Consider the following 56,310-nt stretch of genomic DNA (forward strand, 5'->3'; position numbering starts at 1 on the left):
TGAGGTAATTCCTTCAAAGCCGGGGAACATTCCCCAGTTCGAAGGCTTCTCCTGCCTCGCCTCAAATGCAAGCCACCCACCAACAAAAAACGCGGTGGCGGCCTGTGAGGACCAACCACCGCGTCAGCGGTTTAGTTCAACTTAATGTATACCGCAAAATCTGCGGAATAATCTGGGCATCGCGGGATAAACTGGTCATGAAATCCTCCTGAGAGTGGCTTGTAGCCTTGGTTTGCGCAGTTTTATTGGGTTTTTATACAAGTGTAAAACGTCCGATAAACCCCGCAGATATTTTGAAATCGATTCTAGGCTTCAAACAAGCTGATTTCTAAATTTGGGGTGCGTTTCGAAAGGCCGCTCCCGCTGCATCAGAGGCATTCAAGCCCTGCCCAGTTTCCCCTTCATCGACGCCCATCCTTGCCAACCCCTCGATGAATTGCCGGGCGACCAGCGCCCGGCAATTCATCCATCAGGCCGGTTCCGGCACGCTCGGCAGCCCTTCCAGGGCCATGGCCAGTTCACGTTCGTCATAGCTTTCGTCGGACAGTTCCCCTGCAAAATATTTTTGGTAGGAGGTCATGTCGAAGTGGCCATGGCCGGACAGGCAGAACAGGATGTTCTCCGCTTTGCCCTCGCGCTTGCAGCGCAGGGCTTCTTCGATGGCGCCCTTGACGGCGTGGTTGGCCTCAGGCGCGGGCACGATGCCTTCGTTGCGCGCAAACAGCACACCGGCTTCAAAGCACTCCACCTGGTTGTAGGCCACGGCTTCGATCAGGCCCAGTTCCTTGCAGTGCGACACCAGCGCCGCCATGCCGTGGTAGCGCAAGCCGCCGGCATGAAAACCGGGCGGTGTGAACTGGCTGCCCAGGGTGTGCATTTTGGTGAGCGGCGTCATGCCTGCGGTGTCGCCAAAATCATAGGCGTACTTGCCGCGCGTGAGTGACGGACAGGCGGCGGGCTCTACCGCCACAATGCGCGACTTCTCGCCCCCCCGCAAACCATGGCCGATGAAGGGGAAGGCAATGCCCGCAAAGTTGGAGCCGCCACCGGCGCAGCCAATGACCACATCCGGCCAGGCGTCGGCCATCTTCATCTGCTCCATCGCCTCCTGCCCGATGACGGTCTGGTGCAGCAGCACGTGATTCAGCACCGAGCCCAGTGCGTACTTGGTGTCTTCACGCTGCACAGCCAGCTCCACTGCTTCGGAAATTGCAATGCCCAGACTGCCGGGATGGTTGGGGTTCTTGGCCAGCACCGAGCGCCCAAATGCTGTCTCATTGGAGGGCGACGCCACACAGCGTGCACCGTAGGTCTCCATGACGGCGCGCCGGTAAGGCTTCTGGTCATAAGAGACCCGCACCTGGAACACTTCGACCTCCAGACCGTACAGCGAACCGGCAAACGCCAGCGAGGTACCCCACTGCCCGGCACCGGTCTCAGTGACCAGCCGCTTGACCCCGGCTTCCTTGTTGTAGAAGGCCTGCGGCACAGCCGTGTTGGGCTTGTGGCTGCCAGCGGGGCTGACACCTTCGTATTTGTAATAGATTTTGGCCGGTGTGCCGAGCGCCTTTTCAAGTCGATGGGCACGGAACAACGGCGCGGGCCGCCACAGACGATACACATCGCGCACGGGCTCAGGAATCTCGATCTCGCGCTCCTGGCTCACCTCTTGCATGATTAAAGCCATGGGGAAAAGCGGCGCCAGGTCGTCCGGGCCGACCGGCTGCAAGGTGCCCGGATGCAACACCGCGGGCGCTGCCTTGGGCAAGTCCGCCTGAATGTTGTACCAGAACCGTGGCATCTGGTTTTCTTCCAAAAGATACTTCGTCTGCATGCTCATAAATGCTCCAGAGTGAAATTGAAATGCACGAGGGGATGCCAAAGCGGCGGCACACAGTATGCACGAGCGCATGACGGACAGATATGAAGATATGAATTCTCTGTCTATGAAACATGCAGGTTGGCAATCTAAGATTGCCGCTTTTGAACAGGGAAACATCTCATGAAAATTGAAACCATTGCCGTGCATGGTGGCTACACGCCTGACCCCACCACCAAAGCCGTGGCGGTGCCGATTTACCAGACCGTCGCCTACGCGTTTGACAACACGCAGCATGGCGCTGATCTGTTTGACCTGAAAGTGGCAGGCAACATTTACAGCCGCATCATGAACCCCACCAACGCGGTGCTGGAAGCCCGCGTGGCGGCGATGGAGGGCGGCGTGGGCGCACTGGCTGTGGCCTCGGGCATGTCGGCCATTGCGTATGCCATTCAAACCATCACCGAGGCGGGCGACAACATCGTGTCGGCGTCCACACTCTACGGCGGCACTTACAACCTGTTTGCCCACACCTTCCCGCAGATGGGCATTGAGGTGCGCTTTGCAGACTACCGCGACCCGGCCTCCTTTGCCAAGTTGATTGATGCCCGCACCAAGGCCGTGTTTTGCGAAACCATTGGCAACCCGATGGGCAACATCACGGACCTGGCCGCGCTGGCCGCTGTGGCCCATGCCCATGGCGTGCCACTGATTGTGGACAACACGGTCGCAAGCCCGTATCTGTGCCGCCCGTTCGAGCATGGCGCCGATATCGTGGTGCACTCGCTGACCAAATACCTGGGCGGCCACGGCACCACCCTTGGCGGCATCATTGTTGACTCCGGCAAGTTCCCGTGGGCGGAGCACAAGGAACGCTTCAAGCGCCTCAACGAACCCGATGTGAGTTACCACGGCGTGGTCTATACCGAAGCACTCGGTGCCGCCGCCTACATCGGGCGGGCCCGCGTGGTGCCCCTGCGCAACATGGGCGCGGCCTTGAGCCCCATGAATGCATTCCAGATACTGCAGGGCATTGAAACGCTGGCCTTGCGCATGGACCGCATTTGTGACAACGCGCTGCGTGTGGCAAAACATCTGCAGTCCCACGCCAAAGTGGGCTGGGTCAACTACGCCGGCCTGCCCGACCATGCAGACCATGGCCTGGTGCAGAAATACCTGAGTGGCCGCGCCTCGGGCATCATCAGTTTCGGTCTCAAGGCCAGCGACAGCCTGGAGGCCGGTGCACGTTTTCAGGATGCGCTCAAGCTGTTCACCCGGCTGGTCAACATCGGCGACGCCAAATCACTGGCCTGCCATCCAGCGTCCACTACGCACCGCCAGCTCAACCCGGCCGAGCTGGCGAAGGCGGGCGTGAAACCGGACATGGTGCGGCTGTCCGTCGGCATCGAACACATTGACGATCTGATTGAAGATCTGGACCAGGCGCTGGCCGCCGTCTGAGTTCGTGTGACTGTCCAATACAGCGCAGGATCAATTTTGGCAAGTCAGATAAGCAACAAACTCAGTGACTGAACCGCACTACGGAAAGCCCCTTGACCGGGGCTTTTTTTTATCTTAGATTTGTCTGCAACCAATATCCGGAAAAATAATCATAAGACCAGCCGTTTGAGAAAAATCGTTTCACCCCGGTGAGACGCACCAATCAAAGGAGAGTCAACATGAATGTCTTCGCGCGGTATCAGGGGCGGTTTGTGGCCGCCCAGGAAGAGGAGATGTCGATCCAGGATTACCTGGAGCTCTGCAAGCGTGATCCTGCCGCCTATGCCAGCGTGGCCGAACGAATGCTGATGGCCATTGGCGAACCCGAACTGATAGACACCCGCAGCGAACCCCGGCTGTCGCGCATTTTTGCCAACAAGATGCTCAGGCGCTATCCCGCTTTTCGCGACCTCTATGGCATGGAGGAAGTCATTGAGCAAATCGTCTCCTACTTCCGGCACGCCGCGCAGGGCCTGGAGGAAAAAAAACAGATCCTGTACCTGCTCGGCCCGGTCGGTGGCGGCAAGTCGTCGCTGGCGGAAAAGCTCAAGTACCTGATTGAGATGGTGCCGATTTATGCGATCAAGGGCTCGCCGGTACACGAATCCCCCCTGGGCCTGTTCAACCCCATGGAAGACGCCCAGTTGCTGGAAGACGACTTCGGAATTCCGCGGCGCTACCTCGGCACCATCATGAGTCCCTGGGCCGTGAAACGGTTGCATGAGTTTGGGGGCGACATCACTCGTTTTCGGGTGGTCAAGCTGCGCCCGTCCGTCCTCTCGCAAATCGCGGTGTCCAAAACCGAACCGGGCGACGAGAACAACCAGGACATCTCCTCCCTGGTGGGCAAGATTGACATACGCAAACTGGAAACCTATTCACAAAGCGACCCGGACGCGTACTCCTACTCGGGTGGCCTGTGCCTGGCCAATCGTGGTGTGCTGGAATTCGTGGAGATGTTCAAGGCACCCATCAAGGTACTGCATCCGTTGCTGACCGCAACGCAGGAGGGCAACTACAAAGGCACCGAAGGGTTCGGTGCGATTCCGTTTGACGGCATGGTGCTGGCCCACTCCAACGAGGCTGAATGGCTGAGCTTCAAGAACAACCGCAACAACGAAGCGTTTCTTGACCGGATCTACATCGTCAAGGTACCCTACTCCTTGCGTGTATCAGACGAGATTCATATCTACGAAAAACTGTTGGCCAACTCCTCGCTGGCCAAGGCCCCTTGCGCACCCGACACGCTCAAGATGATGGCGCAGTTCTCCGTGCTGTCGCGTTTGAAGGAGCCGGAAAACTCCAGCATCTTCTCCAAGATGCGGGTGTATGACGGCGAGAACCTCAAGGATACCGACCCCAAGGCCAAGAGCTACCAGGAGTACCGCGATTTCGCAGGCGTCGATGAAGGCATGACGGGGCTGTCTACCCGGTTTGCCTTCAAGATTCTCTCCCGGGTGTTCAACTTTGACCACCGCGAAGTGGCGGCCAATCCGGTGCACCTGATGTATGTGCTGGAGCAGCAGATTGAGCAGGAGCAGTATCCGGCCGAGGTGGCCGACCGGTACATGCGCTACCTCAAGGAATACCTCTCGCCCCGTTACGCCGAATTCATCGGCAAGGAAATCCAGACCGCCTACCTGGAGAGCTACTCGGAGTATGGCCAGAACATCTTCGACCGTTACGTGACCTACGCCGACTTCTGGATTCAGGATCAGGAATACCGCGACACCAACACGGGCGAGATCCTGGACCGTGGCGCACTCAACAGCGAACTCGAAAAGATCGAGAAACCGGCCGGCATCTCCAACCCGAAAGACTTTCGCAATGAGGTGGTCAACTTCGTGTTGCGTGCCCGGGCCAAGAACGACGGCCAGAACCCGGCCTGGACCTCTTACGAAAAGCTGCGTGCCGTCATCGAGAAAAAGATGTTCTCCAACACCGAGGAATTGCTGCCGGTTATTTCGTTCACCACCAAGGCCAGCGGCGACGAGCAGAAGAAGCACAAGGATTTCGTAAACCGCATGATCAGCAAAGGCTATACCGAGAAGCAGGTGCGCCTGCTGTGCGAGTGGTACTTGCGGGTGCGCAAGTCATCCTAGGGCAGGGCCGGATGAACTGAACGGGAGCCTCACATGACGGTGCGGATCATCGACCGCCGGTTCGACAGCAAGCACAAGAGCTCGGTCAATCGCGGGCGCTTCATTGATCGTTTCAAGGGGCAGATTCGCAAAGCCGTCGCCGACGCCATCAACAAGCGCGGCATTCGCGACATCGAGAACGACGAAAAGATTGGCATCCCCGGCAAAGACATCGCAGAGCCCCAGTTTGAACAGGGGCGCGGTGGCGTCTGGGAGACCGTGCGTCCCGGCAATGATCGCTTCAGCAGCGGCGACCAGGTCGACCGGCCCCAGGGCGGAGCCGGTGGACAGGGCAAGGGACAGGCCAGCCAGGACGGTGAGGGCCTGGACGAGTTCCTCTTCACCCTGACCAAAGATGAATTTCTGGACATCTTCTTCGATGAGCTGGCCCTGCCGCACCTCGTCAAACAGCATCTGGCCCATGTCGAGCAGTACCGCCGGGTGCGCGCTGGCTACACGCAGAGCGGCGTGCCCACCAACATCAACCTGGCGCGCACCATGCGCGGGGCCGCAGGACGACGCATTGCGGTGGGCGGCCCGTATGCAGCCCAGTTGCGCGCGTTGATGGCCGAGCTGGATGAAAAAAAGAACAAGCTGGCTGACGATGACCCCGAGCTGGAACGCCTGCGCCGCGAGATTGTCCGCCTGCACGCCAAGATGGACAAGGTTCCGTTCGTGGATTCATTCGATCTGCGCTACACCAACCGCATCCGGGTGCCCCAGCCCAGCACGCAGGCGGTGATGTTCTGCCTGCTCGACGTCTCGGGGTCGATGGACGAGAGCCGCAAGAACATCGCCAAGCGGTTCTTCATGTTGCTCTATCTCTTTCTCACCCGCAATTACGAACGCATCGATGTCGTGTTCATCCGCCACCATACCGTGGCCAGCGAGGTCGATGAGGATGAATTCTTCACGTCGCGTGAATCGGGCGGCACCGTCGTCTCCAGCGCTCTGGAGCTCATGCACAAAATCATCACCGATCGCTATCCGAGCAGCCAGTGGAACATCTATGGGGCACAAGCGTCGGATGGTGACAACTGGAACGATGACTCCCCACGTTGCCGCGAACTGCTGGAACAAAAGCTGCTGCCGCTCACACAGTACTTTGCCTACATAGAGATCACGGAAGGGCCACCGCAGAACCTGTGGGAGGAGTACACCAAACTGGAAACCGCCCACGGCGATCACTTTGCGATGCGCCGCATCGCCACGGTGGCCGATATCTACCCCGTGTTTCGCGATCTCTTCAAACGACAGGTCTAGGCTCAACATGGCGCAAAAAAAACCCGCTACCCCCCTGCCGGTCGGGTCCGAGTGGACTTTTTTGGCGCTTGAGCAATACGACAAGGCCATCGGCCGTGTGGCCGCCGACTACCAGCTGGATTGCTATCCCCATCTGCTGGAAGTCATCAGTGCCGAGCAGATGATGGACGCCTACGCTTCCATTGGCATGCCGGTGTATTACAACCACTGGTCTTTCGGCAAGCATTTTCTGGCCACGGAGAACCGCTACAAGCGCGGCCAGATGGGCCTGGCCTACGAAATCGTCATCAATTCCAGCCCCTGCATCGCCTACCTGATGGAGGAGAACACCCTGCCCATGCAGGCACTGGTCATCGCCCATGCCGCCTACGGCCACAACTCCTTCTTCAAGGGCAACCACCTGTTCAAACAGTGGACCAGCGCCGATGCCATCATCGACTACCTCGTATTTGCCAAGCAGTTCATCGCCCGCTGCGAAGAGCAGCACGGTGTGAGGAGCGTAGAGCGATTGCTGGATGCCTGCCATTCCCTGCTGAATCTGGGGGTTGACCGGTTCAAGCGCTCGCCCAAGCTCTCGTTGGCAAAAGAGGCGCTGCGGCAAAAAGAACGCGCGGACTACCTCCAGGCCCAGGTCAATGACCTGTGGCGAACCCTGCCGCCCCACATGGAGGTGGGTGAAGCTGAACACGAAACACGGTTTCCGGCGGAACCCGAAGAGAACCTGCTCTACTTCATTGAAAAGAACGCGCCCTTGCTGGAGCCCTGGCAACGGGAAGTCATCCGCATTGTGCGCAAGATCGGGCAGTACTTCTACCCGCAGCGCCAAACCCAGGTCATGAACGAAGGCTGGGCATGCTTCTGGCATTACACGCTGCTCAACACGCTCTATGACGAGGGCGCGCTGTCAGACGGCTTCATGCTGGAGTTCCTGCAGTCGCACACCAATGTGGTGTACCAGCCGCCCTACAACAGCCCCCACTACTCAGGCATCAACCCTTACGCGCTGGGGTTTGCCATGTGGCGGGACATTCGCCGCATCTGCGAACAACCCAGCGCTGAAGACCGCGAGTGGTTTCCCGACATCGCCGGCTCAGACTGGCGTGAGACCTTTGAGTTTGCCATGCAGAACTTCAAGGACGAGAGCTTCATCGCCCAGTATCTCTCGCCCCAGCTGATGCGCGAGTTCCGCTTCTTCTCGGTGCTTGACGACGACGCCCGCGAGAAGCTGCAGATACAGGCGATTCATGACGACAGCGGCTACCGGGCCTTGCGCCTCCAGCTCTCTGACCAGTACAACCTGGGCAGTCGCGAACCCAATATCCAGGTCTGGAACGTGGACCTGCGCGGCGACCGGTCCTTGACCCTGCGCCACTATGCCCACCTGCGCCGGCCACTGGATGAATCCAGCAAAGCGGTGCTGGAGCACGTGGCCTACCTGTGGGGTTTCACGGTGCGACTGGAGAGCGAAGACAACGACGGCCGGGTCACCCTGATTGCCGAGCGCATGCGCGAAAGGCGCACCGGCCACGCGGGAGCCGGCCCCTGAGGGGACTGTCAAGATGCAGACCGGCACCTCGCTGCTGCACATTCCGTACCGCGGTACCGCAACGGCTGGCGGTGCTGCCCGATGTACCCACGGTGGCCGCAAGCTGATTCAGCGCGAGATCGAGCGCTGGAAACCTGTGATTCAATCGGGGCGCGTGAAGGCAGATTGAGAAGAATCAACAAAGGCGCTAGCGAGAAAATGACAAACCCGAAAACAGTCCTCATCACGGGCTGCTCCAGCGGCATTGGGGAAGCTCTGGCCCAGGAGTTTCATCGGCGCGGGCATCGCGTGATCGCCACGGCACGCCGCATCGAATCGCTGCAGGCACTGGCCAAGCTGGGCGTGCTTACGCTGGCACTGGACGTCAATGACAGCGCCAGCATTGCCGCCGCCCTGACCGCCCTGCAAGGCGAGGTGGAGCACATCGACATCCTGATCAACAACGCGGGCTACGGCCAGTTTGGTGCGGTCATGGACGCTGAGCCAGACGACCTGCGTCGTCAGTTTGAAACCAATGTGTTTGCGCCAGTGGCGTTGTCACGGGCAGCCTTGCCACTGCTGCGAAAACGCGGCAGTGCATGCATTGCCAACATGGGCAGCATCTCCGGTATCGTGACAACGCCATTTGCAGGCGTCTATTGCGCCAGCAAAGCGGCCTTGCATGCCTTGTCGGACGCGATGCGCATGGAGCTGGCACCCCTGGGCGTGCGCGTCGTCACCATTCAGCCAGGTGGCATTGCCTCCAAGTTTGGTGCCACCGGTGAGGCCCAGGTCAAGCTGCCCCAAGGCTCGCTCTACGCGCCCATTTCACGTTTTGTCATGGGACGCGCCAAGGCTTCACAGCGGGGGGCGACACCGGTCGATGCGTTCGCCCGGGAGGTTGCCAGCCATTTGCTGCAGGCCGACCCCATGGCGGTTTGCCGCACAGGCGCCCAGAGCACACGACTGCCGCTCCTCAAACGCTGGCTGCCCACGCGCATGCTGGACCAAAAAATGCAAAAGCTTTTTGGGCTGGACCAGCTCTGACAGGGCAGCTACAAGTTACAACCGGCTTTTGCTGAGCAAGCGATCCGCATACTGCTGCCAGCTGGCGTCTTTTGGCAGATCGTCAAACACACCATCACGGCTTTGTTGTGCCACCCAGTCGTGTTTCCCGGCGATCGCCGTTGCCATCCACGGCTCGAAACCCGCCTCGCGCACGGTATTGGCCGCCTCCCGCATTTCCTCGGCGCGACGCTTGCCATGCTGGGCCACGCGGCTGAAAAAATAGGCGCCGGTCTTCTCCCAGTCGATGGACGGAAAGGTCTCGGCCAGGGTGGGCAACACATGGTCTTCCACACCATAGGCGCGGGCCGTGGTGTAACTCTCAATCACCAGCGCCTCCAGCCCCTTGATCATCACGCTGCGGGACATCTTGATGGCTGAAGCCACGCCGATCGCGGTGGCAACAGCCTTGGTGTCCATGCCAAAACCGCGCAGTTTGTCTGCCAGCGCCTCCGCCTGTGCACCACCCAGCAACATGGGAACCCGAATCCCGTAGGGCGGCACCGAGGTCATGACACCCGCTTCCACGTAATGGGCACCGGCCGCGTCAATGAGTTGCGCGGCCTGTTGCTTGGTGCCGGGGGATGCCGAATTGAGATCCAGAAAAATGGCGCCGGGGCGAATATGCGGTGCTGCCGCCTGCGCCACGGCCAGCGTGTTGGAGGCGGTAACGGCCGAGATCACCAAGTCCGCGCCCGCGCATACGGCTTGCATCGAAAGACATGCCTGCACGCCAGCCTGGGCCGCATGGGCCAGCTCGGCGTCACGCACCGCAGCCGACGCAACGGCGGCGTCAAACTTGAGGTCCCACGCGCTCACGCCAGTGACGCTGGGCTTGAGCCCGGCGGCGAAGATCTTGCCCACCTCGCCGTAGCCCACCATGCCGATGTGTTCCAGCTTCATTGCACGCCCTTCTCGAGAGTTGATCTGCCGGCTTGTTGTTGAAGGCCTATTGCTTCGGGATCTTGGCGCGGGTGATCACGTCACCCCAGCGCTTGATTTCGCTGGCCAGCAATTCGGACGCCTGCTCAGGCGAGCTGGAGCGCGCCTCCACGTTCAGGTCGTGCAGTTTCTTCTTCACGTCGGGGGCGTTGACAGCGGCGGTCACTTCCTTGTTCAGGCGCGCGATCACGTCCTTCGGCGTTTTGGCCGGGGCAGCCAGCGCGTTCCAGCTCGCCGCCACGTAGGTAGGCAGGCCACTTTCCTTCGCAGTCGGCACGTCGGGCAGGATGGCCGCGCGTTTGTCACCGGTGACGGCGAGTGCGCGCAGGGCTTTGGCATTGATCTGCGGCAGGACCGGGCCCAGGATTTCGACAGCGGCGTCGATCTGCCCACCGCGCAACGCGGTGATCACGGCCGGGGTGCCGTTGAACGGCACGATCTGCACGTCTGCACCGGAGCTGCTCTTGAACAGCTCAGCCGCCAGGTTTTGCGTGCTGCCGATGTTGATGCTGCCCACATTGAGCTTGCCGGGATTGGCCCGGGCATTGGCCAGCAACTCGCCCAATGTCTTGAATTTCGAATCGGCGGGGACGACGATGGCGATGTCAAAAAAGCCCAGGGTCGACACCGGGGCGAAATCGCGCACGGGGTCAAATGGCAGGGACTTGAACAGGCCGGCACTGACCGCCGTGCCATTGGACATCAGCAGCAAGGTGTGGCCATCAGGCTCCGCCTTGGCCACCGTGTCCCCCGCCACCACACCGCCCGCGCCGGGCTTGTTTTCGATCACCACGGGTTGCCCGAGCGATTCGCTGAGCTTTTGTGCGACGGTGCGCGCGGTCAGGTCGGCCACGCCACCGGCGCCGAAGGGCACCACGATCCTGATGGCTTTGGTGGGAAACGCCGGCGTTGTGGTCTGGGCCGTGGCAGCGTGGGCCGCCAGCAAGGCAACAGCCAGGCTGGCTATGAAAGACTTGATGTTCATGGTGTGGTCCCTGCAAATAAATATGGAAGAAATTGGCCTCTAGCCCCCGTCGAATAAGCCTAATACGCTATCAATTCAGGAGCACCCGGAAAACTACCGCGCAACACCCAGCAGTTTGTCCAGCAGCGCGGGCTGATCCTGCAAGCTGCTGGCCGTACCGGAGTACACCACCGTGCCACGGTCCAGCACTGCCGCCGTGTCAGAGATCGCCAGAATCGCCTGAGGGTGTTGTTCCACGATGATGGCCGAGAGGCCCTCCTCGCGCGTAATACGTCGAATGGCGCGCAGCAACTCCTGCACGATGATCGGGGCCAGCCCCTCGCAGGGTTCGTCCAGCAACAGCAAGGTCGGGTTCAACACGAGGGCGCGGCCCAGGGCCAGCATCTGCTGTTCACCGCCGGACAGTTGCGTACCCAGGTTGGTCTTGCGCTCGGCCAGCCTTGGAAACAACTCGTACACGCGCTCAGGGGTCCAGGGACTCGATGTGCGGCCTTTCCTGGCCGGTCGCGCCACGGCCGTGAGGTTTTCATGCACGGTGAGCGACTTGAAAATATTGCGCTCCTGCGGCACCCAGCCTATGCCCGCCGCCGCCCGCTCATGCGACGGCAGCTTGTGCAGCGCCACGCCACCCAGCGTGATGCTGCCGCCATGCTGGCGCGTGGCACCGGCCAGTGTGTTGATCAATGTGGTCTTGCCGGTGCCGTTGCGCCCGAGCAAGGCCAGGGTCTTGCCTTCATCGAGCGAGAGCGACACGTCATGCAGCACCACGGCCTCACCGTAGCCGGCGCTCAAGGTTTGTACTTTAAGCAAATCAGACATTTGAAATCTCGTCACCGTGGCCCAGATACACCGCCTTGACCCGAGGGTCGTTGGCGATCGTGTCCGGGTCGCCTTCCGTCAAAACGGTGCCGTTGACCAGCACGGTCATGCGTTTGGCAAAACTGAACACCAGGTCCATGTCGTGCTCAATCAGCAAGATCGACACATCGGCCGGCAGTGCCGCCACTGTTTGCAGCAGCTCTTCGCGCTCGCCCGCCGGCACACCAGCCACGGGCTCGTCCAGCAGCAACACGCGCGGCTCGCAGGCCAGGGCAATCGCGATTTCCAGCAGACGGCGCTTGCCATAGGCCAGCACACGGGTTTCCTGCGACATGACCGCGGTCAGGTGAAACTGCTCCAGCAACTGCTCGCAACGTTCGGTCACGCCCTTGCGTGCGCCCAGGGCCTGCCACCATTTACCGCCCAGTCCCTGATGCTGTGACACCGTCATCGCCAGCGTCTCCAGCGGCGTGAGCGTGTCAAACAACTGGTTGATCTGGAAGGTGCGCACCATACCGCGGCGTACCCGCTGGTAGGGAGCCAGCTCCGTGATGTCCTGCCCTTCCAGAATGATTGACCCGGAAGTGGGCTGCAGCACGCCGGTCAGCAGGTTTATGAGTGTTGTCTTGCCCGCCCCATTGGGGCCGATCAAGGCATGGCGTGCGCCTTTTTTGAGGTCGAGCGTCACGTTGTTGGTGGCCGTGATGCCGCCAAAGCGCATGACCAGTCCCTGCGCAGACAGCACGGTGTCTGCCGCGCCTGAATGAGTGGCGCCGCTCATGATTTACTCCCGCGAGTTCCCCAGGTCCAGGGGCGGATGAGACGTTCACGCCCCACCAGTACCAGCACCACTAAAAACAGACCGATCCAGAAGGTCCAGTACTGCGGCGTGATGCTGGAAATTGCATCCTGCATCAGCTTGAACACAATGGCACCGGCCACGCCACCATACAACCAGCCCACACCACCAATCACCAGGATCAGCATCACATCGGCCGAACGGTGAAACTCGAACACATCCAGCGACGCAAAACCCGTAGTTTGCGCCAGCAACGCACCCGCGGCACCCGCCAGTGCGGCCGCCACCGTGTACACGACGGCCAGACGACTGGCGACAGGAATGCCGATGGCCATGGCACGCAACCGGTTGTCGCGGATGGCCTTGAGCGTGGCGCCAAAAGGCGAGTTCACAAAACGGCGCGCCAGCACAAAAACCAGCAGCAGGACGGTCAGTGAATACCAGGCCGCGGTACGACCGCTCAGATCAAACTCAAACTTGCCCAGCAGCGGCCCCATCACCACGCCCTGCAGCCCGTCGGCGCCGCCCGTGAGCCAGTCCAGCTTGTTGGCCAGCTCCATCAGAATCAGGCCGACGCCGAGCGTGACCATGAGCCGGGTGAGATCGGTGCCGCGCAGGATGGTGGCGCTGCACAGCGCCCCCAGGATGCCAGCCGTCGCCACGCCCACCACCAGCCCCAGCAGCGGATCGGGCATCACCAGCTTGGCAAACAGTGCCGCCGAATAGGCGCCCATGCCGAAGAATGCAGCGTGCCCCAGCGACACAATGCCGGTGTAACCCAGAATCAGATCCAGCGACAGCGCGAACAGAGCGACGATGGCAATTTCATTGATGATCAGCGCATGGCTGGACAGAAGAAAGGGTGAGGCCAGCGCCAGCAACCACAACGCGTACTCCCAGATCTTCCAGCGGCCACTCTTGAGCAGAAGGTTTTGCGAGTCCGTCATGACTTGCCCCCCTGGCGCACAAACAGGCCTTGCGGGCGCCAGACCAGAATCACGATCATCAGGCCGTATACGATGAAGCCACCCATCTTGGGGATGTAGTACTTGCCCGCCACATCGGCGATGCCCAGCAGCAGGGCCGCCAGCAGCGGACCGGTGATGGAAGACGTGCCGCCCACCGCCACCACGATCAGGAAGTAAATCATGAATTTCAATGGAAAGCTGGGGTCCAGGCCCAATACCTCGGCCCCGAGCGCACCGCCCAGGCCGGCCAGACCGGAACCGACTGCGAAGGTGCCCAGGAACACCATGTTCACATTGATGCCCAACCCGGCCGCCACGCGTTGATCGTCCACCGAGGCGCGCAAGCGGCTGCCGAAGCGGGTCTTGGCGAGTACATACTGCAGAGCCACCGTGAGCGCCGCGCACACCGCAATAATGAACAGCCGGTAATGCCCCATGCCCAGCATCCAGGCGCCTTCACCCAGCTCGGTACGGCCCTTGAGCCATTCGGGTAGCTGAACATTCTGCTGGCTGGAGCCAATGAAGTAATCGACGCTGGCCACCGCCATGAAGGTCAACCCAATGGAAAACAGAACCTGGTCCAGGTGGGGCTTGTGGTACAGCGGACGGTACAGCGTGCGCTCCAGCACGCCCCCCAATAACGCAGAGCCGAGAAACGCCAGCGGCAGGCACACCAGAAAGGGCACGTCCAGGCGTTGCATCAGCAACACGGTGATGTAGCCGCCCACCATGGCGAACGCGCCATGCGCCAGGTTGATGAAGTTCATCAAGCCCATGGTCACCGCCAGGCCAACGGCCAGAATGAACAACAACATGCCGTAGGCAATGCCGTCAAAAAGAATGGTCAACATAGTTCTTCTGGCTCACGCCATAGCTGGCGCCCGGTCTGCGAAGACCGGACGCCAGTGACTGAAAAGCAATCCCTGCGGGACGCTGACTTATTTGTTTTTGCCCGGATCCTTGACGTCCTTGATCACGTCAAATTCCACGTTGTGAAGTTGGCCATTAAGCTTTTCAACCTTGCGCAGATAGATGTTCTGCACCACGTCACGCGTTTGTGCATCAATGAACATCGGGCCGCGCGGGCTCTCGAAAATCTGGCCTTTCATGGCCGCCAGCAGGGCATCCCCACCGCCTGCACCTTTGGTGATTTTCAGCGCTTCATAAATCACGCGCATGCCGTCATAGCCGCCAACGGCCATGAAGTTGGGTCGCATGCCCCTGTTTGCCTTGCCGAAGGCTTCCACAAACTTCTTGTTCATGGCCGATGGATGCGCCGCAGCGTAGTGGTGGGAAGTCACCACACCCAGGGCGCCCTCGCCCATGTCGTTCAACTGATCGTCGTCGGTGATGTCGCCGGTACCGATCAGTTTGATGCCCGCCTTGTCCATGCCGCGCTCAAGAAACTGCTTCATGACCGCAGCCCCTGCGCCGGATGGCACAAACACAAACAGCGCGTCGGGCTTGGCGTCCCGCACTTTTTGCAGGAACGGGGCAAAGTCCGGACCACGCAGCGGCACGCGCAAGGACTCGGTGACTTGACCACCATTGAAGACGAAGCGTTCCTTGAAGTATTTCTCGGCGTCAATGCCCGGGCCGTAATCACTGACCAGCGTCACCACTTTCTTGATGCCATTCTTGGGGGCCCAGTCGCCCATTGCGACCGCTGCCTGCGGCAGCGTGAAGCTGGTGCGAACGATATAGGGAGAAGCTTGTGTGATGCTGCTTGTAGCCGCCGCCATCACTACCATCGGGGTTTTGGACTGCGTGGCAATCGGCGCGGTGGCCAGGGCAGAAGGCGTGATGCCAAAACCGGCCAACACATTGACCTTGTCGTTCACCACCAGTTCTTGCGCCATGCGTTTGGTCACGTCTGGAATGCTGGTGTCGTCCTTGACGATCAGCTCGATCTTCTTGCCAGCGACCGTGTCGCCGTTTTGCGCCATGTAGAGCCGGGCCGCCGCTTCAATCTGGCGACCGGTGCTTGCCTGCTGCCCGGTCATGGGCAGGATCAGGCCAATTTTGAATTTGTTGTCTTGTGCTACTGAATTCGTAGCAGCCAGTGCAACGATGGCAAGCGCTGTGGCGTGAAGGAATAGTCGTTTTTGCATGTCATGTCTCCTGGAGGGTGATCGAATTCAGAACTCTCCACTACTGTGACGGCAAAAGCAACCCGTCGCAATAGAGATTTCCGACTGCTTGTTATAACAATTTGAAATAACCAGACTCAACGGTGCCGGTTTCAGCAAGTCCCAAAAGTATTTCTCGTTTCCAGCATTGATCATCCTGCCTTGGCAAGTCGAGACAAGACCTGGCACTTTTCAGAATTGATGAATTCAATGCCATGACAATAACTTGTTCTAACATCCGCCCTGCAGCATCAACTTTTCCGGAGCCCTTCATGACCCAGCCCATCGTCACGCTACCCGCCCACTACGACCATGTCGGCAGTTTTTTGCGCCCCAAATACCTGCTGGATGCGCGCGAACAAAAAGCCAGGGGCGAGATCACCCCCGAGCAGCTGCGCCTGGTGGAAGACAAGGCCATCACCGAGATCGTCAAGTTTCAGGAAGACGTCGGCCTGAAGAGCATCACGGATGGCGAGTTCCGCCGCACTTACTTTCACATCGACTTCCTGGAGCAGATCGGTGGCGTGAAAACCGACATCCCGGTCACCATCATCCGGCCCGATGGTACGCAGGAACTGGCCCCGCCTGTGATGCGCGTGATCGACAAGGTGCGCCACGTCAAAGACATCCAGCTGGCTGATTTTCAATACCTCAAGAGCCAGGTCAGCCCCGGCAATACACCCAAGGTCACCATCCCCTCGCCCACCATGCTGCACTTTCGTGGCGGACGAGCCGGCATCAGCAAACAGCATTACCCTGAGCTTGATCCCGATTTTTACCAGGACGTGGCCAACGCCTATGGCGACGAGCTGCGCTCGCTGGCCGCGGCCGGCTGCACCTATGTGCAGATGGACGACACCAACCTGGCCTACCTGTGCGACGAAAAAATGCGCGAAGCCGCGCGCCAGCGTGGCGATGACCCCAACGAGCTGCCGCACCGTTACGCCAAATTCATCAATCTGGTGGTGGCGCAAAAGCCGCCCGGCATGCTGCTGGCCATGCACCTGTGCCGTGGCAACTTCAAAAGCACGCACGCCGCCAGCGGCAACTACGAGCCGGTGGCCGAGGCGCTGCTCAAGGAGATGGATCTGGATGCCTACTTCATGGAGTACGACGACGTCCGCAGCGGCGACTTCAAACCCCTGCGCTTCCTGCCCAAAGGCAAGACTGTCGTGCTGGGTCTGGTCACTACCAAGTTTGGCGCTCTGGAGAGCAAGGACGACCTGAAACGCCGCATTGATGAGGCTGCCCGCTACGCGCCGCTGGAGCAGTTGGCGCTTTCACCGCAGTGCGGCTTCAGCAGCACCGTGCATGGCAACGACATTGCCGTGGAAGCGCAACGGGCCAAGCTGCGACTCGTGATTGAGACGGCGCAGGAGGTTTGGGGTAATCCCTGAGTTGCAGAAGACAAGGCGGGCGGTCAGGCCGCCGCACTGCGTTTGGCAACGCGCTCCGCGACAAAAGCAAAGGCGAAGGCCAGCGCTTCCGCCATCGATTGCTCAATGGCATGGCGTTCATGCTCGGTCAGGTAGAACATCATGTCTACATCATGTCTGACATACCGTGCCGGTAGACGGTTCAATGCAACGCAGGCTACATCGGCGAGCATGTCGTGGGTGAAATCCGGATGTACCGCAGACATGCGGGCCACGTCCTCCAGCACCAGACGTTCGTAATAGTTGTGAACCTGCTCGAAATTGAAAACCATTTGACACTCCAACAAACAACGCCACCGGGCCATGGGTCAGCAGGCAACCTTAGCAGTTCCAATGGCCACTGACAAGAAAATTGTGACTGGCTTTCAGCCCAAGCCCAGCAACCTCACTGCGTTGTCTTTCAGAATGCCGGGCATCACCTCCGGCTTGAAGCCGGCGTCCTCAAAATCCTTCATCCAGCGATCGGGCGTGATCAGGGGGTAGTCACTGCCGAACAGGATGCGGTCCTTGAGCAGCGTATTGGCGTACTGCACCAGTTGCTTCGGAAAATACTTGGGGCTCCAGCCACTCAGGTCAATCCACACATTGGGCTTGTGCGTGGCCACGCTCAGGGCCTCGTCCTGCCACGGAAAGCTGGGGTGGGCCATGACAATCTGCATGTCGGGGAAGTCAATGGCCACGTCATCCAGATGCATGGGATTGCTGTACTCCAGACGCAAGCCACCGCCGCAGCGCATGCCGCTGCCAATGCCGCTGTGTCCGGTATGAAAGATGGCCGGCAACTTGTACTCATTGATCACCTCGTAGATGGGCCAGGCCATCTTGTCGTAGGGGTGATAGCCCTGCACGGTGGGGTGGAACTTGAAACCCTTGATACCGAATTCTTCGATCAGGCGCCGTGCCTCCCGCGCGCCCATCTTGCCTTTGTGCGGATCGATGCTGGCAAAGGCCATCATCATGTCCGAGTTGGCCTTGGCCGCCTCGGCGATTTCTTCGTTGGGGATTCGCCGGCGCCCCATTTGCGCCTCGGCGTCCACCGTGAACATCACCAGGCCGATCTTGCGCTCGCGGTAATAGGCAATGGTCTCCGCGATGGTGGGGCGGCGGCTGTTGCGAAAGTACTTGTCTGCTGCCCGGTCGTACTCCTCGCCATAGCTGTCAAACGGGTTCCAGCAACTTACCTCCGCGTGGGTGTGGATGTCGATGGCGACGAGATTTTTATGGTCCATGAAAGTCTCCTGTGAGTCGTTGGGCGTCTAGGGTAAACACTGAGATAAATAATCAAAAATGCGCTTGAATTGGTTATATTTTATAACCATAATCGATTCCATCCGAAAAATCAAATTTTTCCAGAACACCAGCCATTGCCCATGAAAAACACAGACATTATTCACCTCGAACTTCGTGGTGAGCATAAAGAAATCGCCGTGATCCGCCTGACCCGCAAGGCCAAGCGCAACGCGATCAATGATGCACTGGTCCTGGCCCTGCGCAATCTGTTCGATGGCTTGCCAGCCACCGTGCGCGCTGCGGTTCTGGACGGCGAAGGCGAGCACTTTTGCGCCGGCCTGGATCTCAGCGAGCTGACGGAACGCGATGCCGGCCAGGGCCTGCACCATTCCCGCATGTGGCACGCTGCACTGGAGCGGGTGCAGTTTGGCCCGGTGCCGGTGATCGCAGCCCTGCACGGCGCCGTGGTCGGTGGCGGCCTGGAACTCGCCAGCGCCTGTCATATCCGCGTGGCGGACGACTCCACTTTTTATGCGTTGCCGGAAGGCTCGCGCGGCATTTTTGTCGGCGGCGGTGGCTCGGTGCGCATCCCCAAGTTGATTGGCGTTGCCCGCATGACCGACATGATGCTCACCGGTCGCGTCTACAACGCCCAAGATGGCGAACGCATCGGGCTGGCGCAATATCTGGTGCCCCAGGGGCAGGCGTTCGAGAAGGCGTTTGAGCTGGCCGTGCGCGTGACGCAGAATGCGCCCCTCACCAACTATGCGCTGATGCACGCCCTGCCCCGCATTGCAGAGCAACCCGCTGACCACGGTCTGTTCACCGAATCCATGATGGCGGCTATTGCGCAGAGCGCGCCGGAAGCCAAGTCACGGGTGAAGGCCTTCCTCGATGGCAAGGCCGCCAAGGTCAGCAAAGGCTGAGCCCCATGAGCGATACCAGCACCATCACGCCGCGCTACCGCCCTGTGAGTTTCGGCGTCACACGCGTCAGCGTACGCGGCGGCGCCACCGGCGTGCGCTATGTGCAGGCCGAGTTGCCGCTGGGCGCCTACGCCCGGCGCCTGAGCGACTTCCTGGTGCACTGGGCCGAGACCGAGCCCGACCGCACCTTCATGGCTCGCCGCGACCAGTTGGGCGACGCCCGCACGGGCGACTGGCAGCACATCAGCTACGCCCAGGCGCTTGAGGCGGCGCGCCGCATCGGGCAGGCCCTACTGGACCGCAAGCTGACAGCCGAGCGTCCGGTGGTGATCCTGAGCGAGAACACGCTGGAGCATGCGCTGATGTCGCTGGGTTGCCTCTACGCCGGTGTGCCCTACTGCCCGGTTTCGCCCGCCTATGCCACCGTGAGCCAGGACTATGACAAGCTGCGCCATGTGCTGGACACGCTGACCCCGGGCCTGGTGTTTGCCGCCGACGGCGCACGCTACGGCCGGGCCATTGCGGCTACAGTCGGCACCGATGTGGAGGTCGTGCTTGCCCAGGGAACGCTGGCGGATCGCGCGACCACGCCGTTTGACCTTCTACGCAACACCACGGCCACCGCGGCGGTCGACGACGCCATGCACGCGGTGCGGCCCGACACCATTGCCAAGTTCCTCTTCACCTCGGGCTCGACCAAGATGCCCAAGCCGGTGATCAACACCCACCGCATGTGGTGCGCGAACGTGCAGCAGATCACGCTGTCCATGCCCGTGCTGACCGAGTCGGCGCCGGTGTTCGTGGACTGGCTGCCCTGGAACCACACCTTCGGTGGCAACCACAACGTCGGCCTGACGCTGCAACACGGCGGCACGCTTTACATCGACGACGGCAAGCCCACCGCGGCCCTGATCGGCGAAACGCTGCGTAACCTGCGCGAGATCGCGCCGACCATCTACTTCAATGTGCCTACCGGCTTCGAGATGATCGCCGAAGCCATGAAGACCGACGCCGAACTGCGCCGCATGCTGCTGTCGCGCGTGCGCATGTTCTTCTACTCCGGCGCCGGCCTGGCGCAGCCGGTATGGGACAGCCTGCATGCAACGGCCGAGGCGGAAATCGGCGAGCGCATCGTCATGGGCACCGGCCTGGGCATGACCGAATCCGCCCCGTCCGCCATGTTTGTCAACAGTCCGAACGTGAAGGCCGGCGATATCGGCGTGCCAGTGCCCGGCATGACGCTCAAGCTGGTGGATGTGGATGGCAAGACCGAGGTGCGCTACCGCGGCCCCAACGTCACGCCGGGCTACTGGCGCTCCGAGCAGGCCACGCGCGACGCCTTCGACGAGGAAGGCTATCTCTGCACCGGCGACGCTGTGCAATGGATCGACCCGAATGATATTCACCGCGGCCTCAAGTTCGACGGCCGCATCGCGGAAGACTTCAAACTCTCAACAGGCACATTCGTCAGCGTCGGGCCGATGCGCGCCAAGATCATTGTGACCGGTGCGCCGTATGTCCAGGACGCCGTTCTCACCGGCCTTAACATGAAGGAAGTCGGCGCGCTGATCTTCCCCTCGCCGGCCTGCCGTGAAGTCAGCGGTCTGGGGGCCGATGCCCCTTGGGAGGCGGTTCTGGCCAGCGCGCCGGTGCGCCTGCGCATGCAGGCGATCATCAACCAGCTGGCGCGCGAGGCCACTGGCAGCGCTTCCCGCATCGCGCGCGCCCTGCTGCTGGCTGAGCCGCCGTCCATCGACAGGGGCGAGCTGACCGACAAGGGCTCGATCAATCAGCGTGCCGTGCTCAAGCACCGGGATGCCCTGGTGCAGGCCTTGCACGACGACACGGCCCCCAACATCATCAAACCGCAAGTCTGAGGAGATGCAGAATGAAAATTGAAGAACATGCTGCACTGGTCACCGGTGGCGCCTCCGGTCTGGGCGAAGCCACCGCGCGCGAACTGGCTCGTCTGGGCGCCAGGGTAGCGGTACTTGACGTCAACATCGCACTGGCCGAGAAGGTGGCTGCCGACATCAACGCGGAATTGGGTGACGACCGTGCCGTCGCCTGCGAATGCGACATCACCAGCACCGACAGCGTCACTGCAGCGTTGGCCAAAGCCGCAGCGGCGCACGGCCCGGCGCGCATTCTCATGAATATCGCGGGCATTGGCTCTGCCAAGCGCGTGGTGGCCAAGGACGGCAGCGCCGCCCCACTGGAAGACTTTGCGCGTGTCATCAACGTCAACCTGGTCGGCAGCTACAACATCAGCCGCCTGTTCGCTGCCGAGTGCGTGAAGCTCGCCCCGCTGGAAGATGGTGAACGCGGCGTGATGATGTTCACCGCCTCCGTCGCCGCCTTCGACGGCCAGGTCGGCCAGCAAGCCTACAGCGCATCCAAGGGCGGCCTGGTGGGCATGACGCTTCCCATGGCACGTGATCTGGCGCAATACGGCATCCGGGTCTGCACCGTGGCCCCCGGCCTGTTTGCAACGCCACTCATGAAGCAACTACCCGAGGCGGTGCAAGCGTCGCTGGCGGCCTCCATCCCGTTTCCGCCACGCCTGGGTAAACCCCAAGAGTTTGCACAGCTGGCATGCCATATCGTTACCAACGGGCACCTCAACGGCGAAGTGATCCGCCTCGATGGCGCCCTGCGCATGGCACCGCGCTGATTTGTTTTTTTTCACCAACGGAGACATTAAAAATGAAATATTCGAAATCGCTAATCACCATCGCCGTGGCCGCGCTGGCCACAACATCCGCGCTGGCGGACATCACCATCGGCGTGAGCCTGTCGCTCACCGGTCCGACGTCGGCCCTGGGCATTCCGATCAAGAATGCCATCGCCATGTGGCCGACCAGCATTGGAGGCGAGAAGCTCAATGTGATCATTCTTGACGACGCGACCGATCCGGCCAATGCCACCAAGAATGCACGCCGCTTTGCCACCGACGACAAGGTCGACATCCTGTTGGGCTCCGTTGCCACGCCACCAGCCAATGCGGTCGCCGCTGTGGCGTCGGAAACCGGCACCATGCACCTGGCCTTTGCGCCGATCGACGTCTCCACCAACAAGGCGCCTTGGTCGTACAACATGCCCCAGTCCACGCTGGTGATGTCGCACGCCATCGTCGCGCACATGAAGAAACAGGGCGTCAAAACGGTGGGCTTTCTGGGCTATGCCGACGCGTACGGTGAGCTGTTCCTGCGCGACATGAAGGTCAAAATGGCCGGCACCGACCTGAAGTTTGTATCGGAAGAGCGTTTTGCGCGCACCGACACCAGCGTCACCGGTCAGGCACTCAAAGTCACAGCAGGGGCGCCCGATGCGATCCTGATTGTGGCCTCCGGCAGCGGCGCCGCGATGCCCCACAAGGCCCTGATTGAGCGCGGCTACAAAGGCAAGATTTACCAGACCCATGGTGCGGCATCGCGCGATCTGATGCGCGTCGGCGGCAAGGACGTGGAAGGTGCCTTTGTGGTGGCAGGCCCCGGCATGGTGGCTGAGCAACTGCCGGCCAACCACCCCAGCAAAAAGGTCGCCATGGCCCACGTGGAAGCCTGGGAAAAGGTCTATGGACCCAATACCCGCAACCCGTTCGCCGCTCATGCCTACGATGCGTCGATCGTTCTGCAGAAAATCATTCCCGTTGCGCTGAAAACCGCCAAGCCCGGCACCAAGGAATTCCGCGGTGCCCTGAAAGCCGCACTGGAAAACGCCGGCCCGATTCCGCTGTTCCACGGCATCGTGAATTACACCGCCACCAACCACGCTGGCTACACCGATGAGACCGGCGTGATCATGCGCATCACCAACGGCGACTGGAAGCTGCAATAAGCATGGACTTTTCAATTGCCAGTATCCTGCTGGTCGACGGACTGACCAATGGCGCAATTTATGCGCTGCTGGGTCTGGCAACTGTGTTGGTGTTCGCGGTTACCCGCGTCATCTTCATCCCCCAGGGGGAGTTCGTCACCTACGGCGCGCTCACCCTGGCCATTCTGCAAACCGGCAAAGTACCGGGCACCATCTGGCTGCTGCTTCTGCTGGCCGGCCTGGCGGCCCTGGCCGAGTCTTTTCAGACATGGAAAAGGCATAAATCTGTCGGAGCCGCCACGGTAGCTGGCGTCAGAGTCCTGGTCTTTCCAGTCGTCATTGCCGCAGTGACGATCTGGGCTGCGCCGCAACAGTTCTCCTTGTTGGTGCAGGCGGTCTTGTCAGTCTGTATCGTGACCTGTTTCGGACCTCTCGTGTACCGCCTGGCCTATCAGTCGCTGGCAGATGCGACCTCGCTGGTGCTGCTGATTGTGTCGGTCGGCGTGCACTTCGCGCTCACCGGTCTGGGTCTGCTGTTCTTTGGCGCTGAAGGGTTTCGCAACCCGCCATTCTGGGACGCCCGATTCAGTCTGGGCGCCGTCAACCTTTCCGGGCAGGCCATCATCATTGCATTGACCTCTACCGCGCTGATCGTGTTGCTCTGGCTCTTCTTTGAGCGCTCCTTGTATGGCAAAGCCCTGCGCGCGACGGCAGTGAATCGCCTGGGCGCACGGCTCATGGGCATTTCCTCCCAGGTAGCGGGTCAGCTCACGCTGGCCATGGCCGCGCTCATCGGGGCGCTGTCCGGCTTGTTGATTGGCCCAACCACCACGGTGTTTTTTGATTCAGGTTTTCTGATTGGTTTGAAAGGCTTTGTCGCCGCCGTCATCGGCGGTCTGGTCAGCTATCCCGGTGCGGCCCTGGGCGCCCTGCTGGTCGGCGTGATTGAAGCTTTTGGTTCGTTCTGGGCCAGCTCATTCAAGGAAGTCATCGTGTTCACCCTGATCCTGCCCGTGCTGTTCTGGCGCTCGCTGAAGGCGGGCCATTCAGACGAGGAGCACTGACATGAGCTTGAGACAAATAGGGTGGTTGGGGCTGATCACCAGCATTCTGCTGATCGCCGTGCTGCCGGTGCCTGAATTCTGGATCACCCAGCTCAATTACATCGGCATCTCCAGCCTGGCGGTACTGGGGCTGATTCTCCTGACCGGTGTGGGCGGTCTCACATCTTTCGGCCAGGCGGCTTTTGTCGGCATTGGTGCCTACACCTCGGCCTACCTCACGGTGCATGCCGGGCTCTCCCCCTGGCTGACACTGTTCGTTGGTCTGGCACTGACCGGCGTATGCGCCGTCGTCCTGGGCTGGATCACGTTGCGCATGTCAGGCCACTACCTGCCGCTGGCCACCCTGGCCTGGGGGCTGTCGCTGTACTACATCATGGGCAATCTGGAAGCGCTGGGCAAATACGACGGCATTCTGGATGTCACTGGCCTGTCGCTGTTCGGCTGGGATCTGGGGCACGGTCGCGTTTTCTTTGTCATGACCTGGGCCCTGGTGTTGCTGGGCACGCTGGCCATGATCCACCTGCTGGATTCCCGCGTCGGTCGGGCCATACGCTCGCTCAAAACCGGCTCGCAAATGGCCGAGTCCATGGGCATTGACACCCTGAGGTTCAAGATTGGCATCTTCCTGATCTCGGCCTTGCTGGCCAGCGTGTCGGGCTGGCTGTATGCGCATTTTCAACGCGCCGTGAACCCCTCCCCGTTCGGCGTGCACGTTGGCATCGAATACCTGTTCATGGCGGTATTGGGTGGCGCCGGGCATGTGTGGGGCGCCATCACCGGCGTGACCATCACCAAATTGCTGGCGGACCAGTTGCAGGTGCTGTTGCCCAAGCTCATCGGCACCAGTGGCAGCTATGAAATCATCGTTTTCGGCGTGCTGTTGGTGCTCACGCTGAAGTACGCGCCTGAAGGCATCTGGGCGTTTGTCGACCGCAAGCTCCCCAAGCCGCCGCGCAAGGTCGATTGGCAAAATGCATCCGCCCTGCCCCATCGGAGCAAGCCTGCACCAGGCGAAGTGGTGCTGCAGGCCACCGATATCCGCAAGGAATTCGGTGGACTGGTGGCCGTCAACAACATCAACTTCGCCGTGCAGTCCGGCCAGATTGTGGGTTTGATCGGGCCCAACGGCGCCGGCAAATCCACCACCTTCAACCTGATCACCGGCGTGTTGGGGCTCACCAGCGGAAGCATCACCTTCCGGGGCGAAGACATCAGTGGCCTGGCATCGCGGGAAATCGCCAAACGGGGTATTTCGCGCACGTTCCAGCACGTCAAGATGATCGCCGACATGACGGTACTGGAAAACGTGGCACTGGGCGCCCATCTGCGCGGCAACCGGGGGGCGGTTTCCGCCATGCTGCACCTGGACCGCACCGAAGAGCAAAGCCTATTTCGTGAAGCCGAGTTTCAACTCCGGCGCGTCGGTATGGGCGAGTACCTGCATGAACTGGCGGGCAACCTGGCCATGGGTCCGCAACGGCTGCTGGAAATTGCCCGCGCCCTCTGCAATGACCCGGCGCTGCTGCTGCTGGACGAACCCGCCGCCGGCTTGCGCCATAAAGAAAAGCAGGCGCTGGCCGATGTCCTGCGCCAGCTCAAGTCCGAGGGCTTGAGTATTTTGCTGGTCGAGCACGACATGGATCTGGTTATGCAAGTCACCGACCGCATTGTCGTGATGGAATTCGGCACCCGCCTGATCGAAGGCACGCCGGAGGAAATCCAGGCCAGCCCTGAGGTGCGCGCGGCCTACCTCGGCACCGAGCACTGAGAAAGCCACATTCATGTCAGTACCCATCCTCAAAGTGCAGGGACTTCACGCAGGCTACGGCAAGGCGGAAGTACTGCGCGGCATCAACCTCGAAGCGGCCCCCGGCAGCATCATCACCGTCATCGGCCCCAATGGCGCCGGCAAATCAACCCTGCTGAATTCCTTGATGGGGGTTCTGCCGTCCACGGGCACCATTGAATACGCCGGCGAATCCATCGCCAGTCTGCCACTCGAAGAACGTGTGATGCTGGGCATTGCCCTGGTGCCGGAACGGCGCGAGCTGTTCAGCAGCATGTCGGTTGAAGACAATCTGGTGCTGGGCGCCTACCGCCAGGTCAGGCAGCACAACAAACTGTGGCGCGAGCAGATGGCTGTGGTGTTTGAGCTTTTTCCACGCCTCAAGGAGCGCCGCACGCAGGAAGCCGGCACCTTGTCCGGTGGCGAGCGACAGATGCTGGCCGTCGGCCGTGCGCTGATGTCACGCCCTTCCCTGCTGATGCTGGACGAACCCAGTCTGGGTCTGGCGCCGCTGATTGTGAAGGAGATATTTCGCACGATTGACGCGTTGCGCAAGACCGGCGTGACCACTCTGCTGGTGGAACAAAACGCCCGGGCAGCACTGGAAACCGCCGACTACGGCTATGTGCTGGAAATGGGCGAAATCGCCTTGCAGGGACGCGCCTCGGAACTGGCCACCGACCCCCGCGTGATCGACACTTATCTGGGTGCCGCCCGGAAGAACGCGGATCCCGCAAACGCCTGATATCTCTGGAGACGTGAATGATCCATCTACGCCACACCACCATGACGGGTGCCGTGACCGTGCTTCTGGCCGCCTGCACCACCTCTTCCAACCATGTCGATAAGAATGTGCCTCCAGCCCCCGTGGAATGTGCGCAGATAGCTACTAAATTTATAGCAACAGGTACACGCATCACGGCGACCGAGTCGGTGCCGGCCGGCCTGACCGTGGCCGGCATGGCCCAGCCCTACCCGATGCCTGCGCACTGCAAGGTCACGGGCAAGATGAACGAGCGCACCGGAGTGGATGGCAAGCCCTACGCCATTGGTTTCGACATGCGGTTGCCGGTCAATTGGTCGGGGCGCTTCCTGTTCCAGGCCAACGGCGGCGCCGACGGTGTGGTGCAGCCGGCGTTTGGCAACGTCGTGTCCGGCGGCGCCGCCACCAATGCACTGATGCAGGGCTTTGCCGTATTGTCCAGCGATGCCGGACACACGGCAGAGTCCGGTCCGGCGGTGGGGCTGGTGGGCGGCAACCTGTTCGGCATGGACCCGCAGGCGCGACTGGACTACGGCTACCAGGCCAACGGGGCCCTGGCACCCATGGCCAAAAAACTGATCACCACCCATTACGGCCAGGCACCCAAAACCTCCTACATGATGGGTTGCTCGAACGGGGGACGCCATGCCATGGTGGCCGCGTCGCGCTATGCCGATCAGTTCGACGGCGTGATTGCGGGCAACCCCGGCTTCAACCTGCCCAAGGCCGCGGTGCAGCATGCCTGGGACATTCAGGCCTTCAGCGCCGTCAACCCCGACATCAAGGCCGCGTTCCCACCGGCCGACATGAAGCTGCTGGCCGACAAGGTGCTGGACACATGCGATGCGCTGGACGGCGTGGCGGACGCCATGGTGAACAACCTCGCCGCCTGCCAGAAGGTCTTCGACATCAAGGCCCTGCAGTGCGCTGGCGACAAGACCGCGCAGTGCCTGAGCCAACCCCAGGTCACGGCTTTGCAGAAAGTCTTTGCCGGCCCTAGCAACAGCAAGGGCGAACCGCTCTACAGCGACTGGCCGTGGGACGCGGGCGTGGGTGCCTCGCAAATCGGTTTTGGCAGCTGGCGCGCCTGGAAGCTGCAAGGCCCGATCGCGGGCCTGCCCATCATTGGCGCCCTGGGGGCGGGCTCGGTGGCCTACACCTTCTCCACACCGCCCAAGCCGGTGGCTGGCAATCCGCCGGCGCTCATCAAATACCTGCTCGACTACAACTTCGACACCGACGCCGCCACGATTTTTGCTGCCAGCGGGATCTTCAAGGAATCAAGCGTGCAATTCATGACGCCACCCAATGCCACGGACCTCTCGGCCTTCAAGACCCATGGCGGCAAGATGATCGTCTACCACGGTACCAGTGACCCGGTGTTTTCGTTCAACGACACACGCAACTGGTATGAAGCCCTGGACAAGAACCACGCGGGCAATGCGGCCAGTTTTGCCCGCCTGTTCCCTGTGCCGGGCATGAACCACTGCCAGGGCGGCCCCGCCACCGAACAGTTCGACATGCTGAGCACACTGGTGAACTGGGTCGAGAAAGGCCGGGCGCCCGAGCAGGTCATTGCCACCGCCCGTACCGGCATCAATCCCGATGTACCCGCCGACTGGATCAGCAAGGGGCTGCCCCGCAGCCGCCCACTGTGCCCGTATCCGAAGCAGGCCCGATACCGCGGCGTCGGTGACATCAACGAGGCAGCGAACTTCAGTTGCCAGTAAGACACCTGCCCATGAATTACCAGCCACCTCTGGAAGACATCCACTTCATTCTTCATGAGGTGCTCAAAGCCCCGGCGCAACTGCAGTCCCTGCCACCCTTTGCAGACTCCGATGCCGAGCTGATGCGCCAGGTTGTGGATGAAGCGGGCAAATTCATCGCCCAGGAAGTGGCACCGCTGCAAGGTGTTGGTGACAGCATCGGCTGCAAGTTTGTCAATGGCAAGGTCATCACGCCGCCCGGCTTCAAGGACGCCTACCAGGCCTTCTGGCAAGCGGGGTGGCCCGCACTGGCGTGCGCACCGGAAGACGGCGGCCAGGGCCTGCCCGCTGTGCTCGAAGCCGTGCTGTTCGAGATGCTCAGCGGCGCGAACCACGGCTGGACCATGGCACCCGGCCTGTTGCATGGTGCCTACGAGTGCATCAAACACCACGGCAGCGAGGCGCTCAAGGCGGGCTATCTCGAAAAAGTCGCCACTGGCGAATGGCTGGCCACCATGTGCCTGACCGAACCGCATGCGGGCAGCGACCTGGGGCTGGTGCGAACCCGGGCACTGCCCCAGACCGACGGAAGCTACCGCCTCAGTGGCACCAAAATCTTCATCTCGGGCGGTGAACACGACCTGACCGACAACATTGTCCATCTGGTGCTCGCACGGTTGCCGGATGCACCCGCCGGGCCCAAAGGCCTCTCCTTGTTCCTCGCGCCCAAGGTGCGGCCCGATGGCACGCCCAACGCCATTCACTGCGAACGCATCGAAGAAAAAATGGGCCTGCACGGCAGCCCCACCTGTGTGATGCGCTTCGACGAGGCCACCGGCTGGATGATCGGCGAACCCCATCGCGGGCTCAACGCCATGTTTGTGATGATGAACGCCGCCCGGCTGCATGTGGGTCTGCAGGGCATTGGCCTGCTGGAAGCGGCCTGGCAAAAGGCCGACGCCTACGCCAAAGAACGTCGGCAGATGCGCGCGCCCAAGCCGAAGATGAGCAGCACGCCCGACCCCATCGCGGAGCACCCGGCGATGCGGCGCATTCTGGCCACGCAACGCGCCTGGATAGACGGTGGCCGCGTGCTGGCCTACCGCACCGCCATTGAACTCGACATCGCCAAACGCCATCCTGATGCCGCCCGCAAGCACACCGCGCAACAGTGGTGCAGTCTGGTCACGCCCGTGCTGAAAGCCGCCTGGACGGCCCAGGCCTTTCATGGAAGCAGTGATTGTCTGCAGGTGTTTGGCGGGCATGGCTATGTGCGTGAATGGGGTATCGAGCAAATCGTGCGGGACGCGCGCGTCACCATGATTTACGAAGGCACCAATGAGATACAGGCCATTGACCTGTTGGTACGCAAGGTGATGCCGGACGGTGGCGCAGGTTTGTCCGCCATGTTGCAGACGCTGTGTGATGGACTCGACAAGCAGCTTGCGGCGCACGCCCAATTCATGCGTCAGGTGGCCGAGCTTGGACAGCTCACCAGCACCCTGGTGGAGGCGAGCAAAGCAGATCAGGAACTTGCCTACTGGGTGGCGGATGACTACCTTCGTGCCGTGGCCCTGACCCTGCTGGCCTGGGCCTGGCTGCGAATCAGCGACGTGGTCAATCCAGACACCTTGAACAGCAATCCCGCACGCTGGACCGCAGCCGCCAGTGCCATGCGTCACTGGGTTCTGCCGGAGTTCGACATGCGCCTGGGCATCATCAAAGGGCGTCTGGCAGAGATTGCGATGCGCCCACCCTATTCTTCCTGAGCACCATGGACGCCAAGACCCTGACCCCTTTCGTTGAAGGAGTTGACACCAGCTACCTTGAAGGCCTGGTGGGTTACAACTCGCGCCGGGCGGCGCTGGTCATCATTGAGGTATTCCTGGAACGAATGGCCAAATATGACTTGCGCATTGTTGATTTCTCCGTGTTGTCGCTCGTCACGCACAATCCCGGCATCACGTCACGCCAGTTGTGCAACACATTGGGCATTCTGGCGCCCAATCTGGTCGGCATGGTGAATGCGATGGAAAAACGCACACTGATTACCCGACGGCCCCATCCCCATGACGGCAGAGCCATGGGACTGCACCCGACCGCCGAAGGCAAAAAAATGATGCGGGACGCGGAAAAAACAGCCGCCGAACTTGAGATGGAAGCAACCTCCCGCTTGAGTGCCGCCGAGCGCAAGACCTTGATGCAGCTGCTGAAAAAGATCTATAAATAGCCACGTGCGAAGTCCGGCGCGACCTTATTGTTCGTTTTTCACACGTATTGCGCGGACTGACAGCTATGAAACTTGTAGCAGTCCGAAATCTGCGATATAGTTTCGAGTCGCGCCGGAGAACTGCAGGTATCAATGACCGATACCGCGTAAAAGTCAGAACGCCTGGCGATCAACCAAAGCTTTGAGGAGAGCCGTTTAATGAGTTCCAAAGAAAATGCCGCAATCGGGCAATTGCTGGGTCTGCTGGAGTCCCGTTACGCCATTCGCGTACTGTGGGCCTTGAAAGATGGCCACGCCCAGACCTTTCGGCTGTTGCAGGACAGCGTTGGCGGCATTACACCCAACACGCTGAACACGCGAATCAAGGAATTGCGCGAAGCGGGTTTGGTCAATCATGGCAACGAAGGCTATGTCGTCACGTCGTTGGGGGCGGATCTGCTCAAGCGGCTGGCAGACCTCCCGGCATTTGCCACCAAATGGGCGGCCAACCAGGCCAAAAAAACCACTTAAGCGCACTGTCGGCCACGGCGCCACTCTCCCGGGTGGCAGGCCTGGCCCGGCATCCGGAATAGACAGGCCAGGCCTGTCTTTTTTTTGAGGCTGCTCTTCAGGCCACTGCCCCTGCGCATGCACCACCCGTATAAATGGGATGTGGTGGTCAACTGGCATAATTTCAGGTTTTCTGGGTGTTGCCCTTGTCAAGCGAGCGCACCCAGCTATCTATTTAATAGCACACAAGGATTGCATCATGACTACCACCCCCTCCGGCCTGCAATATGAAGACACTGTTATCGGCACTGGTGCCGAAGCAACCAAGGGCAAAAGCGTCACCGTTCACTACACCGGCTGGCTCTACAACGACGGCGTTCAAGGCGCCAAGTTTGACTCCAGCAAAGACCGTGGCGATCCGTTTGTCTTTTCGCTTGGCGCCGGTATGGTGATTCGCGGTTGGGACGAAGGCGTGGCAGGCATGCTGGTTGGCGGCGCGCGCACCCTGATCATTCCGGCCGCACTGGGCTATGGCGCTCGCGGCGCGGGCGGTGTGATCCCCCCCAACGCAACCTTGAAGTTCGACGTCGAGCTGCTCGGCGTAGCCGGCTGAACGTCCCCGCTGACTTCTTCCCCAGATAAGCGCGTCTCCAGTCGCCCGGATTCCTGTCCGGGTGCACTTGAATTGCCATCGTATGCCCCCATTTCGGTGGCGTACAACTTGAAATTTGGCTCACTAGCATGTCTGAAACCAATCCAAACCAAACCAACCCAATGCCTGCGGGCTACCAGAGCACCGAGGAAATGGTCGCGGCCCAGGCGATGAACGAGTCCGACGCCCTGTCAAAAGCGCAGGCCGATCTGGCTGAATTGCAGGCCAAAAGCGCCGAGCTGGCCGACCAGTTCCTTCGGGCCAAGGCCGAGGCCGACAACGCCCGCCGCCGCGCCGAAGAAGAAATCTCGAAGGCCCGCAAATTTGCGGTGGAGAGCTTCGCTGAAAGCCTGCTGCCCGTGGCGGACAGTCTGGAAGCCGGCCTGGTGATCAAGGACGCCACCATCGAGCAGATCCGCGAAGGCGCGCAAGCCACCCTGCGTCAACTGGTCGCGGCGCTGGAGCGCAACAAGGTGATCGTCATCAACCCGGCCGCTGGCACCAAGTTCGACCCGCATCAACATCAGGCCATCAGCGTGGTGCCGTCGGAGCACGAAGCCAACACGGTGGTCACGGTGCTGCAAAAAGGCTATTCGATCGCGGACCGCACGCTGCGTCCGGCCCTCGTCACGGTAGCCGCGCCGAAATAATCACTATTGCGACTTGAAATATTTCGAGTTATCCACAAGTTCAAAACATCTAAAAACTGGAGTAAATCATGGGAAGAATTATCGGTATTGATCTGGGCACCACCAACAGCTGCGTGGCCATCATGGAGGGCAACACGCCCAAGGTCATCGAGAACTCTGAAGGTGCGCGCACGACGCCGTCCATCATTGCTTATCAGGAAGACGGGGAAGTGCTGGTCGGTGCATCGGCCAAGCGCCAGGCCGTGACCAACCCCAAGAACACGCTGTACGCGGTGAAGCGCCTGATTGGTCGCAAGTTCGCCGAAAAGGAAGTCCAGAAAGACATCGATCTGATGCCCTACAAGATCGCCGCCGCTGACAATGGCGATGCCTGGGTCGAAGTGCGCGGCAACCGCATGGCCCCCCAGCAGGTCAGCGCCGACGTGCTGCGCAAGATGAAGAAGACCGCCGAAGACTATCTCGGCGAAGAAGTGACTGAAGCCGTCATCACGGTGCCGGCCTATTTCAACGACGCGCAGCGTCAGGCTACCAAAGATGCCGGCCGAATTGCCGGCCTGGATGTCAAGCGCATCATCAACGAGCCGACCGCCGCAGCCTTGGCCTACGGTATGGACAAGAATGAAAAGGGTGACCGGAAGATCGCCGTTTATGACTTGGGCGGCGGCACGTTTGACGTGTCCATCATCGAGATCGCCGACGTTGACGGCGAGAAGCAGTTCGAAGTGCTCTCCACCAACGGCGACACATTCCTGGGTGGCGAAGACTTTGACCAACGCGTCATCGACTACATCATTGCCGAGTTCAAGAAAGAGCAAGGCGTTGATCTGGGCAAGGACGTGCTGGCCCTGCAGCGCCTGAAGGAAGCCGCTGAAAAAGCCAAGATCGAGCTGTCCAGCAGCGCGCAGACTGACATCAACCTGCCCTACGTGACCGCTGATGCCTCTGGTCCCAAGCACTTGAACATCAAGCTGACTCGCGCCAAGCTGGAGTCCCTGGTTGAAGAGCTGATCGAGCGCACGATTGCTCCGATCCGCACCGCGCTCAAGGACGCCGGTGTCAGCGCATCTGACATTGATGACGTCATTCTGGTCGGCGGCATGACCCGCATGCCCAAGGTGCAGGAGAAGGTCAAAGAGTTGTTTGGCAAAGAGCCGCGCAAGGACGTGAACCCCGACGAAGCCGTGGCCGTGGGCGCCGCCATTCAAGGCCAGGTGCTGTCCGGTGACCGCAAGGACGTGTTGCTGCTCGACGTGACGCCTCTGAGCCTGGGTATTGAAACCATGGGCGGTGTCATGACCAAGATGATCACCAAGAACACCACAATCCCGACCAAGTTTGCACAGACCTTCTCGACGGCTGAAGACAACCAGCCCGCTGTGACGATCAAGGTGTTCCAGGGTGAGCGCGAAATCGCCGCCGGCAACAAGATGCTGGGCGAGTTCAACCTGGAAGGCATTCCGCCATCTGCCCGCGGCACGCCACAAATTGAAGTGTCGTTTGACATCGACGCCAACGGCATCTTGCATGTCGGCGCCAAGGACAAGGGCACCGGCAAGGAAAACAAGATCACCATCAAGGCGAACTCCGGTTTGACCGAAGCTGAAATCCAGCAAATGGTGAAGGATGCCGAACTCAACTCGGCCGAAGACAAGAAGAAGCTGGAACTGGTACAGGCCAAAAACCAGGCGGACGCCAGCTTGCACAGCGTCAAGAAGAGCCTGACCGAATACGGCGACAAGCTCGAAGGCGACGAGAAAGCCAAGATCGAAGAGGCGATCAAGCATCTCGAGGAAGCCATCAAGGGCGACGACAAGGCGCACATTGACGAAAAGAGCACCGCTCTGATGACGGTCAGCCAGAAGCTGGGCGAGAAGATGTATGCCGATCAGCAAGCCAAGGAAGCCGCGGCGGCTGGCGCTGGCGATGCGGGTGCCGCAGGCGCCGCGCAGGGGGCTTCTGCCCAAGCCGATGACGACAACGTGGTCGACGCGGAAGTGAAAGAAGTGAAGAAGGGCTAAGCCCTTGCGCTAAACACTGTTCTGAACACTGTTATCAGGCGCCGCGTTGAACACCTCAAATGTTCAACGCGGCGTTTGTATTGAAACCGGGCACTGAGAGACCATGGCTAAAAGAGACTATTACGAAGTTTTGGGTGTTCCCAAGAACGCCTCGGACGAAGAGATCAAAAAGGCCTATCGCAAACATGCGATGAAGCATCACCCTGACCGAAATCAGGGCGAGTCCTCCAAAGCGGCCGAGGAGAAATTCAAGGAGTCCAAGGAAGCCTACGAGATGCTGTCGGACCCGCAAAAGCGCGCGGCCTACGACCAGCACGGCCATGCCGGTGTCGACCCCAACATGCGGGGCGGACCGGGCGGCGAAGGCTACGGTGGATTCGCGGAAGCCTTTGGTGACATTTTTGGTGACATGTTTGGTCAGCAGCGCGGTCGCGCCGGGGGCGGACGACAAGTGTTTCGTGGCGGCGACCTGAGCTATGCCATGGAGGTCACGCTGGAAGAAGCCGCCCGGGGCAAGGATGCCCAGATCCGCATCCCCAGCTGGGACGCGTGCGACACCTGCCACGGCAGTGGCGCCAAACCGGGCACCCAGGCCAAGACCTGTGGCACCTGCAGCGGCTCGGGCGCGGTACAGATGCGCCAGGGGTTTTTCAGTGTGCAGCAAACCTGTCCCACCTGCCGCGGAACCGGCAAGGTGATTCCCGAGCCCTGTACGGCATGCCAGGGGCAAGGCAAGATCAAAAAACAGAAAACCCTGGAAGTCAAGATCCCCGCCGGCATCGATGGCGGCATGCGCATTCGCAGCGCCGGCAACGGCGAGCCTGGCACCAATGGCGGCCCGGCGGGTGACCTGTACATCGAAATCCGCCTCAAGAAACACGACATCTTTGAGCGCGATGGCGACGACATCCATTGCTCGGTGCCCATCAGCATCGTCGCCGCCTCCCTGGGTGGCGAAATTGAGGTGCCCACACTGGCCGGCAAAGCCGCCATCGATATCCCTGAAGGCACACAAACCGGCAAGCAATTCCGGCTGCGTGGCAAAGGCATCAAGGGTGTGCGCTCCAGCTATCCCGGTGATCTGTACTGCCACATTTCGGTGGAGACACCCGTCAAACTGACCGAGCACCAGCGCAAGCTGCTGCGCGAGCTTGACGAATCCCTTAAAAAGGGCGGTAGCAAGCATTCGCCCAGTGGCGACAGCTGGACCAATCGGTTGAAGAGCTTTTTCAGTTGACGAATGTCACGTAGCGTCAGAAAAAGTGACGCCCAGGAATGCCGCGAAGAATTTAAACGACTTCGCGGCATTTTTTTTGTGCATCATGGCGCCATGACATCAATAAAACGAAATCTATCAGCATGAGCGTCAGCATTACCTTTCTGGGCGGCACCGGCACCGTCACTGGCTCCAAGTATCTAGTGCGCCACGATGGCAAGTGCCTGCTGGTGGACTGCGGCCTGTTCCAGGGCTACAAACTGCTTCGCCTGCGCAACTGGACCCCGTTGCCGATCGCGCCGGACCAGATTGACGCAGTCCTGCTGACCCACGCCCATCTGGACCACAGCGGCTACCTGCCCCTGCTCGCCAAAGAGGGCTTCTCGCGCCATGTGTACGCCACCCCCGGCACGCGGGACCTGTGCCGCATCCTGCTGCCCGACAGCGGGCACATTCAGGAAGAAGATGCAGAGTTTGCCAACCGCCACGGCTTCTCCAAACACGCGCCCGCCCTGCCCCTGTATACACGGCAAGATGCGCTGGATTGCCTGCACTTGTTGAAGGCGGTTGAGGTCGGCAAAAGCTTTGCGCCCATCCCGGGCTGGCGGGCCACCTTCTCGTCCGCCGGGCACATCCTGGGCGCGGCCAGTGTGCTGCTGGAAGTGGCCGGACGACGCATTCTGTTCTCGGGCGATCTGGGCCGGCCCGATGACCTGATCATGAATCCGCCCGACGATGCCCCGGCGGCGGACACCGTATTGATCGAGTCCACCTATGGCGACCGCGAGCATCCCGAGGAAGATGTGCTTGCCGAGTTGGGGCCCGCCCTGAAGAAAGTGGCCAAGCGCGGCGGCGTGGCGGTAGTCCCGGTGTTTGCGGTGGGACGCGCGCAGGCCCTGCTGCATGCCATCCGCCTGCTGAAAGCCCGTGGCGATCTGCCCAAGTCGCTCCCCGTCTTTCTGGACAGTCCCATGGCGGTCAACACCACCCATTTGTTTGAACACCATCTGGGAGAGCACCGGCTCAACAAGAGGGATGCGCAGGCACTGACGCGCTCGGCCACCATGGTCAGCAGTACCGATGAGTCGCGTGCCCTGGCACAGCGGCACGGGCCCATGGTGATTCTGTCAGCCAGCGGCATGGCCACCGGCGGGCGCGTGTTGCATCACCTCGCCCTCTACGCCGGCGATCACCGCAACATGATCATCCTGACCGGCTTCCAGGCGCCTGGCACACGCGGCGCTACCCTGGCCAGTGGCGAGAAATCCGTGCGCATTCATGGGCGGGATGTGGAGGTCAACGCCGAAGTCGTGCAGTTGCAGTCGGCCTCAGCGCACGCCGATGCCAGCCAGGTCCTGGCGTGGCTGCGCACCATGCCCCAGGCGCCCGACCAGGTCTATGTGGTTCACGGTGAAATGGGCGCCGCTGATGAACTCCGCAAGCGCATCAAGCATCAACTGGGCTGGCGCGCCACAGTGCCGGAACACGGATCCACCTGGCCCACCTGAGGCAACATGAATAAATTTTTCCGGAAATACTTCGAGTTTGCCGCCGGTACTACGCCGCTGATCGTCACCTTCATCGGTGTCGTGGTCATGATGCTGCTGGTGTTTCCGGCGCTACCGGTCAACGGCGAGTTGATCGATCTGAAGCTGCAATACACCCTGGCCGATATCCAGGTGGCAATGCTGCAATACGGCGCAGAAGGCCGCGCCGTCTACGCGCTGGCCAGCCCCACCGTGGACACCCTGTTTCCTGTGCTGTACGTGACTTTTTTTGCCGGCCTGATCTACCGCTTTCGCCCCGCAGAGCGCCTGTGGGTCATGGCATTCATCCCGGTTTTTGCGGGCCTCTGGGATCTGTGTGAGAACGCACAAATCACCGCGATGCTGCTGCAGTTCCCGGACATCTCGGCCAGCCAGGTGGGCGTGGCGTCTTTCTTCACCACCGTCAAACACATCCTGAGTGCGGTCTACGAACTGACCGCCGTGGTGTTTTTGCTCATGTTCCTGGTACGCCGCCTCAAAAAGGGCTTTGTCTAGAACAGGTCGCCCTGCCCGGCCAATAGCGCGCTGCGAAACTGGCTCACATCGAGCTCCACCCGTTCCCGGTTCATGCCCAGCCGGGCGCAGGTCTTCTCAAAACGCTGCCGAATCAGATCGGCCCACAGCCCGTGGCCTTTCATGCGCGAGGCAAAGTCGCTGTCGTAATCTTTGCCGCCACGCATCTCCTGGATGCGCGCCATTACCCGCGCGGCACGCTGCGGGTAATGCAAGGCCAGCCATTCCTGAAACAAGGGGTTCAGCTCCCAGGGCAGGCGCAGCACCGTGTAGAAAGCGCTGCGCGCACCGGCCTCGTAAGCGGCTGCCAGCACCTGCTCCATGTCATCATTGATGAACGGGATTTGCGGAGCCACACTCACGCCCACCGGCACACCGGCCGCCGCCAGCGTGCGAATGATGCGCAGGCGCCGGTGCGGTGCCGCAGCTCGCGGCTCCAGCTTGCGGGCCAGCTCGCCATCCAGTGTGGTGATGGTGACGTAAACCGCGGCCAGCTTGCGCGCGGCCATTGGCGCCAACAAGTCCAGATCACGCTCGACGCCACTGCCTTTGGTCACCAGCGCCAGCGGGTGATGGCAACTGTGCAGAAGCTCCAGTACGCTGCGGGTGATGCGCAGCTCGCGCTCCAGCGGTTGATAGGCATCAGTGGCCGAGCCAATGACGATTTGCTTGGGCACATAGCTGCGCGCACTCAACTCACGTGCCAGCACGGCAGCCAGATTGCGCTTGGCGATGATCTTGGTTTCAAAGTCCAGCCCGGGAGACAAGTTCAGGTAACTGTGCGTCGGCCGCGCGTAGCAGTACACACAACCATGCTCGCAACCCCGGTACGGATTGAGCCCGTAGTCAAAGTGAATGTCGGGCGAGTCGTTGCGGGAGATGGCGCTTTTGGCATCTTCCAGCGTCACCTCGGTGGCCAGGGGCTGCGGCCCATCGGGCGTGAATTCTTGCAGCGTGCCCCAGCCATCGTCAAACGCGTCGCGCTCCACCGATTCGAATCGATGCGCCAGGCGCGTGGCGGCACCCCGGCCTTTGATGGCATGGAGGGGGATGGCCGTTACGTTCATAAGAAATCTGCCGCTAGCCCACGTCAAATATGCCTAGTTAGCTACTAAACCAATAGCAAACTGGTTGTATCCCTGATGCTGCAATTGGCCATTGCGCCCTGACCAGCCAATGTAAGAACGTACCCAATACACGTAGCCCTACTCGGTGCTGAAGCTATAGTGCAGGTACGAATGGGTTCGCGAACCTGATCCATCAGGCGGACAGAGCGCAACGGGGCAGTGCCGGGTTTCATGGTTTGCTTATACCTGTATTTTTGTACAGTATATTTGATGCCAATCCAAACTGCAAGCCATTCTCAGGAGGAATTCATGACCGTCTTATCCCGCAACGTCCAGATTAATTCGCAAGATTTGCGGTTTGAATTACGTTAACTGGCATGAAGAAAGCTCTATGGCCCACGATCTGGTTGTCGGCAGTCGCATTACTCGCGGCGGGCCTTGCCTCAATTTCGAAAATGGGCTTCTGGTGGTCTTTCTTGATCGTGGCAGGTGCAATCCTCATCAACGGATGGGTTGCGACTTTTGAAGATGACCTACCGGGCGGTTTCAACAATCCCGATGGGACCAGTACGCCACGTTACGCGATTGTTGCGAGCTGGGGCCTTCGGGTACTAGGCGGTGAACTTGCGCTCCTCTGCATTGGTATGCTGGCCCTTCATTTTTTCGGGACACCATGACGGCATTGCTAGTTAACAGGTTGCTCGGCTCGGACACGCAGCCGCAGAATGCCGCTTCGCGGCGCTGGCTGCGTGCCGGGCAGCGCCAACGTTATCCCTCATGAGCGAAGGCCGCGACGTCATCATGCAGCTGTTCGCGCAGCGTGTGAGCAATCCTGCGGCGTGGTTCAGAAACGCGCGAGCGCTCTTTGCAGCAGCACGAGCCGCGAAGGAGCGATGTCTGCATCCGATCGATCCTCTCGACCGCATGGACATGGACCGTGTGGTCTCAATGCTCTATGGCTTCGGTCTTGAGTGTCTGTTGAAGGCGTTGATCGTCTTAGAAGACTTCGGCGATCCACATTCGCCTGACTGGACTCCGGAAGCTGTGTTTCCGAAGAAGCTTGGAACACATGACCTAGAGAAGCTCGCCACCATGGTTGATCCGGAGTTAGCGACCGAGCAGCAGTGGGCGCTGAGGTACTTCACTGAGGCCGCCGTTTGGATGGGCCGGTATCCTTGCTCAAAGGATGGAGAAGAAGGTGGCATCTTCATTGACCCGCGCTTGTTCTCTGTAGCCGAAGAGATTTATGCAAAGTATTCCCAGCGTTTTTCGATCTCTGGGTAGGTGCCGTCCATGAGGGATAACATGTCGTTCAACACGGACGCCTTGCGGCGTCCGCGCGCTGTGCGCGCTCCTGGCGCAAGTCGCCGGTTACCTTCACGTTATAGGGCAGAGCATGCGTTGGCTTGAACTCGGAATTGCAGTGGGAGTAGGCGCTTTGGTCGTGGCGTTTCAGGCGCTGCCGCGCGCTTGGTGTGAGGCACTGAGTGTGCGGGTACTAGCTGCCCTTGTAGTGGGGATCGCGACCCTCGCATATATCCATCTGGTGGATACAGATAGACGTGGAGCAACAGCAGGCCATCGCATGCTCGCTGGTGCTATCGGTGGTTTGGCAATAGCTGCAATAAACGCCGCGCCGACAGAGGGGTACGGGCTTGCGCTGCTGCTTGGCGGAGCGGCGGGATATTTCGGCCGGTATGTGACGAACTATGTCCGGATATAGCCCTATAACAGGCCGCTGCATCCGATCGCCTTTGGCGTCGGCTGAGCGGCGACGTTATTAGAGATCATGAAACCCGTCCTGAGAACAATCTTAATCGTCGGGGTGGCAGTGGTCGCCACGTTCATCGCCACAGCCGCCTACTACAACCAGCGCGTGAGCAAGCAAGTCCTTTCGCTCATGATCGCTGAGGCAGTCCAAATGGAGGCGTACAACGATATAGGACGAGTGGAAGCGTATGACACAGTGGAGGACTTCATTCGCCGAGGGTGCGTGAAAGAGGCACTCCAGCTCGTTCAGGTGCAGCAAAGCTTGCTTCTTGGAGGCATCGCGTATCGCATGGGCGAAAGCGATGACGTCCAGAAAATCGTTCTCGCTAGGAGTGCCGCGGTCGCGGAACGGGCTCGCGCTCAAGCAGCACAGCGCCGAACGCCAGATGTGCCGCGGTGCTCATGATTTCTAACATGCCAGTCGACGCGGATCCACAACAGCAGGCGGCGACTTCGCCGCGAGTGTTGTTGGCCCGGTCATCTTTACGTTAAGCCTCACACAAATACTTCTCGCGGCCCACGCGGTTGATCACAAATGCCACTCTCTAAACCTACGACAGCGCCCTCCGACTTCGACTTCATCATCGGAGAGTGGCAAGTACGACATCGTCGTCTCAATTCAAGGATGACCGGTTGTAACGATTGGACCGAATTCATGGGCACGTCCTGTACACGCAAGATCCTTGGTGGCTTTGGAAATGTCGAGGACAACGTCCTGTACTTGCCCGATGGCGAGGTCAAAGCTGCGGCCTTCCGTTCCTTCGACGAAACCTCACGGAAGTGGGCCATCTGGTGGCTTGACGGTCGGGCCCCACACAACCTTGATGTACCCGTGGTGGGTAGCTTCTCGGGTCCCGTTGGCACATTCTTTGCCAATGACAGTCTGGATGGGAAACCAATCACCGTTCGCTTCATTTGGCACGCCAATCCGGGCAATAACCCAGTCTGGGAGCAGGCATTCTCGGCGGACGGCGGCAAGACTTGGGAGACGAACTGGGTCATGGAGTTTGTGCGCCAGTGGAAAGAACCCATGGTGGGGTGACGATTCGCAGTGACGCCCAACCCTTCCATCAAGAGGACGTTGGGCCTAAAGAAAACCACTCTCAGATAAAGTGGAGAACTCATGTTGCTAAAAACATATCGCGGAAGTTGTCATTGCGGTGCTGTAACTTTCGAGGCCGACCTTGACCTGACCCAAAGCTCATTCCGTTGCAACTGCTCCATATGTCGGCGCACTCGCTTCTGGCCGGCTGTAGTCAAGCCCGAAAACTTTCGTTTACTTACTGGCGAGTCTGAGCTGACACAGTATTTGTTCAACACCAAGAAAAACCATCACTATTTTTGCAGGCACTGCGGCGTTCGCTGCTTTGGCGTCGGCAATGAAACGCCCATCGGCAAAATGTATGGCGTCAATCTTGGGTGTCTCACCGATGTCACAGACGAGGAGCTTGCAAAAGTCCCCATCACTTACGTTGACGGGCTGCATGACAAATGGCAAAGCGAACCGGCATTCTTTAGCCACCTATGAGCGACTCCCCGAATCGCATGACAGAACCCGGAAACGCGCCAACTGCCTCTGCCGTTGCCGACTGGGTTGGCAACGATGCATATAAATACTGGGAAAAAATCACGCAACTGATAGAGCAGAACTACCCAGGCGTTTTCACCCCTGAATGGCTCTACGGCGGAAAGAAACACGGCTGGTCTCTAAGGTACAAAAAGAGCAAATCTTTCTGTACCTTGGTCCCTGAGAAGAAGCGTTTGGCTCTGCTAATAGTTTTCGGAGCAGAAGACCGAGAGAAGGTTGAATCCCTTCGGAAGGGCCTGGCAAAGAAAACCCAAAATGAATACGACCAGGCCACCACCTATCATGACGGAAAATGGCTGCTCCTCGAAATTGACACCGATAGCGTCGTAAAGGATGCCATGCTGCTTCTAGCGGCGAAACGCAGGCCAAAAAATGGAAAAAAAGCATAGCCCTCCAACCCACCGAACGGCTCACAGCCGCCGGTGATCGGCACGTTCAGCCGCCAGTCCAATGCTCACAGTCGACAAACTGAGAATCTACGAACAGTTCGGTGGTGACATCGATGCTTGGGCACGCGCTTCACGCGGCCAGGCAACCACCGGCATGACGGACGAAGACTGGTATCTCATCGATGAGCTGCTCATGGGTCTGGCCGCAGTCAAGACCGGAGTGGCATCGCCGTCGTATGCCCAGCAGGTGGAACAGCGACTACTCGCCATTACGAGCGACCAGGCTACCCGTAACATCCTGCATGAACTCGCCACACGCCGAGGCTCGCACGATGCGGCCTGACCCTTCGCACGCGGCTGGGCTCAAACGTTAACCGTCACATGCCCATCTCCGTGCTCCTCTACACACTCGATCTTTTTGGCGTCGCGGTCTTTGCGGCCAGCGGAGCTCTCGCGGGGGTTGCAGCCCAGCTCGATCTGCTGGGCGTGCTCGTGCTCGCATCCATAACTGCTGTTGGCGGCGGCACCATTCGTGATGTGTTGCTCAGCAGACATCCCATCTTCTGGATCAATGACTCGGGGCCCATCTACACGATCGTTGCTGCGACCACGGTCACTCTTGTCTGGGTCCACTTTCTGCCCATCCCAAGGGATGCCCTGCTCATCGCAGATGCACTTGGTCTTGCCCTGTTTGCCATCTCTGGCGCACAGGTCGCGGAGAAGGCTGGGTGCCGGGCGTTGGTCATTGTTCTGATGGGCACGCTAACCGGCGCAGGCGGCGGAGTTCTCCGTGATCTCTTGTCTGCAAAGGTTCCGCTGATCCTCCGCCAAGATATCTACGCCACTGCGGCCATCGCAGGCATCGCCGTGTACCTCTTGTTGCGAGCGGCAAAGGCACCCACCGCTGGGGCGTTTGCCGCAGGGGTGGTCACGGTGGCAAGCACCCGCCTCGCGGCAATCGCCTTTGAACTAAAGCTCCCCGTCTTCTCTCTGCCCTTGTGACGCCTGACCCTTCCTATAGGGCCTGCCCCAACCGTGCAATGCCCTCCTCGATCTTCGCTACATCCGCCGTAGCGAAACTCAGGCGCAGGGTGGCGGTATCCGGGTTGCTGGCGTAAAACGGCGCGCCGGGCACGAAGGCCACGCCTTTTTCAATCGCCCGTTTGGCAAATTCGCCCGCATCTTTGAGTTTGCCGTTGGCGCCCGTGAGGCGCGCCCAGAAGAACAGGCCGCCGCCGGGCTGGGTGAATTCAATCGCATCACCCAGTTCGCGTTTGAGCGCCTGGCCCATGGCCTGCGCGCGCTCGGCGTACACCTGGCGCACATGGGCCAGCGTGGCGGGCATGCGGCCGGCCTTGAGGTATTGCGCGGCCGTGGCCTGGGCGAAGGTGCTGGTGTGGGCATCGCTGAACTGCTTGCACATGGTGGCACGGGCCAGCAACTCGGGCGGGGCAATCATCCAGCCCACGCGCAGGCCGGGGCTCAACACCTTGCTCAAACTGCCGCAGTGCACCAGCCAGTCGCGACTGCCACTGACCTGGCTGCTCAGCGCCAGGATGCTCGGGGGCGGTGCATCGCCAAAGTACAGGTCACCATAGGGGTCATCTTCCACCACGGGGGTTTTGTACTTGACGGCCAGCGCGAGCACTTTCTTGCGCCGTTCCAGGCTCAGCGTGGCGCCGCTGGGGTTGCCGAACGTGGGGATGAGGTAGACGAACTTGGGCTTGTGCTCGGCGATGAGCTTTTCCAGCTCGTCCACCTTGACGCCGTGTTCGTCGATCGGCGCGCCGATCACCTGCGCGCCATACAGGCGAAAGCACTGGATGGTGGCCAGAAAGGTGGGGGCTTCAACAATCACCTTGTCGCCGGGGTTGATCATGGTCTTGCCGATCAGGTCCAGCGCCTGCTGGCTGCCGGTGGTGACGATCAGGCCCTCTGGCGCGACCGTGACGCCTTTACCGCCCATGAAGGCGGCCAGTTGTTCGCGCAAGGGGTTGTAGCCTTCGGTGGCGCCGTATTGCAGCGCGGCACCGGGCTCCTCGGTCAGCGCCTTGTTGGCGGCTTCCGTGATGCCGGCCACGTCAAACATGGCGGAATCGGGAAAACCGCCGGCAAAGCTGATGATGCCGGGCTTGCCCAGCAGCTTGAAGAGTTCGCGGATGGCGGAGGTTTCGACGTTGTTCAGGCGGTCAGCGAATTGCATGGGGTCTTTCATTTCTTTTTTCCCCACCCGACGATTGGCAGGGAGCTTGCGGTTGTCTTGCCATTATTATTCAGACTGCGTACACCAGAAAGATGCATGAAACCCGCCGATATTGAAGGCTTTTTTGCCACCCTCAAGGCCGCCAACCCGATGCCGGTGACCGAGCTGGAGTACACCTCGGTCTTTGAGTTGCTGGCTGCGGTGTTGCTGTCGGCGCAGGCGACCGACGTCAGTGTCAACAAGGCCACGCGCCGCCTGTTTCCGGTGGCCAACACGCCGCAAAAAATGCTGGCGCTCGGGCTGGACGGCCTGGAGGGCTATATCAAGACCATCGGCCTGTTCCGCAGCAAGGCGCGGCACCTGATGCAGACCTGCCAGATTCTGGTCGAGCAGCATGGCGGCGTGGTGCCGCGCACCCGCGAAGCGCTGCAGGCCCTGCCGGGCGTGGGGCGCAAAACGGCCAACGTCATTCTCAACGTCGCCTTTGGCGAGCCCACCATGGCGGTGGACACCCACCTCTTTCGCCTGGGCAATCGCACCGGCCTGGCGCCGGGCAAAACGCCGCTGGAAGTGGAGCACAAACTGCTCAAGCGCATCCCGCGCGAATATCTGGTGGACGCCCACCACTGGCTCATCCTGCATGGGCGCTATGTGTGTCTGGCGCGCAAACCCTTGTGCTGGCAATGCGCGGTGAGCCAGTATTGCGACTTCAAGGCCAAAACGGTTCGCGAAACGACGCCATCGCGCTGAACGCTGAGCTTGCCCATGGCCCCGATCGACCCCCGTACCGTCATTTTGCTGGCCGCTGTCATGAGCGGCCTGATGGCACTGGTGTTGTATTCGCTCAAGCGCAATTTCCCGGCCTCCATCAAAGGCCTGAGCGAATGGGCCGGGGCGCTGCTCGTGCTCCTGCTCGGGGCCCTGCTGGTGGCCGGACGCGGCAGGTTGCCTGATTTCCTCTCCACCTCGATTTCCAGCTTTCTGCTCTGGTCCGGGCTTTATGTGGCTTATGTTGGCAGCCAGCGCTTTTTGGGTGTCCCGTCGCGCATGGTGCCCTGGATGGTGTTGATCACCGGGGCGCTGCTGGCACAGATCTGGTTCACCTCGGTCGCGCCGAGTTACCACATACGCCTGATTGTGACGACTGTGATGATGGCCTGCCTGTCCGGGGCGCATGCCTGGCTGATATTCAGGCGCGGTTCGATCACGTCTTCCCGGGCGCTGGCTATTGGCGTGTTGCTGTTCCTGTTTGCGGCGCAGATCATGCGCCTGGTGACATCCTTCTCCGAGAACTTTCCGGCTGATGCCGAATTTTTTGACACATCGGCCATGCAGCTGGTCTACATCACCAGCTTTGCTTTTGCCGCTTTGCTGTTCTCCATCAGCATGGTGCTGATGGCCACTGATCAATTGCGCATCGAGCTGGAGCACCTGGCCAACCACGACTCGCTCACCAATGCCCTGACGCGCCGCCATATGGACGAGGCTTGCCGGGGCGAGCTGGAACGTTGCCGCCGCCATGGCCGCAGCATGGCCCTGCTGCTGATGGACATGGACAACTTCAAGGCCGTGAACGACACCTACGGCCATCAGGCCGGCGACCGGGTGCTGGTCGACTTTGTCACCCGGGTCAAGGCCTTGCTGCGCGAGCCGGACCAGCTGGGGCGTTTTGGTGGCGAGGAGTTCATGGCCTTGTTGCCCGAGACCTCGCTGGAAGAAGCCATTCATGTGGCGGAGCGGATTCGCGAACTCTTTGCCGAGGCCAGCGACAAGCCGCATTGCACCGTGAGCATTGGCATCACCACCAACCAGAAAGACACCGATACCGTGGACACGCTGCTGGCGCGCGCCGACGCGGCCCTGTACCGCGCCAAGGCCAACGGACGCAACCGGGTGGAATCCGCTTGACGAGGCCGGCTCAGGCCTGAAGTTCGCTCCAGCCGCCAAACGCCGGTGCCTCACGCGGCCACTGCGCCGCCTGCTCCAGCTGGCGCACACCCTGCGCCAACAAGGATGCGGCCCGAATCACACCGGCATGGGTGATCCACACCGCATCAAGCCCCACGTGGCGGGTCTCGTCCCAGGCACTGGCGATCCGTTGCATGAACTCATGCACGCTCTCCCGGCCGCCAAACCGATGCTCGCCAAACGCGACCATCCAGCGGTCATAGTCGGCTTGCGGGATGGCGTCCCAACGTTGACCCTCAAAGCAGCCAAAGTCCATCTCCACCAGGCGCGCATCGATTCTATAAGCCAAATCAGGCCGCAGCCCCCGTAAACAGTGCGCCAGGCGCTCACATCTTTGTAGCGTCGACGAAACGACAGCAACACCGTTGGGCAGCGCCTGCGCCAATGCCTGGGCCGCCTGCAGCGTGGCCTGCGGCTCGGCCGCCACATCGGTGGCGCCGTAGCAGACACCCGGGGCGATCAGGGGTTGCGCATGGCGCACCAGCCACAGTTTCATGAACGCATCTCCAGCGTCAGAGGCTCACGGCCAGCCCGAGGTAAAACGCCAGTTCACACACCTGTTGCGTGGCGCCCAGGCAGTCGCCGGTAAAGCCCTGCAGACGCCGCCAAAACCAGCGCCCCATCAGCCCCCAGGCCACGGCAGACAACGCCAGTGCCGAGACCAGCGCTTGCAGCAGCACCGTCCCCGGCATCGCAATCGCTATCAAATCAGTAGCTACCTGCGCATATACCACGAGGGCTAGAGCCATAAAGCACCATATAAAGGCGGTGAACAGGCTGACCCCACTGATCTGATCGGCCAGCGGTTTCGATTTGGACCCAGCCGCATCGCCCACATGCGGCATGAGGCGAATCAGCAGCAACGGCCAGGTGCGCGACACCACGTGCGCCAGGAAGAGCGCGCTGCACAGCAGCACAGGGCTCACCGAACCCAGCAGCGCCAGCAATGACACTTTGGCCAGCAGCACCAGCATGAGGGCCATCGCGCCAAACGCCCCCACCCGCGAGTCCTTCATGATGATCAGCGCCCGCTCGCGCTCCGGGCTGCCGCCCAGCCCGTCAAAAACATCGGCCAGGCCATCCTCATGAAACGCGCCCGTCAGCAACACGCCAAATGCGGTACTCCACACGGCGACCACCAGCGGTGAATAGCCGCCCGCGGGCAGGCCCGCCATCAGCAGCGCGGCAAAGCCGGCGACCAGGGCACCCACCAGCCAGCCCACGCCCGGAAAATGCCCGGCACTGGCGCGCAGCATGGCCGGGCTGTAGCCGACCCAGTCGGCCAGCCGCCCGGTCACCGGGATGCGGGTGAAGAACTGCAATGACAGCAGGTAATGCCGACAGGACTGGCGCAAAAAGCTCATGCTGCGGTGGTGTCCGTGGCCGATTTTTCTGACACCCCGGCGGACTCAAAACTGGCCATCTCGCGCAGGATGGTGCAGGCCGACTGCAACAGCGGCCAGGCCAGTGCCGCGCCCGAGCCTTCGCCCAGACGCAGGCCCAGATCCAGCAAGGCCTGCACACCCAGGTGCTGCAGCATGAATTCATGACCGCGCTCGCCCGAACGGTGCGCAAACACGCAGCGCTGCAGCACCAGCGGCTGCAAGGCGTGCGCCACCAGCACGGCCGAGGTGGCGATAAAGCCATCCACCAGCACCACGCGGCGTTCGGCAGCGGCTTGCAGCACGGCCCCCACCATCGTGGCAATCTCGAAACCACCGAGGGCCGCCAGCGCCTCCAGCGGCGCGGTGGCCGACGGATGGCGCGCCAGCACCTCGCGCAGCACCGCGGTTTTGCGTTGTACGGCGGGCGCGTCCAAGCCAGTGCCGGCGCCGGTGCAGACCTCAATGTCCAGCCCGGTCAGGCGGGCCAGCAGCAGCGAAGCGGCCGAGGTGTTGCCAATGCCCATTTCACCCAGCAGCAGTGCGTTGCCGGGCAAGCCTTTGACGATGTCCTGCCCGTTTTGCAGCGCCTGCCGGCATTGCGCTGCGGTCATGGCGGGCTGCATTGAAGAGTCTGCGGTGCCGTTCGCCACCTTGCGCACCAGCAGGCCCGGGCGCTGCGTGCCGGTGGGCAGCCCGGCCAGAAAGTCATGGTTCACGCCGCAATCGACCACCGTGAGGCTGATGCCGTTCTGGCGCGCCAGCACGCTCACGGCGGCGCCACCGGCCAGAAAGTTCTCCACCATCTGCCAGCTCACATCGCTGGGAAACGCCGAGATGCCGCGCGCCGTCAGGCCGTGGTCACCGGCGAACACGACCAGCTGCGGCTGCTCCAGCGCGGGCGACTCGGTGCCCAGAATCTCGCCCAGTTGCAGCGCCAGGGACTCGATCCGACCGAGCGAGCCCAGGGGCTTGGTCTTGTGGTCCAGCTTGTGCTGCAGCGCCTGGGTGAGCACGGGGTTGCGGATGTCAGCCAGGATGGGCAAGGAAGTGGTCATGGGGATGGCTTGGTTAGAGGTTGCGAGCTGGTGATCTTGATGAACGAAAGCGTGAGAAGGAAGACGGTGCGTTTGTACAGAAAGTGGGATTGAAGGCGGGCGATCACGCAATCAAGGCCGACAAAACGCCCGGCTCGAAATGCTGTTCAATGAAATCGGCCAGTCCGTCAAAGACCGAATCCAGCGTCGGTACCGGACCGCCCAGACTCGCGCCAAACAGGGCCTGCAAGGCGGCGGCGTCTTCAAACAGACCATGCAGGTACAAGCCCAACACATTGCCGGCGCCGTTCTGCCAGGCCAGGCCGGCCGGCATGGCAACGCGGGCCACATCGCCGGCTTTCGCCATCGCGGGATGCTGCTGCGTCTGGCCGTGGTGAATTTCGTAGCCGGCCACCTGCACGCCGGCCAGTGCGGCCCACGGATTAGTGGCAGAGGCTAGAGTGCCGGGCTTTGCCATGTCGGCATCGAAGCGTGCCAGCGTGTGCTGCACGGTCTTGTCGGCATCGAACACCGTCACCAAAGGCAACAGCCCCAGGCCGGGTCCGTTGCCGTCAATGCCGTGCGGGTCAATCAATGCCTCGCCCAGCATCTGCAGACCACCGCAAATGCCGAGTACCGCCCCACCCTGCCCGGCGTGGCGGGCTATTGCCGCGTCCAGCCCCTGCTGGCGCAGCCACGCCAGGTCACCGCTGGTGTGCTTGGAGCCCGGCAGGATGATCCAGTCCGCAGGCGCCAGACCGGCCAGTTCAGAAGGACTGCGCACCCATTGCAGCCGCAGGCCGGGGATGTTTTTGAGCGGCTGGAATTCGTCCAGGTTGCTGATGCGCGGGTAGGCGATGACGGCCACCGTGAGCTTGACGGTGCCTGCCACCGTGCTGCGGTCATCAAAAATACCGTCCTCTTCCGGCAGGCCGTGCTGCCACCACATCGGCAGCGTCGCGACCGTGGGCACGCCGGTCAGGTCTCGCAGCATCTGCGGCGCCGGTGCCAGCAAACTCGCATCGCCGCGAAACTTGTTCAACACATAGCCCTTGATCAAGGCGCGCTCGTTTTCGGGCAGCAACGCCCAGGTGCCGTACAGGTGGGCAAAGGCGCCGCCGCGGTCGATGTCGGTCACCAGCAGACAGGCCGCCTTGCTGTGCAACGCCACCCGCATGTTGACGATGTCGCTGTCGTGCAGGTTGATCTCGGCCGGCGAGCCGGCGCCTTCGATCACCACCACGTCGTTCTCGGCCATCAATTCATCGAGTGCAGCGGAAATCACCGGCCACACGCTGGCGCTGCGGCCACGCCACGCCATTTGGGACAGGGCCTCGTCCACCTGCCCCATCAACACCACCTGGCTGTGGGTGTCGCGCTCGGGCTTGAGCAGCAGCGGATTCATGCGCACGTCCGGGATCGCGTTCGCGGCCAGGGACTGAAAGTATTGGGCGCTGCCAATTTCGCCCTGCCCATTGACCGAGGCAACAACCCGTGCGTTGTTGCTCATGTTCTGCGCCTTGAACGGCGCCACTTTAAGCCCTTGGCGCGCGTAGTAGCGGCACAGGGCGGTGGTGAGCCAGCTTTTGCCGGCGCCACTGGTGGTGCCCAGCACCATTACACATTTGGCGGTCATGTCAGGTTCTCGAACTGTGGCTCAGCTTTGGCAAGGCAACCCATTGGTCACCCAGCGCATGAATGGCGATGCGCCCTTCGAACACATCTTCCAGCGCGCGGTGCGTCGCCGTGTCAGCACACGGGCCTTGATGACTGACGCGCCCCTGGCGCAGGATGACCATCTCCTGCGCATGCAGCGCCATGGAAATCTCATGCAGCACACTCACCACCGTTCTGCCCTGCTGGATGAGCCCATGGACCACCGCCAGCCAGTCGGCCTGGTGCGGCGGGTCCAGGTTGGCCAGCGGTTCGTCCATCAGCAGCACCTGCGCCTGCACCGCGAGCGCCCGCGCCAGCAGCGCACGCTGACGCTCGCCGCCCGAGAGTTGGCCCAGGCTACGGGCGCGCCAGTCCCAGGCCTGGGTCGCGCGCAGGGCCTGCTCCACGGCGACGTGGTCGGCGGCACTGGGCGGAGCGAGCCAGGCCTGATGCGGCAGCCGGCCCAGCATGGCCACATCCCACACGGTCAAATCATCACCGGTGGCTTCGTTCTGCCCCAGCCAGGCCAGTTGCTGCGCGCGCAGCCGTCCCGGCATGGTGGCCAGCGGCTGGCCCAGCAGGGTGACCTGCCCCGTGTGGGGCAGCAGTCCGGCCAGCACCTTCAGCAGGGTCGATTTGCCGGCGCCGTTGGGACCCACGATGCTGGTCCAGCGCCCCGCCGGCAAGGCCAGGTCGATGCCGTGCAATACGGGCACATTTCCCAAGCTCGCCGTTATGGAATGGGCGTTGATTGCTATTGAATGCATAGCGTCTGTCACAGGCCTCCCCTTGAGGATGCACGCGTGTTGCGGTGCATCAGCCACAGCAGATAGCCGCCACCCAGCACGGCGGTCAACACGCCCACCGGCAGTTCCTGCGGCGCCATCAGGCCGCGTGCCAGCATGTCGGCGGCCATCAGCAAGGCGCCGCCCATCAGGCTGGACAGCAGGATCAGGCGGCCATGCGTGGTCTTGGTGACCGAGCGCACCAGATGCGGTGCCGCCAGACCGACAAAGGCAATCAGCCCGGTCTGCGCCACGGCCGTGCCGGTGGCCAGCGCCAGCACCGCCACCAGCGCGGCACGCAACTGGGGCAGGGGCAACCCGAGGCTGGCCGCCGTGGCCTCACCGAGCGAGAGGCCGTCCAGCACATGGCTGAGCATCCAGGCGACCACCATGCAGACCAGCCACACGACCGCCATCACGGCGCAGGCGGTCCAGCCGACATAGCCGGTGCTGCCAAGCATGAAGGCCTGCATGGCCTGCATCACCTCGGGCACCATCAGCATGGTGAGTGACGCCAATGCGCCCAGCACCACGCCCACAATGACCCCGGCCAGCAGCAGGCGCAGCGTGTGCTGTACGCCCTGGGCCAGCACCAGTGTCAGCAGCACGGCACCGACCGCACCGGCGAATGCCGCACCGGTCAGCCCCAGGCGCACCAGCCATTGCGTCGCAAAAGGCGACACGCCAAAGAACACCAGGGCCAGGGCCACCCCCAGTGAGGCGCCCGACGCACTGCCCAACAAATAGGGATCCGCCAGCGGGTTGCGAAAAAGCCCTTGCGCCACGGCGCCGGCCAGGCCCAGCAAGGCACCCGCCGCCCAGGCGCCCAGGGTGCGCGGCAGGCGAATGTCCCACACGATCTGCAGCGCCACCGGATCGCTCCAGGCGTTAAAAACGCTCTCCAGTCCGGTGCTTCCCACCAGAACACCCAGGACCAGCAGCGCCACGCTGGCCAGCAACAGGCCCACGCCCAGCCAGGAGGCGATCCGTTGCTGGCGGAGGATCTCGGTCACGGCGTGCGGCCCGCCATCTCTTGCAGGCACTGCGCCATGATGCGGGCGCCCTCTGCCATGCGCGGGCCAGGCCGCACCAGCGCATCGGACTGGGCCGCGCTGAAGACACACACCCGGCGCTCCCGGATGGCGCGCATGCCGGACCAGCCGGGGCGACCGTCCATCCCAGCGTAGTTGCGGTCGCCGACCATGATCACATCAGGGTTGGCGCGCACCACGAATTCGGGGTTGAGTTTGGGGAACGGCCCCAGATGGCCGGGCACAATATTCCGGGCACCCAGGCGCGTCAGGGTCTCGCCGATGAAGGACGCCGCACCGGCGGCATAGGGTGCGCTGTTGACTTCAAAATACACCCGCGTCTGCTTGACGCTGGCGGGCAGCGATTGCGCTGCCGCCAGCACGCCGGCATCAATCACCCGCCAGACCTGTTGGGCATCTGGCACTTCCAGCAGTTGGCCAAGCGTCTGCAGCACGCGCTTCACATCGGCATGGCTCATGGGCTCCAGCGCCACCACCTTGATGCCCAGCGACTGCAATCGGTCGCCGACCCGTGACGACGTGGCCATCAGCACCACGTCGGGCTTCAGTGCCACGATGGCTTCAATGTTCGGGTCCAGCCCGCCGCCCACCTGCGGCAAGCTGCGCACACTAAGGGGGAAGTCGGAATAGCGGTCCACCCCGACCAGCCGCTGGCATTGTCCCAGGGCACACACGGTCTCGGTCAGCGACGGCAGCAGACTGACAATGCGCTGCGGCGGCTGGGCAAACGTGACAGTCACGCCGCGCTCATCCGTGACTTGCAGGGCGTGCGCAACGCCGGCACCCGTCACAGCGGTGAATACCGTGAGGGCAACCAGGGTGACCCAGCGCGGCAACCGTTTGCGGCCCAGCATCTTCATTCGGCATCTTTCAAATTGAGTGGCAAACCGGCCACCATCAGGGTGACGCGCTGACACACGCGGGCCACGTCCTGGTTGAGCCGACCCAATGCGTCAACAAACGCCCGCACTTGCGCTCCCATCGGAATCACGCCCATGCCGATCTCGTTGCCCACCAGCACCACGGGGCCGGGTGCTTGGGTAATTGCTTCCAAAAGCATAGCTACTGGCGCACTATTGACGGGGGCTAGAGGCTGATTTGATTCAAACTCCTGGTTCACGGGCATAAGCTGGTTGGTCAGCCACAAGGTCAGACAATCCACCACCACCAGCGTGTCGGCGCGACTGTATTGCGTCATGGTTTGAGCGAGCGCCAGCGGTTCCTCCACCGTTTCCATGCCCGGCACCCGCAGGGCCCGGTCCGCCTGATGGCGATGGATGCGCTGGCGCATCTCCTCATCGCCGGGCTGGCCCGTGGCAATCAGCACGGCCCGGTGGCTGGCCGATGTCCCCAGCCAGGTTTGTGCCAGCAACTCGGCACGGCGCGACTTGCCGCTTCTCTGGCCGCCCAGAATCAGCTCGCTGTACGCCAGTTGCAGTTCGGTGTTATCCATGCGCAAGACTCCAATCCATCACGATGCGGTGCAGTTGTGCCACGCCGTCCGTCAGCGCGGCGGGGCCTGGCTGCAGAATATCGGCCGACTTGATTTCAAACAGTTGCCGGTTTTTGACCGCATTCACGGTTTCCCACCCCGGGCGTACCGCCACCTTCTCGGGCCGGAATTTCTTGCCGCACCAGGAGCCGATGATGATGTCGGGGTTGCGCCGCACGATCTCGGCGCCATCGGCAATGATGCGGTTCTTGCCCAGGGACTGGGTTGCGAGTTCAGGAAAGCAATCGTCGCCGCCCGCGATGCCCATCAGCTCGGACACCCAGCGGATGGCGCTGATGTGGGGTTCGTCCCATTCCTCGAAGAAGATTTTGGGCCGGCGCGCCAAGGCAGCCGCGGCACGCTGAATGTCAGCCAGTTGCTGCTGCATCTCCTTGATCAGCACCAATCCGCGCTCGCCCTGCCCCACCATGGCCGCTACCTGGTACAGCATGGAAAAAATCTCGGCCACGCTGCGCTGGTTGAACACGGTCACCTGCACACCGTGGCGAATCAGCGCGGCAGCGATGTCGGCCTGCAGGTCGGAAAAGCCGAACACGCAATCCGGCTCGAGCGCCAGGATCTTGTCGATCTTTGCGCTCAAAAATGCACTGACCCGTGGCTTCTCTGTCCGGGCCCGCGCCGGTCGCACCGTGTAGCCAGAGATGCCCACGATGCGCCGCTCCTCGCCCAGCAAATACAGCCACTCAGTCGTTTCCTCGGTCAGGCAGACGATGCGCTGCGGGCCCAGACTTGCCGTAGACATTTCATCGCCTGCCATATTTGACCTTCCGTGACTTTTATGTGCGGCTTTGTCACCCGCCTTAGAACTTGACCCTTACCGACGCCGTGACGGTCCGACCAGGCTCCGGATAAATGGACGTGGTGACACCCGCGGTACAGCCATAAGCCTGGGTGTAGTACTTTTCATCGGTCAGATTCGCAACACCCACTGCGAACTCGGCATTGCGATACTGGTAGGCATAACGCAGGTCCACCGTTGCATAGCTGGGCATTTTGCAGGCGTTGGCAAAGTCAGGGCTCTGCTCGGCCACCCAGTTCACGCCGCCGTCCAGCGTATGCCCTGGCGCCGGACGCCAGTTCGCTCTTGCCCCAATGGTTTGGCCGGGCACCAGCGCCATGTCCTTGCCCGCGTAGGCGCCTGCGGTGAACGTGGCCTGCCGCAGGGCAGCGTTCAAACGCACGTCCAGTGAAGGGCTGAGCGCCTGCTTGACTTCCAGTTCCAGCCCCTGTCTTTGTGTTGGGTCGAAGTTGATATTGGCGCCGTAGGGGCCATAGGGGCCGAATGCTGTGGGGTCATATCCAATCTCATTGGTGAGGTCATGGCGATACCAGCGAACGTCCACCCCGCCCGCGGCCAGCTTCCAGCGCGCGCCCAACTCAAAATCCCTTGAAGTCTGGGCCTTCAGAGGCACACCCGGCGTGCTGAACGAAAACTCGTCCACGTTGGCCAGCCGAAAGCTGCTGCCCACGCGGCCGTAGACCGTCACATTCCTGGTCACCGGCTGACTCACACCCACATCCCATGCGTTCTGACGCTCATCCAATGCGGTCACGGACGAGGCTTCTGTCTTCTTCATCCCTTCGCTGCGCCAGCCCACGCTCAGCCGCGTACCCGTCGAAGCAAAGGTCAGGTCGTCTTTCAGGTAATACGCCGACGATCGGGCCGTTGCCAGGGTGCCAACTGGGGTGAAGGTGGACTGCGTGATCGTCCTGTCCCAGGCACCGTCGTCGTACCCGATCACGAAGACATTGGCATCAGCGCCAAACTTCCCTTCGTGCCGGGCTCGCAAACTGTAATTCGATGCATCCACGTTGTAAGAATACGGGCTTGCATAGTTGACGCTCACAAGCTCTTTGGAACGCTGGTTGGCGTCACCCGCCAATTGCCAACTGCCCA

At 61.2% G+C, this 56,310-nt stretch carries 56 protein-coding genes (1 of these 56 only partly in view); 34 read left to right on the forward strand and 22 right to left on the reverse strand.

All coding sequences use genetic code 11. The annotated features are described in order from the left end of the window. Nucleotides 1-469: 469 nt before the first annotated feature. A complete protein-coding gene (locus tag Q7T10_RS17075; protein WP_304750549.1) occupies nt 470-1,840 on the reverse strand; it encodes a TrpB-like pyridoxal phosphate-dependent enzyme in 1,371 nt (456 codons plus the stop codon). Nucleotides 1,841-2,002: 162 nt separating this feature from the next. On the opposite strand from Q7T10_RS17075, the gene Q7T10_RS17080 reads away from it, so the two are divergent. The 6 genes from Q7T10_RS17080 (at nt 2,003) to Q7T10_RS17105 (ending at nt 9,295) form a co-directional block, all read left to right on the forward strand. After that, nucleotides 2,003-3,280, forward strand: coding sequence for an O-acetylhomoserine aminocarboxypropyltransferase/cysteine synthase family protein (locus Q7T10_RS17080; RefSeq protein ID WP_304750551.1), 1,278 nt, complete (start codon nt 2,003-2,005; stop codon nt 3,278-3,280). 218 nt (nt 3,281-3,498) lie between these two features. Continuing rightward, nucleotides 3,499-5,421: a PrkA family serine protein kinase gene (locus Q7T10_RS17085; protein ID WP_304750553.1), complete on the forward strand. Its 1,923-nt coding sequence runs from the start codon at nt 3,499-3,501 to the stop codon at nt 5,419-5,421. Between the two features lie 33 nt (nt 5,422-5,454). Continuing rightward, the gene (locus Q7T10_RS17090) at nt 5,455-6,723 is read left to right on the forward strand and encodes a YeaH/YhbH family protein (protein ID WP_304750554.1); all 1,269 of its coding nucleotides are present in this window, start codon (nt 5,455-5,457) and stop codon (nt 6,721-6,723) included. Nucleotides 6,724-6,730: 7 nt separating this feature from the next. After that, nucleotides 6,731-8,269, forward strand: coding sequence for a SpoVR family protein (locus tag Q7T10_RS17095; protein WP_304750556.1), 1,539 nt, complete (start codon nt 6,731-6,733; stop codon nt 8,267-8,269). 13 nt (nt 8,270-8,282) lie between these two features. Beyond that, nucleotides 8,283-8,438: a hypothetical protein gene (locus tag Q7T10_RS17100; protein WP_304750557.1), complete on the forward strand. Its 156-nt coding sequence runs from the start codon at nt 8,283-8,285 to the stop codon at nt 8,436-8,438. A gap of 29 nt (nt 8,439-8,467) precedes the next feature. Further along, nucleotides 8,468-9,295 carry an SDR family NAD(P)-dependent oxidoreductase gene (locus Q7T10_RS17105; protein ID WP_304750559.1) on the forward strand — a complete coding sequence of 276 codons (828 nt, stop codon included), beginning with the start codon at nt 8,468-8,470 and terminating at the stop codon, nt 9,293-9,295. A gap of 15 nt (nt 9,296-9,310) precedes the next feature. Here the strand turns inward: Q7T10_RS17105 and Q7T10_RS17110 are convergent, their stop codons facing one another. From Q7T10_RS17110 to Q7T10_RS17140, 7 genes are all read right to left on the reverse strand, one after another. After that, on the reverse strand, nt 9,311-10,216 hold the full coding sequence (locus tag Q7T10_RS17110; protein ID WP_304750561.1) for an NAD(P)-dependent oxidoreductase: 906 nt from the start codon (nt 10,214-10,216) through the stop codon (nt 9,311-9,313). Between the two features lie 46 nt (nt 10,217-10,262). Then, a complete protein-coding gene (locus Q7T10_RS17115) occupies nt 10,263-11,240 on the reverse strand; it encodes a tripartite tricarboxylate transporter substrate binding protein (RefSeq protein ID WP_304750562.1) in 978 nt (325 codons plus the stop codon). Between the two features lie 93 nt (nt 11,241-11,333). Continuing rightward, complete coding sequence (locus Q7T10_RS17120) at nt 11,334-12,059, reverse strand: ABC transporter ATP-binding protein (RefSeq protein WP_304750563.1); 726 nt, start codon at nt 12,057-12,059, stop codon at nt 11,334-11,336. Continuing rightward, nucleotides 12,052-12,840 (reverse strand): ABC transporter ATP-binding protein, encoded by a 789-nt coding sequence (locus Q7T10_RS17125; RefSeq protein ID WP_304750565.1) that lies wholly within the window; start codon nt 12,838-12,840, stop codon nt 12,052-12,054. Before Q7T10_RS17125 ends, Q7T10_RS17120 begins: the two co-directional genes overlap by 8 nt. After that, a complete protein-coding gene (locus tag Q7T10_RS17130) occupies nt 12,837-13,805 on the reverse strand; it encodes a branched-chain amino acid ABC transporter permease (RefSeq protein WP_304750566.1) in 969 nt (322 codons plus the stop codon). Before Q7T10_RS17130 ends, Q7T10_RS17125 begins: the two co-directional genes overlap by 4 nt. Continuing rightward, nucleotides 13,802-14,677: a branched-chain amino acid ABC transporter permease gene (locus Q7T10_RS17135; protein ID WP_304750567.1), complete on the reverse strand. Its 876-nt coding sequence runs from the start codon at nt 14,675-14,677 to the stop codon at nt 13,802-13,804. Before Q7T10_RS17135 ends, Q7T10_RS17130 begins: the two co-directional genes overlap by 4 nt. 87 nt (nt 14,678-14,764) lie before the next feature. After that, nucleotides 14,765-15,937 (reverse strand): ABC transporter substrate-binding protein, encoded by a 1,173-nt coding sequence (locus Q7T10_RS17140; RefSeq protein ID WP_304750569.1) that lies wholly within the window; start codon nt 15,935-15,937, stop codon nt 14,765-14,767. A gap of 290 nt (nt 15,938-16,227) precedes the next feature. On the opposite strand from Q7T10_RS17140, the gene Q7T10_RS17145 reads away from it, so the two are divergent. After that, nucleotides 16,228-17,352 (forward strand): 5-methyltetrahydropteroyltriglutamate--homocysteine S-methyltransferase, encoded by a 1,125-nt coding sequence (locus Q7T10_RS17145; RefSeq protein WP_304750571.1) that lies wholly within the window; start codon nt 16,228-16,230, stop codon nt 17,350-17,352. 23 nt (nt 17,353-17,375) lie between these two features. Here the strand turns inward: Q7T10_RS17145 and Q7T10_RS17150 are convergent, their stop codons facing one another. Both Q7T10_RS17150 and Q7T10_RS17155 read right to left on the reverse strand, forming a co-directional pair. Beyond that, complete coding sequence (locus Q7T10_RS17150; protein ID WP_304750573.1) at nt 17,376-17,663, reverse strand: late competence development ComFB family protein; 288 nt, start codon at nt 17,661-17,663, stop codon at nt 17,376-17,378. A 93-nt stretch (nt 17,664-17,756) separates the two neighbouring features. Further along, the gene (locus tag Q7T10_RS17155) at nt 17,757-18,620 is read right to left on the reverse strand and encodes an amidohydrolase family protein (RefSeq protein ID WP_304750574.1); all 864 of its coding nucleotides are present in this window, start codon (nt 18,618-18,620) and stop codon (nt 17,757-17,759) included. A gap of 141 nt (nt 18,621-18,761) precedes the next feature. Between Q7T10_RS17155 and Q7T10_RS17160 the strand changes: the two genes are divergently transcribed. From Q7T10_RS17160 to Q7T10_RS17240, 17 genes are all read left to right on the forward strand, one after another. Next, nucleotides 18,762-19,547, forward strand: coding sequence for a crotonase/enoyl-CoA hydratase family protein (locus tag Q7T10_RS17160; protein ID WP_304750576.1), 786 nt, complete (start codon nt 18,762-18,764; stop codon nt 19,545-19,547). 5 nt (nt 19,548-19,552) lie between these two features. Beyond that, on the forward strand, nt 19,553-21,424 hold the full coding sequence (locus tag Q7T10_RS17165; protein WP_304750578.1) for a feruloyl-CoA synthase: 1,872 nt from the start codon (nt 19,553-19,555) through the stop codon (nt 21,422-21,424). Nucleotides 21,425-21,435: 11 nt separating this feature from the next. Next, nucleotides 21,436-22,221 (forward strand): SDR family NAD(P)-dependent oxidoreductase, encoded by a 786-nt coding sequence (locus tag Q7T10_RS17170; RefSeq protein WP_304750579.1) that lies wholly within the window; start codon nt 21,436-21,438, stop codon nt 22,219-22,221. 32 nt (nt 22,222-22,253) lie between these two features. After that, nucleotides 22,254-23,387, forward strand: a complete 1,134-nt coding sequence (locus Q7T10_RS17175) for an ABC transporter substrate-binding protein (RefSeq protein WP_304750580.1) — start codon at nt 22,254-22,256, stop codon at nt 23,385-23,387. A gap of 2 nt (nt 23,388-23,389) precedes the next feature. Next, nucleotides 23,390-24,430, forward strand: a complete 1,041-nt coding sequence (locus tag Q7T10_RS17180) for a branched-chain amino acid ABC transporter permease (protein WP_304750582.1) — start codon at nt 23,390-23,392, stop codon at nt 24,428-24,430. 1 nt (nt 24,431) lies between these two features. Further along, nucleotides 24,432-26,198 (forward strand): ATP-binding cassette domain-containing protein, encoded by a 1,767-nt coding sequence (locus tag Q7T10_RS17185; protein ID WP_304750584.1) that lies wholly within the window; start codon nt 24,432-24,434, stop codon nt 26,196-26,198. A gap of 13 nt (nt 26,199-26,211) precedes the next feature. Next, nucleotides 26,212-26,961, forward strand: a complete 750-nt coding sequence (locus Q7T10_RS17190) for an ABC transporter ATP-binding protein (RefSeq protein WP_304750587.1) — start codon at nt 26,212-26,214, stop codon at nt 26,959-26,961. Between the two features lie 17 nt (nt 26,962-26,978). Further along, nucleotides 26,979-28,709, forward strand: a complete 1,731-nt coding sequence (locus Q7T10_RS17195) for a tannase/feruloyl esterase family alpha/beta hydrolase (protein WP_304750588.1) — start codon at nt 26,979-26,981, stop codon at nt 28,707-28,709. Nucleotides 28,710-28,720: 11 nt separating this feature from the next. Next, a complete protein-coding gene (locus Q7T10_RS17200) occupies nt 28,721-30,457 on the forward strand; it encodes an acyl-CoA dehydrogenase (protein ID WP_304750590.1) in 1,737 nt (578 codons plus the stop codon). Nucleotides 30,458-30,462: 5 nt separating this feature from the next. Then, a complete protein-coding gene (locus tag Q7T10_RS17205) occupies nt 30,463-30,918 on the forward strand; it encodes a MarR family winged helix-turn-helix transcriptional regulator (protein WP_304750592.1) in 456 nt (151 codons plus the stop codon). Between the two features lie 198 nt (nt 30,919-31,116). Then, complete coding sequence (locus tag Q7T10_RS17210) at nt 31,117-31,428, forward strand: helix-turn-helix domain-containing protein (RefSeq protein WP_304750594.1); 312 nt, start codon at nt 31,117-31,119, stop codon at nt 31,426-31,428. 238 nt (nt 31,429-31,666) lie between these two features. Next, on the forward strand, nt 31,667-32,020 hold the full coding sequence (locus tag Q7T10_RS17215) for an FKBP-type peptidyl-prolyl cis-trans isomerase (protein ID WP_304750596.1): 354 nt from the start codon (nt 31,667-31,669) through the stop codon (nt 32,018-32,020). Nucleotides 32,021-32,148: 128 nt separating this feature from the next. Continuing rightward, nucleotides 32,149-32,709, forward strand: coding sequence for a nucleotide exchange factor GrpE (gene grpE / locus Q7T10_RS17220; RefSeq protein WP_304750598.1), 561 nt, complete (start codon nt 32,149-32,151; stop codon nt 32,707-32,709). Nucleotides 32,710-32,777: 68 nt separating this feature from the next. Further along, nucleotides 32,778-34,727, forward strand: a complete 1,950-nt coding sequence (gene dnaK, locus Q7T10_RS17225) for a molecular chaperone DnaK (protein WP_304750600.1) — start codon at nt 32,778-32,780, stop codon at nt 34,725-34,727. A gap of 103 nt (nt 34,728-34,830) precedes the next feature. Continuing rightward, on the forward strand, nt 34,831-35,964 hold the full coding sequence (gene dnaJ, locus Q7T10_RS17230; protein WP_304750602.1) for a molecular chaperone DnaJ: 1,134 nt from the start codon (nt 34,831-34,833) through the stop codon (nt 35,962-35,964). Between the two features lie 122 nt (nt 35,965-36,086). Continuing rightward, nucleotides 36,087-37,451, forward strand: a complete 1,365-nt coding sequence (locus Q7T10_RS17235; RefSeq protein WP_304750604.1) for an MBL fold metallo-hydrolase — start codon at nt 36,087-36,089, stop codon at nt 37,449-37,451. Between the two features lie 6 nt (nt 37,452-37,457). Continuing rightward, nucleotides 37,458-37,985 (forward strand): hypothetical protein, encoded by a 528-nt coding sequence (locus tag Q7T10_RS17240; protein ID WP_304750606.1) that lies wholly within the window; start codon nt 37,458-37,460, stop codon nt 37,983-37,985. On the opposite strand, the gene Q7T10_RS17245 is transcribed toward Q7T10_RS17240, so the two are convergent. Then, entirely contained in the window at nt 37,982-39,070 is a 1,089-nt protein-coding gene (locus Q7T10_RS17245; RefSeq protein ID WP_304750608.1) for a PA0069 family radical SAM protein, read from the reverse strand. The genes Q7T10_RS17240 and Q7T10_RS17245 overlap by 4 nt on opposite strands. Before the next feature lie 377 nt (nt 39,071-39,447). Between Q7T10_RS17245 and Q7T10_RS17250 the strand changes: the two genes are divergently transcribed. From Q7T10_RS17250 to Q7T10_RS17285, 8 genes are all read left to right on the forward strand, one after another. Beyond that, nucleotides 39,448-39,747: a hypothetical protein gene (locus Q7T10_RS17250; protein ID WP_304750610.1), complete on the forward strand. Its 300-nt coding sequence runs from the start codon at nt 39,448-39,450 to the stop codon at nt 39,745-39,747. Nucleotides 39,748-39,847: 100 nt separating this feature from the next. Continuing rightward, the gene (locus Q7T10_RS17255; protein ID WP_304750612.1) at nt 39,848-40,354 is read left to right on the forward strand and encodes a hypothetical protein; all 507 of its coding nucleotides are present in this window, start codon (nt 39,848-39,850) and stop codon (nt 40,352-40,354) included. Nucleotides 40,355-40,859: 505 nt separating this feature from the next. After that, on the forward strand, nt 40,860-41,246 hold the full coding sequence (locus Q7T10_RS17260) for a hypothetical protein (protein WP_304750613.1): 387 nt from the start codon (nt 40,860-40,862) through the stop codon (nt 41,244-41,246). A gap of 249 nt (nt 41,247-41,495) precedes the next feature. Beyond that, nucleotides 41,496-41,882 (forward strand): DUF1579 domain-containing protein, encoded by a 387-nt coding sequence (locus tag Q7T10_RS17265; protein WP_304750615.1) that lies wholly within the window; start codon nt 41,496-41,498, stop codon nt 41,880-41,882. An 84-nt stretch (nt 41,883-41,966) separates the two neighbouring features. Continuing rightward, nucleotides 41,967-42,368 (forward strand): GFA family protein, encoded by a 402-nt coding sequence (locus tag Q7T10_RS17270; protein ID WP_304750819.1) that lies wholly within the window; start codon nt 41,967-41,969, stop codon nt 42,366-42,368. Beyond that, entirely contained in the window at nt 42,365-42,817 is a 453-nt protein-coding gene (locus tag Q7T10_RS17275; protein WP_304750617.1) for a DUF3788 domain-containing protein, read from the forward strand. Before Q7T10_RS17270 ends, Q7T10_RS17275 begins: the two co-directional genes overlap by 4 nt. 61 nt (nt 42,818-42,878) lie before the next feature. Then, entirely contained in the window at nt 42,879-43,160 is a 282-nt protein-coding gene (locus Q7T10_RS17280; RefSeq protein ID WP_304750619.1) for a hypothetical protein, read from the forward strand. Nucleotides 43,161-43,198: 38 nt separating this feature from the next. Next, the gene (locus Q7T10_RS17285; protein WP_370653787.1) at nt 43,199-43,819 is read left to right on the forward strand and encodes a trimeric intracellular cation channel family protein; all 621 of its coding nucleotides are present in this window, start codon (nt 43,199-43,201) and stop codon (nt 43,817-43,819) included. A gap of 13 nt (nt 43,820-43,832) precedes the next feature. Here the strand turns inward: Q7T10_RS17285 and Q7T10_RS17290 are convergent, their stop codons facing one another. Further along, nucleotides 43,833-45,020: a PLP-dependent aminotransferase family protein gene (locus Q7T10_RS17290; RefSeq protein ID WP_304750621.1), complete on the reverse strand. Its 1,188-nt coding sequence runs from the start codon at nt 45,018-45,020 to the stop codon at nt 43,833-43,835. 96 nt (nt 45,021-45,116) lie between these two features. Between Q7T10_RS17290 and nth the strand changes: the two genes are divergently transcribed. Further along, nucleotides 45,117-45,770: an endonuclease III gene (gene nth / locus Q7T10_RS17295; protein WP_304750622.1), complete on the forward strand. Its 654-nt coding sequence runs from the start codon at nt 45,117-45,119 to the stop codon at nt 45,768-45,770. A gap of 15 nt (nt 45,771-45,785) precedes the next feature. Then, nucleotides 45,786-46,928, forward strand: coding sequence for a GGDEF domain-containing protein (locus tag Q7T10_RS17300; protein WP_304750623.1), 1,143 nt, complete (start codon nt 45,786-45,788; stop codon nt 46,926-46,928). Between the two features lie 10 nt (nt 46,929-46,938). Here Q7T10_RS17300 and Q7T10_RS17305 read toward each other — a convergent pair whose 3' ends face one another. The 10 genes from Q7T10_RS17305 to Q7T10_RS17350 all read right to left on the reverse strand — a co-directional run. Next, nucleotides 46,939-47,484, reverse strand: coding sequence for a histidine phosphatase family protein (locus Q7T10_RS17305; RefSeq protein WP_304750625.1), 546 nt, complete (start codon nt 47,482-47,484; stop codon nt 46,939-46,941). Between the two features lie 16 nt (nt 47,485-47,500). Next, nucleotides 47,501-48,352 (reverse strand): adenosylcobinamide-GDP ribazoletransferase, encoded by an 852-nt coding sequence (locus Q7T10_RS17310; RefSeq protein ID WP_304750626.1) that lies wholly within the window; start codon nt 48,350-48,352, stop codon nt 47,501-47,503. Beyond that, the gene (gene cobT / locus Q7T10_RS17315; RefSeq protein ID WP_304750628.1) at nt 48,349-49,428 is read right to left on the reverse strand and encodes a nicotinate-nucleotide--dimethylbenzimidazole phosphoribosyltransferase; all 1,080 of its coding nucleotides are present in this window, start codon (nt 49,426-49,428) and stop codon (nt 48,349-48,351) included. Before cobT ends, Q7T10_RS17310 begins: the two co-directional genes overlap by 4 nt. Nucleotides 49,429-49,531: 103 nt before the next feature. Further along, nucleotides 49,532-51,043, reverse strand: a complete 1,512-nt coding sequence (locus Q7T10_RS17320; RefSeq protein WP_304750629.1) for a cobyric acid synthase — start codon at nt 51,041-51,043, stop codon at nt 49,532-49,534. A 1-nt stretch (nt 51,044) separates the two neighbouring features. Continuing rightward, on the reverse strand, nt 51,045-51,830 hold the full coding sequence (locus Q7T10_RS17325; RefSeq protein ID WP_304750630.1) for an ABC transporter ATP-binding protein: 786 nt from the start codon (nt 51,828-51,830) through the stop codon (nt 51,045-51,047). 8 nt (nt 51,831-51,838) lie between these two features. Further along, the gene (locus Q7T10_RS17330) at nt 51,839-52,861 is read right to left on the reverse strand and encodes an iron ABC transporter permease (protein ID WP_304750632.1); all 1,023 of its coding nucleotides are present in this window, start codon (nt 52,859-52,861) and stop codon (nt 51,839-51,841) included. Continuing rightward, nucleotides 52,858-53,760, reverse strand: coding sequence for an ABC transporter substrate-binding protein (locus Q7T10_RS17335; protein WP_304750634.1), 903 nt, complete (start codon nt 53,758-53,760; stop codon nt 52,858-52,860). Before Q7T10_RS17335 ends, Q7T10_RS17330 begins: the two co-directional genes overlap by 4 nt. Then, nucleotides 53,757-54,353, reverse strand: a complete 597-nt coding sequence (locus Q7T10_RS17340; RefSeq protein ID WP_304750635.1) for a bifunctional adenosylcobinamide kinase/adenosylcobinamide-phosphate guanylyltransferase — start codon at nt 54,351-54,353, stop codon at nt 53,757-53,759. Before Q7T10_RS17340 ends, Q7T10_RS17335 begins: the two co-directional genes overlap by 4 nt. Next, the gene (locus Q7T10_RS17345; protein ID WP_304750637.1) at nt 54,346-55,155 is read right to left on the reverse strand and encodes an ABC transporter substrate-binding protein; all 810 of its coding nucleotides are present in this window, start codon (nt 55,153-55,155) and stop codon (nt 54,346-54,348) included. The genes Q7T10_RS17340 and Q7T10_RS17345 overlap by 8 nt, the downstream gene beginning before the upstream one ends. Nucleotides 55,156-55,213: 58 nt before the next feature. Beyond that, nucleotides 55,214-56,310, reverse strand: partial view of a TonB-dependent receptor gene (locus Q7T10_RS17350; RefSeq protein WP_304750639.1) — the 3' portion only. 862 nt of this gene lie beyond the right edge of the window; 1,097 of the gene's 1,959 nt are visible here — the last part of the coding sequence; the start codon falls outside the window, past its right edge; it ends in the stop codon at nt 55,214-55,216.

The organism is Rhodoferax sp. (assembly GCF_030646845.1).
GTDB lineage: Bacteria > Pseudomonadota > Gammaproteobacteria > Burkholderiales > Burkholderiaceae_C > Rhodoferax.

Bases quoted from the DNA above. Each gene is read 5' to 3' on its own strand.
- Q7T10_RS17075 (WP_304750549.1), bottom strand. From the start codon at position 1,840: ATGAGCATGCAGACGAAGTATCTTTTGGAAGAAAACCAGATGCCACGG.
- Q7T10_RS17080 (WP_304750551.1), top strand. From the start codon at position 2,003: ATGAAAATTGAAACCATTGCCGTGCATGGTGGCTACACGCCTGACCCC.
- Q7T10_RS17085 (WP_304750553.1), top strand. From the start codon at position 3,499: ATGAATGTCTTCGCGCGGTATCAGGGGCGGTTTGTGGCCGCCCAGGAA.
- Q7T10_RS17090 (WP_304750554.1), top strand. From the start codon at position 5,455: ATGACGGTGCGGATCATCGACCGCCGGTTCGACAGCAAGCACAAGAGC.
- Q7T10_RS17095 (WP_304750556.1), top strand. From the start codon at position 6,731: ATGGCGCAAAAAAAACCCGCTACCCCCCTGCCGGTCGGGTCCGAGTGG.
- Q7T10_RS17100 (WP_304750557.1), top strand. From the start codon at position 8,283: ATGCAGACCGGCACCTCGCTGCTGCACATTCCGTACCGCGGTACCGCA.
- Q7T10_RS17105 (WP_304750559.1), top strand. From the start codon at position 8,468: ATGACAAACCCGAAAACAGTCCTCATCACGGGCTGCTCCAGCGGCATT.
- Q7T10_RS17110 (WP_304750561.1), bottom strand. From the start codon at position 10,216: ATGAAGCTGGAACACATCGGCATGGTGGGCTACGGCGAGGTGGGCAAG.
- Q7T10_RS17115 (WP_304750562.1), bottom strand. From the start codon at position 11,240: ATGAACATCAAGTCTTTCATAGCCAGCCTGGCTGTTGCCTTGCTGGCG.
- Q7T10_RS17120 (WP_304750563.1), bottom strand. From the start codon at position 12,059: ATGTCTGATTTGCTTAAAGTACAAACCTTGAGCGCCGGCTACGGTGAG.
- Q7T10_RS17125 (WP_304750565.1), bottom strand. From the start codon at position 12,840: ATGAGCGGCGCCACTCATTCAGGCGCGGCAGACACCGTGCTGTCTGCG.
- Q7T10_RS17130 (WP_304750566.1), bottom strand. From the start codon at position 13,805: ATGACGGACTCGCAAAACCTTCTGCTCAAGAGTGGCCGCTGGAAGATC.
- Q7T10_RS17135 (WP_304750567.1), bottom strand. From the start codon at position 14,677: ATGTTGACCATTCTTTTTGACGGCATTGCCTACGGCATGTTGTTGTTC.
- Q7T10_RS17140 (WP_304750569.1), bottom strand. From the start codon at position 15,937: ATGCAAAAACGACTATTCCTTCACGCCACAGCGCTTGCCATCGTTGCA.
- Q7T10_RS17145 (WP_304750571.1), top strand. From the start codon at position 16,228: ATGACCCAGCCCATCGTCACGCTACCCGCCCACTACGACCATGTCGGC.
- Q7T10_RS17150 (WP_304750573.1), bottom strand. From the start codon at position 17,663: ATGGTTTTCAATTTCGAGCAGGTTCACAACTATTACGAACGTCTGGTG.
- Q7T10_RS17155 (WP_304750574.1), bottom strand. From the start codon at position 18,620: ATGGACCATAAAAATCTCGTCGCCATCGACATCCACACCCACGCGGAG.
- Q7T10_RS17160 (WP_304750576.1), top strand. From the start codon at position 18,762: ATGAAAAACACAGACATTATTCACCTCGAACTTCGTGGTGAGCATAAA.
- Q7T10_RS17165 (WP_304750578.1), top strand. From the start codon at position 19,553: ATGAGCGATACCAGCACCATCACGCCGCGCTACCGCCCTGTGAGTTTC.
- Q7T10_RS17170 (WP_304750579.1), top strand. From the start codon at position 21,436: ATGAAAATTGAAGAACATGCTGCACTGGTCACCGGTGGCGCCTCCGGT.
- Q7T10_RS17175 (WP_304750580.1), top strand. From the start codon at position 22,254: ATGAAATATTCGAAATCGCTAATCACCATCGCCGTGGCCGCGCTGGCC.
- Q7T10_RS17180 (WP_304750582.1), top strand. From the start codon at position 23,390: ATGGACTTTTCAATTGCCAGTATCCTGCTGGTCGACGGACTGACCAAT.
- Q7T10_RS17185 (WP_304750584.1), top strand. From the start codon at position 24,432: ATGAGCTTGAGACAAATAGGGTGGTTGGGGCTGATCACCAGCATTCTG.
- Q7T10_RS17190 (WP_304750587.1), top strand. From the start codon at position 26,212: ATGTCAGTACCCATCCTCAAAGTGCAGGGACTTCACGCAGGCTACGGC.
- Q7T10_RS17195 (WP_304750588.1), top strand. From the start codon at position 26,979: ATGATCCATCTACGCCACACCACCATGACGGGTGCCGTGACCGTGCTT.
- Q7T10_RS17200 (WP_304750590.1), top strand. From the start codon at position 28,721: ATGAATTACCAGCCACCTCTGGAAGACATCCACTTCATTCTTCATGAG.
- Q7T10_RS17205 (WP_304750592.1), top strand. From the start codon at position 30,463: ATGGACGCCAAGACCCTGACCCCTTTCGTTGAAGGAGTTGACACCAGC.
- Q7T10_RS17210 (WP_304750594.1), top strand. From the start codon at position 31,117: ATGAGTTCCAAAGAAAATGCCGCAATCGGGCAATTGCTGGGTCTGCTG.
- Q7T10_RS17215 (WP_304750596.1), top strand. From the start codon at position 31,667: ATGACTACCACCCCCTCCGGCCTGCAATATGAAGACACTGTTATCGGC.
- grpE (WP_304750598.1), top strand. From the start codon at position 32,149: ATGTCTGAAACCAATCCAAACCAAACCAACCCAATGCCTGCGGGCTAC.
- dnaK (WP_304750600.1), top strand. From the start codon at position 32,778: ATGGGAAGAATTATCGGTATTGATCTGGGCACCACCAACAGCTGCGTG.
- dnaJ (WP_304750602.1), top strand. From the start codon at position 34,831: ATGGCTAAAAGAGACTATTACGAAGTTTTGGGTGTTCCCAAGAACGCC.
- Q7T10_RS17235 (WP_304750604.1), top strand. From the start codon at position 36,087: ATGAGCGTCAGCATTACCTTTCTGGGCGGCACCGGCACCGTCACTGGC.
- Q7T10_RS17240 (WP_304750606.1), top strand. From the start codon at position 37,458: ATGAATAAATTTTTCCGGAAATACTTCGAGTTTGCCGCCGGTACTACG.
- Q7T10_RS17245 (WP_304750608.1), bottom strand. From the start codon at position 39,070: ATGAACGTAACGGCCATCCCCCTCCATGCCATCAAAGGCCGGGGTGCC.
- Q7T10_RS17250 (WP_304750610.1), top strand. From the start codon at position 39,448: ATGAAGAAAGCTCTATGGCCCACGATCTGGTTGTCGGCAGTCGCATTA.
- Q7T10_RS17255 (WP_304750612.1), top strand. From the start codon at position 39,848: ATGAGCGAAGGCCGCGACGTCATCATGCAGCTGTTCGCGCAGCGTGTG.
- Q7T10_RS17260 (WP_304750613.1), top strand. From the start codon at position 40,860: ATGAAACCCGTCCTGAGAACAATCTTAATCGTCGGGGTGGCAGTGGTC.
- Q7T10_RS17265 (WP_304750615.1), top strand. From the start codon at position 41,496: ATGGGCACGTCCTGTACACGCAAGATCCTTGGTGGCTTTGGAAATGTC.
- Q7T10_RS17275 (WP_304750617.1), top strand. From the start codon at position 42,365: ATGAGCGACTCCCCGAATCGCATGACAGAACCCGGAAACGCGCCAACT.
- Q7T10_RS17280 (WP_304750619.1), top strand. From the start codon at position 42,879: ATGCTCACAGTCGACAAACTGAGAATCTACGAACAGTTCGGTGGTGAC.
- Q7T10_RS17285 (WP_370653787.1), top strand. From the start codon at position 43,199: ATGCCCATCTCCGTGCTCCTCTACACACTCGATCTTTTTGGCGTCGCG.
- Q7T10_RS17290 (WP_304750621.1), bottom strand. From the start codon at position 45,020: ATGCAATTCGCTGACCGCCTGAACAACGTCGAAACCTCCGCCATCCGC.
- nth (WP_304750622.1), top strand. From the start codon at position 45,117: ATGAAACCCGCCGATATTGAAGGCTTTTTTGCCACCCTCAAGGCCGCC.
- Q7T10_RS17300 (WP_304750623.1), top strand. From the start codon at position 45,786: ATGGCCCCGATCGACCCCCGTACCGTCATTTTGCTGGCCGCTGTCATG.
- Q7T10_RS17305 (WP_304750625.1), bottom strand. From the start codon at position 47,484: ATGAAACTGTGGCTGGTGCGCCATGCGCAACCCCTGATCGCCCCGGGT.
- Q7T10_RS17310 (WP_304750626.1), bottom strand. From the start codon at position 48,352: ATGAGCTTTTTGCGCCAGTCCTGTCGGCATTACCTGCTGTCATTGCAG.
- cobT (WP_304750628.1), bottom strand. From the start codon at position 49,428: ATGACCACTTCCTTGCCCATCCTGGCTGACATCCGCAACCCCGTGCTC.
- Q7T10_RS17320 (WP_304750629.1), bottom strand. From the start codon at position 51,043: ATGACCGCCAAATGTGTAATGGTGCTGGGCACCACCAGTGGCGCCGGC.
- Q7T10_RS17325 (WP_304750630.1), bottom strand. From the start codon at position 51,830: ATGCATTCAATAGCAATCAACGCCCATTCCATAACGGCGAGCTTGGGA.
- Q7T10_RS17335 (WP_304750634.1), bottom strand. From the start codon at position 53,760: ATGAAGATGCTGGGCCGCAAACGGTTGCCGCGCTGGGTCACCCTGGTT.
- Q7T10_RS17340 (WP_304750635.1), bottom strand. From the start codon at position 54,353: ATGGATAACACCGAACTGCAACTGGCGTACAGCGAGCTGATTCTGGGC.
- Q7T10_RS17345 (WP_304750637.1), bottom strand. From the start codon at position 55,155: ATGTCTACGGCAAGTCTGGGCCCGCAGCGCATCGTCTGCCTGACCGAG.